We start from the raw sequence: 57671 nt of genomic DNA, 5'->3' as shown, positions 1-57671 counted from the left end.
GTTGCTGTTAACTCTGGCTCAAAAACCTGCTGTTGCTAATTTGGCAGCAACGGGTAAATTAAGCTTGACTTTTGCTCAAAAATGGCGCTTAAATAAATGTCAGGATCGAGCTATAGTTAAAAGCCAAATTAGCGAAGTTTACGCTCGTTTGTTGGCTCACCTACGCTGGACTTTTTTGGAGATTGAAGCTTGCGGATTGGAAATGCAGGTATTTGAGGAACCGGGGGATATTTTTTATCTGGAATTTGGGGAGATTCAGCAGTGGATTCGTAGCGCTGCAAATGTTTGTTTTCAATATAAAATTAGCCAAAGGCGCGATCGCCTGTTAGCCGATCGCGATCGCCCGATTCCTGCTGTAGTCTACGGCAATTTACTGCCAAATTCTTCCAAAAGGGCGATCGACCTCGCAACATCAACAACCGCTATCGTGCAGGGAATCCCCGCAAGTATCGGCTGCGTCGAAGGTTTTGTCAAGATTTGCCGGAGTGTCACCACAGAATTAGGCGAAAGTGCGATCGTTGTCGTACCCTACACCGATGCAGGTTGGGCACCCCTGCTGTTAGGAGCAACAGCAATTATATCTGAAGTTGGCGGCCAATTGTCTCACGGAGCAATTATCGCGCGCGAGTACAAAATTCCCGCCGTTATGAATATTCCAGAAGCTACAACTCGCCTGCGAGACGGTCAAAAAGTGCGGGTAGACGGATATCTCGGCACTGTGGAATTGCTCGAATAAACGAAACGAAAAATAATGTAAAAACTCATGCCTGCGGTACGGGCAGGTTTTGCCAACAATAATTACCTAACCACCATAATCTAGTAAATGCGCCCCGACAGATAAAAAAGCCGTTTATTCACAATGGTGCAAGATATCCGCCCTACAAACCGCTCTCAAATTGCCTCTTTCCTAAAGTAAGAAATTCTGCACAACATAGTTCCCCAGATTTCTACCAGAACTCAAACCATCTACGTTAGCAGTCATGAAATGGATGCCTCCGTAAAGGCGGCTCATCCCCGATTCGTCAGCAGCTTCGGCAAAGTTTTCAAAAGTTCGCAAACTGTTGACAGATTTATCTCCCTTGTCCGCAAAGCCGTAATCCGAACCGAATGCAGCATTCAGAACAGGCTCTGCCGCACCGCTAAAGGTACTGTGGCCCGACGTGTACTCGGGGAACGGCGGAGTTGTTAGCAGCGGAGTCCACAGGGGGTCGGCTGTCGTGTTGGGGTTGTTGTCTCTGTCAGCTTCGCGGATAGCTGTCACCGGTCGCCACAAATTGTACTTGTACTTGGTATCCCAAGAGACAACAGCAGCATCGGCGAGGGCAAAATTTAGCAGGGCGAACAACCGGGCGTTATCTTCCAGAGAGTTACCCGCCAGGGCGGCTGCATCTTCGGCGATTTGGTTCCAGTGGCCCGGAGGCGTAAACGTGCCTGCACCGTTGGCCCAGAAGTTGGCGATGGCAGTTTGATCTGGGGTGCGCGTGAGACTGTCACTTTTGCCGATTTCTTTGACGAAGTTAACTTCCTCTGCGTACTTGGCGCTGTCAAGGGCGGGGGGGCCCTCTGTGCGAAACTGAGAACCGCTAGTCATAACAAAGGGAGTAACGCCGGGCCACTGCGGCGCCAGGCCTACAGCAAAAGCGGGGGGAGTCGGCGTCCAGAGACCGGGCTCGGTTGAGGGGGTGTACGGCACTTCTGTCTTTGTGCCGTCTGTACTCCGCAAAGTGATAATTTGGTCGGCAACTTTTTGTCCGAGGGCGATGCCGTCTTCTTTAGATTTACCGTCAGGAATTTTGGCTAAAGACGATGCGTATGCTTCGTTGAATGTGGCTGCTTGGGCTGGGTAGAGGCTGACTAAGACGCGGAGGGCAGCGGCTGCTGTGGCTGCTTCTGGTGATGTGCCTGCTGGTGCATCGATGCTGATCCGGTAAGGGCTGTATTTTTTGCTGATGGAGTTAACAGAGTCGTAAACGGCTGCCTGAACCATTGCCATGTTTCGGGAGGCTTGGGGAGGCGCGGTGTTGCCTGTCCGCACTGCATTCAGCATGACTCCGTTCCAATCGAGGATGGGGTTTCCCGATAGTTGAGTTGTGAAGTTGTCGCGGTTGATCGTGCTGCTGTTGACTCCTGGCAATACTGCTAAATATTCGCCCGTGAGTTTGTCTTGAATTACGGTGCTGTTGCTGTTAGCGTCCGTGCCTTGCTTGATGTCTAAGTCTTCAAATGTGAGGCCGTCTAGCAATCGAATTTTGTCGCTGCCACTGCCGAAGTCTGTGATGTAGTCGGCCGTGGCTAAAGTGCGGCCGCCGTTGTCTTTAGCAATAGCAAATATATCATCGCCGGGGCCACCGGTCACGGTATCGCTACCCGCGCCGCCGTAAATGATATCGTTGCCGGAGTCGCCCAAAATTAGGTCGCTGCCTTTGCCTCCCCAGAGAATGTCATCGTCTGCACCGCCGGAAATCGTATCGTTGCCTCGATCGCCGCAGATTTTGTCTTTACCTGCACCGCCTTCAAGAAAGTCATCTCCGCCCTTGGCATAAATTATGTCGTTGCCATCCAAGCCGCTAATTGTGTCTGCTGCTGAAGTTCCTTCGAGAAAGTCGAATTTAGGACTACTCGTAATAGAAGCCATTGTTATTTATGGGATATTTTTGATTAAATAATAGCAAAGAATCATAGCATTGATAAGTGCTCATGTCTGTTTGCTTCTCATTTATATTATTAGACTTTCCGCTTACTACGTAAATACCCGGACTACAACTTTATTGAATCTTTAATATTTCACTCATTTTTATAAAGTTTCCGGATTTATTTGTAATTTCTCATACATGAATTTTGCTCACTATGTACAATCCCACGGGTTTTATTAATATTTAAAGATATATATATCGCGGTTAGAATCAAACTGTAACATTAGGTATTTACTGATCTCGGTATTTACTTAAGTATATTATATGTGTGATTATTAGTTAAGCACTTCTTAATGCTGCGATCGGGTCGAGTTTGGAGGCTTGACGCGCGGGGACAACGCCGAAGAAGAGGCCCACTGTGCCGGACACGCTGACAGCAAGGGCGATCGCCACGGGTGAAATGCCAGCTTGCAGGGGCGTGAAATTACCTACAAGCAAGATACCGCCGACACCGACGCAAGTACCTACTATCCCTCCGGCAGCGGATAAAATTATAGCTTCGACGATAAATTGAAACAGGATATCTTGTTGCGAAGCCCCGATCGCCTTTCTGAGCCCAATTTCTTGCGTCCTTTCGCTGACGGACACCAGCATAATATTCATAATCCCAATTCCCCCCACCAACAGCGAAATACTAGCAACAGCAGTTAACATCAGTGTCAGGGCCCCGGAAATCGAGTCCATTGTCGCCATTAAATCTTTCTGATTTCTGACCGTAAAGTCATCTTCTGTGCTAATCTTGTGCCGCAGTCTCAGCAAGTTTTCTACCTGAAATTGAGCCGCATCCATTTTCGACTCATCTTGAATAGAAATAAACAGCGAAGTGACAGCTAAACCGTAGGGAGATTTCCGCCCGACAATGCGGTTTGCCATTGTGGCGATCGGCACAACAGCCGAGTTATCATAATTCGTACCAAAAGATGTGCCTTTGGGCGCGAATACTCCAATTATTTTTAGACTGACATTTTGGATTCGCACTTGTTCGCCGAGGGGGTTAGCATTGCCAAACAGTTTCTCGGCCAATTCTGAACCGAGAACCACAACTTGATTGTTTTGCTTAACATCGAGTTCCGTCAAAAATCGCCCTTTAGCCATTTCAAAGCTTCTGACTTCTAGAAATTCGGGAAGCGTGCCAAAAATTAGAGACGAAACATTTTTGTTACCGTAACGAACGAGTTCAGAACTGTTGAGCTCTGCGGAGACACCTTGAACGGAGGGGACTTGAGATGCGATCGCCTTACCATCTTCTACTATCAATGTTTGAGGCGCACTTGCGATCGAACTTCGCCTAGCATTTGGCACTCCTGGCCTCACGATCAATACATTTGTACCCAGGGCTTGAACTTGTCCGCTGACAAATTTTTGTGCTCCCTGTCCAATACCAATCATCGCAATTACCGAAGCGTTTCCGACAATCATCCCAATCATCGTTAAACTGCTGCGAGTTTTGTTTGCTAGCAGTGTTTGGCCAGCCATTTTAACACTTTCAATAAAATTCATAAATTGGGAATTGGGAATTGGTAATTGGGAATTGGGAATTTCTTCCAATGAAAACTGTCAACTGAAAACTGACAACTGTCAACTGTCAACTGTCAACTGTCAACTGACTAAGCGCTTCTCAATGCCACAATCGGGTCTAATTTAGCAGCTTGTTTTGCTGGTACGATGCCGAAAAATAAGCCGATGCTGCCAGAAACGCCGACTGCAAGTGCGATCGCCACTGGAGACACACTAGCTTGCAGAGGAGTGAAAGCCGACACTAAAAAAACACCGCCGATACCGAAACCAGTGCCGATCGCACCACCAGCCGCCGACAAAATCACAGCCTCGATCATAAACTGAATGAGAATATCTTGGGGAGAAGCCCCGATCGCCTTTCGCAGTCCAATTTCCTTAGTACGTTCCGTCACAGAAACCAGCATAATATTCATAATTCCAATGCCGCCCACAAACAACGAAATCGCCGCCACAAAAGCCAGCATCAGAGTCAAAGCACCAGTTATACTGCCCAAAGTATTCATTAAATCCTTCTGATTTCGGACAGTAAAATCATCTTCTTTCGTAATATTGTGGCGCAATCTGAGCAGATTTTCTATTTGAAACTGTGCCGCCCGCATCAAACTCTCATCCTTGATTGAAACCGAAATAAATGTTACCTTTGTCCCGTAGGGAGACGAGCGGCCGACAATGCGGTTTGCCATCGTTGTCAGCGGCAAATAAACATTCATATCTTGATTGTCGCCAAAACTCGAACCCTTTGACTGCATGACACCAATCACTTGAAAAGTCGAATTTTTGATGCGAATATATTGACCTATCGGCTGTGTATTGCCAAACAATTGTTCGGCAGCTTCTGAACCTAAAGCAACTACATTTTCTTGTCTTTCTAAATCTAATTTGCTTAAAAATCTACCTTTGGCAACATCAAAGCTTCTGACTGTCAGAAATTCTGGGTTGGTTCCGACAATGGAAGATGAGACGTTTTTATTGCGGTAAGTAACGAGTTGACTATCATTTAGAGTTGGTGAAACTTCTTGGACAGAAGGAACTTGAGATGCGATCGCCTCTGCATCTTCCAACACCAAAGTCTGAGGCGGAATCACCGGACGACTTTGGGCTTCAGGACTTCCGGGAATGATAAATAGCAAGTTTGAACCCAGAGAGTTAACTTGTCCCGCAATAAACGTCTGAGCTCCTTCGCCGATACCAATCATCGAAATTACAGAGGCATTACCAATAATAATTCCTAACATCGTCAAGCTGCTGCGGAGTTTGTTTGCCGTCAAAGTTGTGACAGCCATTTTGACACTTTCAACAATATCCATAATTCGATTTTAGTAGTTTGTAGGGTGCGCACTGCGCACCGGTTAAGTTGATCGGATAAGCAATAAGCACCGGCTGACTAAATTTCAGGAAATCAGGACTGACGACCTAATCATCTTGGGTGCACAATATCAAAGAAAGTCAATGTGTTAAATCTGAAGCACATAAGAAGCATTAAACCGCTATTTCACGTTCGGATTAGTCATAATTAAAGCAAGGAAAATTGCCTGGAATGAGCTTAGGTTCAAAATGAAAACGCTTCGGTGGGCTACAAAGTCAACCGGTGCGCAGTGCACACCCTACAAACTAATGACTAATGACTAATGACTAATGACTACTTCTGATTCTTGATAATATCCTCCAACTTTTTACCAGCAGGAAGTTCAGTAAACACCCGATCCCCCGCCTTGGCACCCTCCAAAATCTGAATCTTGTTACCAATAGTCGATCCAACCGTCACAGGCATAAACTTCGGCTGCTGCTTCTCATCGGGAACTAGCACACCAGTTTGACCTTTATTAGTCACAATAGCCACCGTCGGCACAACTAAAGCATTGCTCAGCTTTTGACCGACAAATCTCAAATCTACATTCATACCCGACTGCAAGAAATCCTTGCCAGAGTCGATCGCAACTCGCACTTGAAACAGCGTCACATCCCGTTCCTTAACAGCTTCCGGCGCAATTAACTTAACGCGGCCTTTAAACACTTTATCGGGATAAGCATCAGCCACTATTTCAACTATTTGACCAGGTTTAATTTGACTAATATCTGCTTCCGGGACTTTCGCCAAAACCTCCACATCTCTAGCCAAAGCGACAATCGATGTCGAAGTAGCCGAAGTAGCTTCCGATGCCGAAGTTGCCGGAGTTACAAAAGCTCCTTGAATGGCGTATCTTTGGGTAATAATTCCCGCAAAAGGAGCGCGAACTTTCGTATCTTCTAACTGCACTTCTTGAAAACGGACTTGAGCCTGAGCTTCGGCTAAATCAGCTTTAGCGGCAGCTATTTCTTCGGGGCGAGCACCGTTTTCTTGGGCGGCCAATTGGCTTTTTGCTTCAGCAACTCCTGCTTCGGCTTTAGCGATTTCTTCTGGACGGTTGCCGTTTTCTAGTTGCGTTAATTTGCTTTTTGCTTCGGCAACTTCTGCTTCGCCTTTGGCAATTCCTTCCGATCGCGTACCGTTTTGCAACTGTTTTAATGCTTGCTGCTCGACATCGACAGCAGCTTGCAGTTGCTTAATTTGCGACTGCCGACTTTCTTGCAGTTGTTGCAGGCGTTTTTGGGATTCTGTTAATTTAGCTTGAGCAGTGCGATCTTCTTTGATTAATTCATCCAGTTTATCTTTAGCAAGAGCGCCTTCTTGCACTAACGGGCGGTTACGTTCCACCCGCTTAGCTGTTAGTTCGGCTTGGGCTTTACTCGATTCAATTTGCGTTTGTGCTTGGGCAATTTCTTGTTTAACACTGCCGGTTTGAGCATCTGCTAAGCGAGCTTGAGCTTGGGCTAAACGAGCTCGCCCTTGGCCTACTTCTTCGATGCGGCTACCTGCTCGCAGTTGCTGCAAATTAGCTTGAGCTTGGGCTAAACGAGCTCGCCCTTGGTTTACTTCTTCGACGCGGCTGCCGGCTTGGAGTTGAGCCAGAGTCGCCTCGGCTTGATCTAAGCGCGCTCGGGCGCTGGCGATGTCTTCCGATCGATTCCCGGCTTCGATTTTGGCTAGTTTGGCTTGCACGCTGGCTTCGCGGGCTTTAGCTTGAGCCAGTTGAGCTTCTACATCGCGGCTTTCCATCCGCGCCACGATTTGTCCTGCTTCGACTTTATCGCCCTGTTCGACAAATAATTCTGCGATCCGCCCGGAGCCTTTGGGGCTGAGATTCACGCGCTGTACGGGCTGCACCGTGCCGCTCGATGTGATCCGCACCGTGAGGTTTTGGGCTTCCACCGGCACTGTCATTGTGGCGATCGCATCTACTTTCGGCTGCGATCGAATTTTTGCTATATATAAGGTAGTCGGTACAGCTAGCAACCCGGCTGCAACCAAACCGATCGCCCACCCCCGCATCTTCGGGGCCTGTTTTTTCGGAGACTGCTTTTGGGCGGTTTTATTATCTGCAATTTTAGTCTCTGCGGCCTTGGTGTCTGCAATCTGAGTATCTTCCACCTTGACCTGAGCAGTTTCCTTTTTGGGGCTAACGATCATACCGACTCACCTAATTTAATCTCAGGATTACCTTTAAGGTAAAATTTTTTCTGATGCTCGGCATCGTCTTTCAGACTCATCCGATCGGGTGATTTAAAAAAAGTTCCCCAACCAGCACCTGTAAACAATTATAGCTAATTATTGCAGCTTATTAAAAAATGTTAAGCTTTTTCAGTCTCAAGATGTGGCCCCAAACTTCCCTCGCGCCAAACTCAGTCTATGGGAAGGCTTTCTTCGAGGTGCGATCGAGCGCTTGGTTGCGCCACAGCAATCCCAGGGCGATCGGGCAGTGTTAAGCTCGTGACGGCACAATATGAAGACTCTTCTCATAAACCCGGTTTCGCGATCGCAAAGCTTAAATCCTGAATATATATCTGCCCCGTACCCGCCACAAGTTAAAATATTTTGCAAATCCCTTAAAAATGGAAAACACAAAAAATGAATCGTCCTCAAAGCGTTACAATTCTGGCAATTTTGCAGCTAATTAGCGGGATATTCAGTATCCTTGACGGCTTGTTCATCTTGCTATTTGCCGGCATTTTTGGCGGTCTCGGTGCGGCCGTCGGCGGTGCAAAAGTTGGCACAGTAATCGGCGGCTTCATTGCAATCTTTGCTGCGATCGCTTTAATTATCGGCATTATTTCCCTAGTCTTAACTTGGGGTTTGTTTCAACTCAAAACTTGGGCTTGGACGGGAACATTAATTATTCATGTCATCGCCATTTTGGCGCAAATTGCCAAACTGTTTGGCAGCGCAGGTGCAGCAGTCAATTTTTTAACTTTGGGTTTTGCAGCAGCTAGCATTTACTACTTGCTGCGGCCGGATGTTAAACAAGCGTTTTCTATTGGATCTATTAATCGTTTCTGATTGATGAATAAGATTTTTTTTTGAACCGTAGAGGCGCAGAGGACGCAGAGAAAGAGAGGCAAAGAGAGAGGTTGAAAAATACTTTCAGGATTGTTATTTTCTCTAATTAACGGTACTGAATTCTCGGATCAAAAAAAGCATAGGAAATATCAACCGCCAGATTAATCAATACAAAAGTCACAGATACAAAAATTACTCCACCTTGAACAATTGGATAATCCCGCGCCAGAATTCCGCTGTAAATCCAAAAACCAATTCCCGGCCATGAGAAAATCGTTTCAGTCAGAATTGCGCCGCCTAAAAGCGTTCCAAACTGCAAACCAATAGTTGTGACGATCGGCAAAAACGCATTTTTCAAAGCGTGTCTCAAAATTACCCAAAATTCCGGCAAACCCTTCGCCCTCGCCGTGCGGATGTAATCTTGCTGCATCACTTCCAGCATAGCAGCACGGGTGATGCGAGCGATAATTGCTAGGGGGATAGTTCCTAAAGTCAAGGCTGGAAGGATGAGATGGGCGATCGCATCCCGCAAAGCCGCCAAATCCCACCTCAGCAAAGAATCAACAACATAAACACCCGTAATCGACTTAAAACCAAACCCCAAATCCACACTCATCCGCCCGCTTGGGGGCAGCCATTTCAGATAAACAGCAAACAAATAAATCAACATCAATCCCAACCAATATACTGGCAAAGATACCCCAATCAAAGAACCGCTCATCGTCAGATTATCCAGCCAGCTATTTTTCCGAACCGCAGCCAAAATCCCCGCCGGAATTCCCAGCAAAAGAGCCAGCAACATCGCCACCACAGACAGTTCAAAAGTAGCAGACCAGCGAATTTTAATTTCATCAATTATTGGAATACCGCTAATAATGCTATTTCCTAAATCAAAGCGGAGCAAACTCCCTAAAAAAGCCAGATATTGCAAAGGCAAAGGCTGATTTAAACCCAATCTCGCCTTCAATATTTCCACCTGTTCGGGAGTTCCGCGTTCTCCCAAAAGCACCGTCGCCGGGTCTCCCGGTATCAGGTGCAAAAAAGCAAATACTAGCAGAGTGATTCCTAACAGAACCGGTAATATTCCCAGCAAACGTTTAACAATATATTTAAACATTTTTATAAGTAGTAATTTGCGACTGATAATATCCTGTTTTGTGGCATTTTTATCTGGGTTCTTTTGTTCAACCCGCGTCGGCGGGTTTTGTCTGTGTAGGCGCGGTTTCAACCGCCGTCTGCTGATAATATCCTGTTTTATGGCATTTTTATCTGGGTTCTTTTCTTCAACCCGCTCCCGTCGCGTGAGTGTTTGTGTAGGCGCGGTTTCAACCGCCGTCTGATCTATGCAGGAATTCTCAAGACTTGCTCACATCCTCAAAAGACTCGGAGCCCAAAGGACTCGGAATCCAACCTTGAATATTCTTGCGTTTCCCTAAAAGCGGCTGGGAATGTACGATCGGCAAACGCACAGCTTCCCCATGCAAAATCTCGCTAACTTCCGCATAAATTTTCGCCCTAACTGCTTTATCCCCACTCGCCCTTCCCCGATCCAAAAGTTCCAGAACTTGCGGATTTTTCCAATTCCCCAAATCCGCCGTGGAACCAGGCCCGAAGTGAGGATAATAAAAATTGTCTGGATCGCCATAATCTCCAGTCCAACCCATCATAAAAGCTTGAAATCCTGGAGGTTTTAGCCGATCGGCCAAATAAGCAGACCAATCTTTTGTTAGCAACTTTACCCGAATCCCGATCGCGCTCAAATCCGCCGCCAAAGCTTCAGCAATCGGCTTCGGCGTGGGAAAATAGGGACGGCTGACCGGCATATACCACAAATCCAAATCAAAACCGTTCGGATAACCGGCTTTCGCCAGCATTGCTTTAGCTTGCTGCGGGTTAAATTCGTAATCTTTAACTTTGTCAGACTGCGCCAAATTCACCGCAGGTGGAACAAATTGCGAGTCATATTTGCCAAGTTCTCCCCAGAAAGCTTTGACTATGGCTTCCTTGTTGATTGTTTGCGCGATCGCCCGCCGCACCTCCGGTTTCGACAAAGGCGCGTAACTCGGATTTAACGCTAAATAACCCACATTAAAAGAAGGACGCAAAACAGTTTCTAAATTAGCATCCGCTTGCACCTCTTTCAATTGATCCGGCGTTAAATCCACAGTAAAATCAAGTTGACCGGCCCTCAATTGAGCCAATCTCGCCGCCGGATCGTCAACAAACCGAATTACCAACTGATTGACTTTCGGCGTTCCTGGTTTCCAATAATTAGGATTTTTCTCTAAGATGATGCGATCGCCCGAGATCCATTCTTTAAACACAAAAGGCCCCGTACCCACCGCCAGCGACCCCGGAGTGCCGTATTTAGCCCCCGCTTTTTTCACCGCCGCCGGACTCGCCATCCCAAAATAACCCGACCCAATCGCCGAGGGAAAAGCCGCAAAAGGTCGATTTAAAACAAACTTAATCGTAGATTTATTAACAACGGTAACATCTTTTACCAGGGAATCTTTATCACCCTTAAATCCTGCAAAAAAGTCTTTCCAAATTTGATAAGTTTTCCCCGCCTCTCGATAACCGTCAGGATTTTTGGCATCCCACCAGCGATCGACATTAAACTTAACAGCGTCCGCATCAAAATCCGTCCCGTCGTGAAACTTTACCCCCGATCGCAATTTAAAAGTCCAAGTTTTACCATCCGTGGAACTCGACCATTCCGTAGCGAGACTCGGTTCGAGTTCCACAGTTCCCGGTTTAAAATCAGTCAAGCGATTGTAAATTTGGTCGATCGCAATCACCGAATTACCATCCGTAATATTTCCCGGTTCCAGATTGACCGGCGGCCCGCCCGCACCGTAAACTAAAGCACCCGGTGGAACGGCGGCGGGAGTTGGCCCAGTGGGAGAATTATTGCTAACCGTGTCTGAAGTAGTGCTGCAATTTGATAGAATTACAGCCATCCCAAAAAATAAACCTAATAAAACTAAACGCCAGGATTTTAACAATCTCATCTCAATAACTTCCGTTTAATAGCAAATTATACTCCTATAAATAAAATTCTAAACTGCTCTTTCTCTCCCCTCTGCGATCTCTGCGGTTTATTTAGTCAATTTTCTATTAATAAAATCCAATCTAATTAACAAACCAAATCGAACACGCTTATGATATCATGTTCGAGGTCAAAATCTCAACTCGCACCTTTACTTTAGGCAACGCAACAACCATCGCAGCAAAGGTTTGCTGCCATGCTATCTCAAAACCGATGCAATGCTGCACAAAAAAGGCATTCACGGTTAATTCACTGCTGCCGAAATCAGACCCCAATTTGTCCGCTAACAGCTAAAATCAAGTTCGCGTCAATAAACATAAATCCTGTGCGGCGGGTTCGGATATTTATAAACCCGCCGCGCCGCCACTCAATAGGCAACAGTCATGCGCTTGCGAATAAACTGAGGCCGCTCAACTTCATCCAGCAGGGCGATCGCAAAATCCTCAGCCGAAATCCGGCTTTTACCCTGTTCGTCCACAACTAACATATCGCTTCCCAACCGAAATTTACCAGTCCGTTTACCGCCTTCAAATTCTGCGGCTGGACTGATAAAAGTCCAATCCAAATCAGCAGTTTTGTAAACAGCAAATGCCTCCCGATGAGCAAGGGATGCTGCACGATACTGTTCTGGAAAATCAGGAGTATCGACAAGTTGAATCCCCGGAGTTATTTCGAGACTACCTGCACCGCCAACTACAATTAAGCGATTAACGTCGGCACGAGATAAGCCGTCAATCAAGGAATAAGCTACTGTTACAATGTCTTTAGCTAAAATCGGGTTATTAGCAGTAGCAGCACCGGGCCCGGCGGCGCTGATAACGGCATCGTGTCCTCTGACAATTTCAGCAACATTAGCAGCATCTAGAACATTACCCACAACCACGGTTAGGCGATCGCCCGAGATAGAAAAACGCGACGCATCCCGGACGATCGCGGTTACATCATGTCCCCGCATCAATGCTTCAGAAACAATGCGACTCCCAGCCATGCCATTTGCACCAAATAATGCCAGTTTCATTAAAAATCTCCTGTTTTGCTAGCTTAAACTGCTGAATTTCTCTCATATATGGCGATTAAACCATTCAGAAACATTGCTAACTGCTAAATCGATCGTTTCAGGCTCTTCATAAAATTGAAACTGCACTCGATCACCCAACCAAACCAGATGCTTATCTGTAGCTGCAATCAGCTCAAATAACTTTTTAGGCAAAACTGAACCGCTCGCGGCTCTGTCAGCGTGTACCATTAACAGTGGCAAATTCAATTTTTTAACAGTTTCATCAACCCGATAAGTCCACAATTCGGCTTCGCTCATCGCAGCCACTCGGTTTTCCCATTTGCCCAAAAAATCCCAAGCAGGGCCGCGCTCAGCCCAGCGAATGTACCACTGATAAATCGGTTTTGGCAGCAGCAAAGCATGAGGGTCGCTCAAGCTCACAATCGGAATATAATCAACTTCGCCTGTTGTTTCATATTTAGTTTTTGCTTGACAACCCCGTTCAATTCGTTCCCGAGTTTTATCCTCGCCGCCGCTGTATTCATCAATCGTTTCTCTGGTGAGATAATGACCCGCCACCACGGCTAATGCCTTAATTCTAGTGTCCTCTACTGCTGCCTGAATAGTCCAATTTACACCTTGGCATATACCCAGCAAATACACTCTATTTTTATCTACTTCTGGGCGGCTGAGCAAATAACTAACTGCGGATTTCACATCAGAAACTTTGGCTTGCGGACTTTCATAGCGGCGGGGTTCACCGCCGCTTTCCCCGTGAAAAGACGGGTCAAATGCCAGCGTTACAAAACCCGATGAAGCCATGCGGGTAGCATATTGGACAGGCGATTGTTCTTTGACAAACGCTACTGGGCCTAGAATCGGCAGGGCTGGGGCTGGTTTGGAAAGATTGGTGGGAATATATAGATTTCCCACCAATTCAGCACCGTTGCTGTTAAAGGTAACGCGCTCCTTTTTGTAGGAACCGCGAGCTGATTCTATGTCTGTATTTTGCATATTTTCCTATTGGGCGCGGCTCGCTCTAGGTATCAGGCTCAGCAAGAAGCCACTGACTCCGGCTGCACCCGCTTTTATTAACTTTCTGCGTGAAGCATTCGATCGGTTTACTTGAACTGCAAACATCGCTTTAACCTGTAGGTTTCTGCCTAAAAAGCAGCATAAGTCAATTGCACCAGGCAAATCTTGTAAATTCTCCCGATAAATTGCAAAATCTGGCGATACTGGCTTCGCCTCACAACTGATGGCGATACTGTCGCGGAGTCAGACTGGTATAGCGGCGAAAAACATTAGTAAAGTGGCTTTGATCGGAAAAACCGACAGATTGACTAATATCAACAAGGGTGAATTTTGGATTAGAGAGCATTTTTTTTGCTCGCTCAATGCGGCACTGCAATACATATTGATGGGGAGAGAGTCCTGTACTTTGTTTAAAGAGTTTTCCAAAGTGATGAGAACTCATCTGCACAACGATCGCCAGTTCTGCCAAACCTATATCGCGATCGAGATTATCTTGAATGTAATCCAGAATCTGCTGCAATTTGGATGGAGATAGTTTTCCTAATTTAGGAGAATTGGTAATTTTTACTGTACAGTGATGTCGCAGCAGATGCACTGCTAGCAAAGTTTGCACAGATTCCACATAAAGGCGATCGCAATAATCTCCGCTGCGCTCCACTTCCGCGCTGAGGGTAAGAGCAAGCTGTTCTAGAAGCGGGTCGCTAATGGCGAAGCGATCGATTAATTCGATTGTTTGAGGGGCGCGATTTCTTCCGCAAGATCCGCTAACGCAACTTTCAATCGCAATCCGTTCTAACACCGCAGCCGGCAAATAGATATCTAATATTTCAACAGCAGAATCCCAAAACCACTCAGGTTCTCGAAAAGCAGGTACAAAAGTGAATAAACCAGGCAATGTTAGCCGCTCAATCAACTTCCCGCCGTCTAGCCGCCGTTCTAAACGCCGTTCTAAATTACCTGGATTCGCAATGTGGAGGCTGAGGCAGTGGTCTGCTATTCCAGGGTCGGCAATTCGCTCTCCCGGTGGAGCATAAACTGTGCGTTCGGCACGCAAACCATCTTTAAATATCGGCATATAACAATCCGATTCGGGATTTGCAAACATCAATATTTCTCTCTTTTCTCTTTCTCTGCGCCAAGAGGGCCCTCTGCGGTTCGTTGAAAAAAAATTTAGTTTACTTCAAGAAATAGGATTGCTATAGGCGATCGCACCACAAGCCTACAACTCATAACTCTCTTCACCCAGACTCCCCAATTCTCCCCTACCCAGAAACTCTTCATCCTCTGCTTCATCAACCGCCAAATCAAAACTTTCAACCACAAACGGCAAACCGGCTGCCATCAAACCGCGTTGAATGCGATCGGGCGTTTCCTCAAACAACACAAATAGCGGATGAACCGCCTCAGCTTCATCACTGAAAATATGTCTGTAGCGGTGCGGCATCACCCATTCGTAACCTTTATCCAGCCAAACCTGAGACTGCCGCCAGCGACCCAACAAAGCAGAAAAATCCTCGCTTGGACGATGAATGAAAATCAAAATTTCCACTCCAATTTTCACTTTCCACTCGGGATCGCACATCAAAATCGCCAAATCGCAGGGCAAACAAACCGCCTGCCCCGGCGATATGCTAGTCCCCCCGCTTCCCGCATAGGAAACCCCGTCCCGCAAGCGCGCAATGGGCAAAGGAATGCTTATTAAACTTTCGTTGGCCCGGCGGATACTCGGAATCATTTCCATGTAAACCCGATATTTTTTCAGCAGGGCGATCGCGGCAGAAGATTCGCTGTACTCTGCTAGTAAGACCTCGTAATGTGATTGTTTAACAGACATTTTAAATTAAGTAATAAGTAATTAGTCAACAGTTAACAGTTAACAGTTAACAGTTAACAGTCAACTGACAACCGCCAACTAACTGCTGACTATTTTTTACAGCTTCTGAAACACTGCGAACATCGGCAGATACATCGACAGCAAAATCGAACCTACGATACCACCGACGACAACAATCATCAGAGGTTCTAGCATACTGGTAAGTCCTTTTACTGCTTCTTCAACTTCCGTTTCGTAGAAAGCGCCAACTTTCATCAGCATCTTGTCAAGTTCCCCAGTTTCCTCACCAATTGCCATCATTTGAATAGCCAAAGACGGGAAAACTTGCTGTTCTTGCAAAGCAATACTGATCATGCCGCCGCTTTGAATTTCCTGTCTCGCATATTCGATCGCATTAGATATCGCCTGGTTTCCCGCCACATCTCGCACAATTTCCAGCGAATTGAGAATCGGCACGCCCGATCGCGTCAGCGACCCAAATATCACGCAAAACCGAGCCACAGCAGATTTTTCGATCAAATCTCCAAAAATAGGTAACTTCATCGCAATCCGATCGATTTGCAGGTGGCCCATTGGAGTTTTGTAGTACATATCGAAGGCAAATTTTAGCGCTATAATCACCCCAATAACTGTTATCTGTTGGATCGGAGGCCAAGCCGTACAAAATGCACTAATTGCCAACATAAATAGCGTAAAACCCGGCAAATCTGCACCAATATCCTTAAAGATTTTAGCGAAAGTTGGTAGCAAGAATATAGTCATTGCGAAAAAAATCACGATCGCGATGGAGAACACAGTCTTCGGATAAGACATCGCCGAATTAATTTCAGCCTCCGTTTTGTGATTTTTTTCCATCATCAGCGCCAGACGGTCTAGGGTTTCATCCAGCACACCGCCGACCTCTCCGGCCGCCACCATACTGATAAACAGTTGGTCAAAAACATCAGGAAACTTCGCCATCGCCTCTGCCAAGTTTATCCCCTCCTGCACGTCAGCATTCATGCTCCTGAGCGCCCGCTTCAACTTCGCATTAGAACACTGCTCGTGCAGCACGGAAAGGCATCTCACGATCGCCACTCCGGCATTAAACATAGCCGCAAACTGACGAGCAAAAATAGCCATATCCTTAACAGTAAGACTGGTAAGGTTATACTCGATTTGCTCCTGAATCGCACTGAAATCAAAACTACCTTTCGGTTTTTCTCGGACAACGTTGGTAGCCACAGCTCACCTCTGAAAATTTATTAAAAATTAGTTGTCAGTTGTCAGGTGTTAGTTGTTAGTTGTTAGTTGTTAGTTGTTACCCATAATTAATAACAACCGCCAACAGCAAACTGACTAATGACTAATGACAACTGACTGCTGACGGAATTAATGAGCTCCTACCTTGGTGCCACCAACAGGTGCCGGGCCAATCAAGCGTTGGAGTTCGTCAGCCTTAGAAGCCTTGCCCATTGCCGATTCCCAAGTGATTTTCCCGGTTTTGTAAAGTTCAGCCAGGGCCATTTCCATCGTCCTCATACCCAACTTCGCTCCCATTTGGATTTGGGAGTAAATCATGGGAGTTTTACCCTCCCGGATCAAGTTAGACATAGCTGGAGTATTCACCATGATTTCCATAGCGCAGCAACGGCCGCCCCCAATTTTCACTACCAAATTTTGGCTAGCAATTCCGACTAAAGAGTTAGACACCTGGGCGCGAACCTGGGGCTGTTGAATCGGTGGAAACACGTCCAAAATCCGATCGACCGTTGCACCGGCAGAGTTAGTGTGCAGCGTTCCCATCACCATGTGACCAGTTTCTGCCGCCGAAATTGCCAGACCGATCGTTTCCAAGTCCCGCATTTCCCCCACCAGAATTACATCAGGATCTTCCCGCAGGGCTGCTCTCAGCGCATTAGAAAAGCTCTTAGTATCTTCGCCCTTTTGACGCTGGTGAAACAAACTCTTGATATTCGGAAACACGTATTCGATCGGATCTTCAACTGTGAGAATATGCTCTGCCCGCGTCCGGTTGATCAGATCCAACAAAGCAGCCATCGTAGTAGTTTTCCCGGAACCGGTTTGTCCCGTCACCAACAACATACCCCTCGGTCTTTCCGTCATGTCCCGCAAAATCTGGGGCACGCCTAAAGCATCTGCGTTAGGAATCTTGGAAGCCAGAGCCCGCATACAAGCAGCCCAAGCACCCCGCTCCCGGTAGACATTGACCCGGAACCGAGCCAATCCTCTCACGCCGTAAGCACAGTCGAGCTCCCACTCCATTTCCAACTGCTTGCGCTGCATATTGTTGAGCATTTGGAAAATCAGGATTTGCACTTCCTCAGCAGACAGAATGTCGCCGTATTGCGTTTGAGGAGTTAGTTTACCGCTGACTCGGAAGAAGATCGGCGCACCCGCTTGGATGTGTATGTCCGAACCCCCTTGTTCTACCAGGGACTCCAGTACGTCTTCAATCATCAGACCCATAGATACCTCTCCTAGATCGAGTTGATAGTTATTGACTAATTTAACTCAGTTAACAGTTGACAGTGAGCAGTTGGCAGTGGGCAGTTGGCAGTGGGCAGTGGGCAGTTGACAGTTGACAGTTGGCCGTTACTACCAATAACTAATGACTACTAACTAATGACTACTGACTACTGACTAATGACTAATGACTACTGACTATTGACTACTGACTATTGAATCAATCCAAAAAGCGCGGTGTCAAGCAGTACGGACAATCCAGCATCTCCGGCTTCAATTCTGCCCGACAAGTTTTGCAGGTAAGTCCCTGCTTGCGCTTAGCTTTCATTTCCGCCTCCAAACCCGAGTCAGTAAACGTCACCCGCTCGACTTCTTCAAAGGTAGTCGCGCCTTCTCGCACCAACTGCAAGCTGTAAGCCAACAACGTTTTCATCCCTTCTTCTACTGCTGCTTCCTTAATTTGCTCTGTGGGAGCTCCTTGAGTGATCAGAGTTTGAAGCCGCTCAGTATTTTTCAGGTACTCGTAAACCCCTACCCGTCCTTTGTAACCTAGGCCGCCACACTTGCGACAAAGTTGCTCGCGTTCTGCCAGTTCCTTCCTTTCTTCGACGGGTACAGTGTTGGCTTTGTAAACAGTCAGATCAATTTCTTGAGAAGCCGACAGACCGTACTTACCGAGTTCTGCGGCAGTAGGCTGGTAAGGAATGCAGCATTTGTCGCAAACGCGCCGCATCAGACGCTGAGCCAACACGCCCAACAGAGCGGCCGAAACCATGAACGGTTCTACGCCCATTTCGGCCAAGCGCGCGACTGCCCCGGCTGCGTCGTTGGTGTGCAGCGTCGTCAGCACCAAGTGTCCCGTCAAAGCAGCTTCCAGAGCAGTTTTTGCTGTTTCCCTGTCCCGCGTTTCCCCGACCAGCATCACGTCAGGGTCTTGCCGCAAAAATGCCCGCAGAATGTTGGAAAAAGTCAAGTCTTTTTCCCGAATTACTTGACATTGGGTAATTCCGGGCAAAGCATATTCGATCGGGTCTTCCGCCGTACTGATATTAACCCCCGGATCGTTCCGTTCCGCCAGAATCGAGTACAGAGTAGTTGACTTGCCCGAACCCGTCGGCCCCGTCACCAAAATTAGCCCGAACGGACGGCTAGCAGACTCTCGGACTAAAGCCAAAGTTTCCTCGTCGGAGATTAACAAACCCAAACCCAACTGAGTGCTGGAACTGTCCAAAATCCGCAGCACAATTTTTTCGCCGTACCGCGAAGGCAAGCTGTTCACCCGGAAATCCACCGTCCGTCCCTCGAACACCCGGCGGATGCGGCCGTCTTGAGCTTGTCGGCGTTCGGCAATGTCTAGGTTGGCAATAATCTTGAAACGAGCCGTAATCGCTTGGACTACCTGCTTGGGAAACCGGAAATACTCTTGCAGCACCCCGTCTTTCCGCATCCGTATCCGCATGAACTCTTCTTGAGGTTCTACGTGGATGTCAGACACCTTTTCCGACAAAGCTTTAGCCAAAATGATATTCACGGCTTTAATTACCGGAGCTGCTTCAGCATCGTCTAAGGTGTTAGCTAGGTCTTCTTGATCCGCACTCTCCTCTTCGAGCGAGAGTTCGCCAAAATCTCCCTCCCCTAATTCGAGCTTTCTCTGCTTTTCGGCTTCTGCTATTTTGGCTGCTACTTTAACTTGGTCGTCTTGATAGGCGGAAGTTATATCCTGATAGTCGTCTGGGGTAATCACCAAGCGCTGAAAACTCAAGCCGTGAGGCTTCAAAATCCGCCGCAAATCTTCTTGAGCGTTGAGGTTGTCGGGATCGACCATTGCCACTACAACCGCCGGAGGCTCAGTTTCCGTTTTGGCTACGGGTAAAAATCGGCCTTGGTGACAAATATCGATCGAAATCTTCAAGCCCTCAAGCATAACTCCGAGTTGCTCGTTAGACAGGGCGCTCATCTCCGGGTCAAATGCCTCAACACCGTAGACTATCTTCCTTTCAAACATCTGCTGCTTTTTATAAAGCCGCAGCAATTCTGGTGGCAATGGCTGCCCGGTAAGTGCTTCTAATACCTCCGTCAACCGTTTGCCCGAGTTCCGGCTATCAATTTGAGCTTGCTTCAGTTGGTCGATGTTGACGTAACCCGACTGAATCATCTTGTTGAGAGCCGGAGTAAAAGGGCTCAGAGCAACTATCGATGTGGAGCGAAGCCCCTGGGATGCGTTAGTCATAGAAAAACACTCAATAGGTGGGAAACTCAGTCACAAAGAGTGCTGAGAGGAAAACCAACGCGGGCTTTTAACCCTCGTATGCTTTGCTTGTGGATGAGCTATTGTGATTTGATGGCTCAATCCGTATATGTCAAGTGTAAGCTCGTAGTCCGCTCTAACTTTGGTCTACAAATTGACGAGAGTTTGGAGGGGGGTTGCCGATGCTTGCCATCAGATATTGTTCGTGGAGTGCCGACTTGGTTTAGTTACCGGATGAACCCGCGAGATACTCTGGTTATAGCCTCGTGACACATCACTTGGGGATTTGCCCTGGGGTGTGTCGCTTTTGTGCGATCGTTTTATATTCGCAAATTGTTTGGTCAAATGACCGGGCCCTCGCAGGCGCGGTGCGTCTGTACTAGGTTCAAGCTCGGCTATGTGCTTGTTAATGATGATAGCTTTGACTAAGGGGTCGATCGATCTTTTGAGATATATTTTGATTAATTATCTGCGATCGCCCGATCGGAGTCCGATCGCGCCTACTTTGAGCAGCTCTAGTTTTGGGTCGCCAAATATTACTTTAATTATATAGCAGTTCTCACTTTCGATGAGGTTTCGCTCCCTCAATCTCAAATCTCAAATCTCAAACTTGTACGCTCGCGATGTGTGAGCCAGCGATTTGTGAGCCAGCGAAGCCGAAGCAAGTCGAAGTATCTCAAATCTAAAACTGGTACGCTCGTGATTTGTGAGCCAGCCTAGTCGAAGCAAACCGAAGTATCCAAAATCTTAACCTGTACGTCACTTTTTAGAGAAACGCTATACCTTGATATCCCACCTTTGTCACTCAAACTTGATGATTCATAAATCCTGGCAATCACCTAATTAGATATTCTTCGTATTTACAGATTGCTAATCTAGATATCAAGATATAATTTTTATGATTTTCATTTCCAAATATTTCAAATTTTAAAAGCTTAAATATCAGCAACACAAAACAGTTTAAACCAGCAGTTACAGCATTTTTATGATAGGTAACGGATTCCCAGAAATCGCTCAATAGCAAAACATAACTTTTGAAAAAAAACTGTTATATTAATTCATCCTAACCTGTTGAATTTTTATCATCTTATCAAGACTAACAATGTATTTGATTCGTTAAAGAGAATTAACTACTATTTTATATAAAAATAGTGGTTAATTATATTGTCAAAACTCTCTAGACAACCTTAAATTGCAAGTATTGATGGCGTAGCATTAATATTTTACAACTCTTATTTTATAATTAGACTCGAATTATAACCAGCAAACCAGATATTATAATCCAATCGCGGGAATAGCACTTTTTTAAGAAGGCTTTTTACCAATGGAGAAATATTTTTTGTTTTTCAACCCAATAACTTACTTCAAATTTTGCCTAGAATAATTAGATTAAGTGACTTAATTTAACTGTATTTTTAAGCAAATTTTGAATCTATATTTTCCCCAAAAAAGCGATAAACTGTAATAGCAAAAGCTATTATTAAGAAATTTTTTAATCTTATTAAAACATACAAGTTCGCGCTGTGCCAACTTTCATCGCAGCAGAGAGACACATCGCAAAATCAATAGTTTTAAGGGCGCTGAGACAGGCTAAACTCGGTCTGCTAGCGAGGTGAAATTGCCAGGAATAGTATAAATTTAGACTGACACTGATACTCTAAAAAAAGATTTAAATGCGATCGCATTAATCCCAAACAAGGCTCTAACAAAAGGTTTGTTACTAGCTCCTGCGATCGGTAGAGATATAAACAACACTTTCAAGATTTTATTGAAAGCTTGGACGGATGTTTCGACAAAGGCGCGAAATATCCTATAAATTAGAGGGCACATACAGAGTAAATTCTAGTTCTCTCGATTTACCGGGTTAAGTGTATCTGCTAGAATTGATAGGGTTCTGTCGCGCAGCTATTATGATTGAAGAGGAAAAACAGCAAGATCTAGATCCTGGCTCAACTGGGGAAACCCCAGAGGGTTCGCCAATGGCAAGCGAAACTCCGCCAGCACCAGCAAACTCGAACGAATCTGCCGATTGGGAACTCGAACTTGCTCGAGCTTATCAAAGTGCTCAGGCTGACTCGAAGCCAAACGCCTCCGGGGATGCTCTCACGGGCGGTTCCACCAACAGTCCGACTGTAAATGATGGGGCTGAGTCTTGGAAGAGGGAACTGGCCGAGGCGAGAGATGAAAAAGAGGCTTTGAAAACTCAAGTGCAAGCCGCATCCGCTCAAGTAGAAGAGCTAAAAAATCAAAGTCTCCGCCTAGCAGCAGATTTTGAAAACTTCCGCAGGCGCACCCAAAAGGAAAAAGAAGAGTTAGATTTACAGGCAAGATGTGGCACGATTAAAACCATGTTACCGGTAATCGACAATTTCGAGCGCGCTCGATCGCACATCAAGCCCCAAACTGACGGTGAAATGAACATTCACAAAAGCTACCAAAGCGTTTACAAGCATATGGTAGATAGCCTCAAGCAAATCGGGGTTTCTCCGATGCGCCCCGAAGGCGAACAGTTTGACCCCAACTTCCACGAAGCTCTACTGAGCGAGCCAAGTGACGAACACGAAGAAGGAACAATTATCCAAGAACTAGAACGCGGTTACATTCTGGGCGATCGCGTCTTGCGACACGCCAAAGTAAAGGTTGCAGCGCCTGGGATATCTGTGGTAGCCTCAGATGAAAATCCCGATAGTTCGGAAAGTTAATCGGGATACAACCTACTGCATTCCTCGAAGTCACTAACCCCCGAAGAGAATTCGGGGGCGTGAAGGTGGCAGCCTCACTAACTTCTTAACTCTGGACTAAAAGCGGATTGGCGCTTTTTCAACAAATTCGGAAAAATGTTTGAACCCGTCCAAAAACGGGTACCTTCCCCCCGACTCATACCATTTTCGATTGGTGATTTGTGATAGGGAATGACTGACCTCATAAAAATTTGGAACCAAGGCCGATATTTGAATTTTTTCTGGGAACAGGTATGTGTAGCATCGATTCCCAAATTTTAGACTTTTGTGCGAGATCCCACATGAATCTGTGGAGTCAATTCTTCAATCTAAAATATAAAATCGATCGGTCTTTATATCTGGCCCTAGGACATCAAGTTTATTTCCTACAAATCCGGTCGGGTGGTGCTTGTTAAAACAAGCTGAGTCGTTTTTCATCCCCCAACTTGTAGTTGGACGTTTGCAAACATCCTACAAAGTTTTATGAGGCGCTATGGTAAAAATTATTGGAATTGACTTAGGCACGACTAACAGTTGCGTAGCTGTGTTAGAGGGCGGTAAACCCGTCGTGATCGCCAATTCGGAGGGCGGCCGCACAACTCCGAGCATCGTAGGATTTGGTAAAGGGGGCGATCGCCTGGTCGGTCAACTAGCCAAACGGCAAGCTGTAACAAATGCTGTAAATACTGTGTACAGCATCAAACGATTTATCGGACGCAGGTGGGACGACACGGAAGAAGAAAGAGCCCGCACTCCCTATACCTGCATCAAAGGTAAAGACGACACCGTTAACGTCCAAATTCGGAACAAGGTTCACACCCCCCAAGAAATCTCGGCAATGGTACTTCAAAAGCTGAAGCAAGATGCTGAAGCTTATTTGGGACAACCTGTTACCAAAGCCGTGATTACAGTGCCAGCTTACTTCACAGACGCTCAGCGGCAAGCTACTAAAGACGCCGGTACGATCGCGGGTTTAGAAGTCCTGCGGATCGTCAACGAACCGACGGCGGCCGCCCTTTCCTACGGACTCGACAAGCAAAATATCGAACAAAAAATCTTGGTATTTGACCTCGGTGGCGGTACTTTCGACGTTTCGATCCTGCAACTGGGAGACGGAATTTTTGAAGTCAACGCCACCGCAGGTAACAACCATCTCGGCGGAGATGACTTTGATGACTGCATAGTTCAGTGGCTGGTAGAAACTTTCCGCACTCAAGAAGGCAGCGACCTCTCAAAAGACAAAATGGCCTTACAGCGCCTCAGAGAAGCTGCAGAAAAAGCGAAAATTGAACTCTCTCTCTCGCAATCCACCTCCATTAATTTACCCTTCATCTCCTCTGATGAAAAAGGGCCGAAACATTTAGAAATGGATCTTTCTAAATCTCAGTTTGAAAAACTGGTGGGTCATTTGGTACAAGCGACGATCGAGCCGGTGACTCAAGCCCTCAAAGACGCAAGTCTGACCCCCAAAGATATAGACAGGATTATTTTAGTCGGAGGCTCAACCCGAATTCCGGCAGTTCAAGAAGCAATTAGCAAGTATTTTGGTGGCGCTTCTCCTGATAGATCCGTGAATCCCGACGAAGCTGTAGCTGTAGGCGCGGCAATTCAAGCCGGAGTGTTGGGCGGCGAAGTCAAAGATTTGCTGCTGCTAGACGTGACACCCCTCTCCCTGGGACTCGAAACCCTCGGCGGGGTGTTCACCAAAGTAATCGAGCGCAATACAACTATCCCCACCAGTCGATCGCAAATGTACAGCACGGCGGCGGACGGGCAAACTTCGGTAGAAATTCACGTACTCCAAGGCGAACGCGCATTGGTTAAAGACAATAAAAGTCTAGGCAAATTCCTGCTCAAAGGCATTCCCGCAGCCCCCCGTGGCGTACCTCAAATCGAAGTTACCTTTGAAATCGATGCCAACGGCATTCTCAAAGTGGCCGCAGAAGACAAGGGAACCGGAAAAGAACAAAGCATCCAAATCTCCAATACAGGAGGATTGAGCGAAACCGAAGTCGAGCGGATGCGCCAAGAAGCCGAACTCTACGCTGAGGAGGACATCAAGCGCGTTCAACTCGCCGAACTCAAAAATCAAGCTGACACGCTGGTCTATAATTGTGGTGTCACTTTAAAAACCAACGCGCAATTGCTCGGCGACGACCTCAAAGTCGCAGCCGAAACAGCAGCAACAACTTTGAAGGCCGGGATGGCTAACCCCGACATCACAACCGAGCAACTAGCCGAGCAAATCGAAGCTTTCAAGCAACTGCTATACTCGCTCGGGACAGCAGTCTACGAGCAAGCTCGCAGCGCAGCCCCGTCAGGAGTAAAGGTTGAAAGCGAGACGATTTCACAACCAATAGAGGTTGCAGCTACCGACGACAGCATTTCGCTGACCCCGGATCTGCTGGTGGCGCTCCAAGCTCCGCCGGAAGCTCCACCGCCACCGGAACCCAAACCGGAACGACAACCGGAACGACAGCCGGAACCAAAGTCAAAGCGACAACCGGAACGACAGCCGGAACCAAAGTCAAAGCGACAACCGGAACGACAGCCGGAACCAAAGTCAGAACCAACAACACAGGTTCCAGAACCTGAAGTTGATGAGATGAATCCTTTCCTTTAGAGATGAAAAGCTAAAAATTAAAAGTTAAAAATTCTCATTGTTAATTCTTGATTTTTAACTTTTAATTGGTAATTTCAGGAAAGGTTGCCCGTTTTTTTTTCGTACACTTTTTGTTATTTACCTCCAGGCAAGCAGCTTTATGGCCGGTGATTACTATGAAATATTAGGCGTTTCTCGCAGCGCAGACAAAGAAGAAATTAAGCGTGCTTACCGCCGCCTAGCTCGCAAGTTCCATCCAGATGTCAACAAAGAATCTGGCGCCGAAGAGCGGTTCAAAGAAATTAACCGCGCTTACGAGGTACTCTCGGAACCGGAAACCCGCGCCCGTTTCGACCGTTTCGGCGAAGCAGGCGTGACCGGTGCAGGCGCACCTGGGTTCCAAGACTTCGGCGACAGCTTTGCTGACATCTTTGAAAGCTTCTTCCAGGGGTTTTCCACGGGTGCGGGCGGCCAACAACAAGGTCGCAGACGCAGCGGCCCGGTGCGCGGCGACGATTTGCGACTGGATTTGCGGCTGGATTTCCGCGAAGCAGTGTTTGGTGGGGACAAAGAACTCCGCATCAAACACCTAGAAACCTGCGAAACTTGCACCGGGACTGGTGCAAAACCGGGAACCAGACCTCAAACCTGTTCGACTTGTAGCGGTAGCGGGCAAGTCCGCCGCGCTACTCGCACTCCTTTCGGTAGCTTTACTCAAGTTTCAGTTTGCCCCAGTTGCAACGGCACCGGGCAAGTGATTGAAGACAAGTGCGAAACTTGTGGCGGTCGGGGGCAGAAAGAAGTGATGAAAAAGCTGAAAATCACTATTCCCCCTGGGGTTGACAACGGTACTCGCTTGCGTGTCTCCAATGAAGGGGATGCGGGAAAACTGGGCGGGCCGCCGGGGGATCTTTACGTGTTCTTGGCGGTGAATGAAGACCCGCTATTTAAGCGGGAAGGCATTAATGTTAATTCGGAAGTGAAAATTAGTTACTTGCAAGCAATTTTAGGCTGTCGCTTGGAAGTGGAAACTGTAGATGGGCCGACGGAATTGTTGATTCCTACGGGAACTCAGCCTGGTACTGTTCTGACTCTGGAGAAAAAAGGGGTGCCGAAGTTGGGAAATCCTGTCAGTCGCGGCGACCATTTGATTGCGGTGTCTATTGATATTCCGACTAAGGTGACGGCTGAGGAGCGCGAGTTGTTGATGCAGCTTGCTAAGCTGAAGGGCGATCGTACTGGTAAAGGTGGCTTGGAAGGATTTCTAGGCAATTTGTTTCAGAAATAAGCAAATATTTGACACCCAATGGGTGTCAAATTTTCTTTTTTGATGATTCCGTGGCAATTTTTAAAATTCTCTCTCAAAAAATTGTGTCCAATTGGACACAATTTGCCCAAGAAGAATAATTCGCCGACAATTGGTTTAATTCTCTCTCAAAAATTTGTGTCCAATTAATCTCATTTTCTCTGAGAAGAATAATGGCAGACAATTGCTTCACGAAAAACTAAGGGTTTCAGGATTTGAGATGGGAAATTTGAAAATAGAAAACACATGATGAATTCAACCTCGAAAATTGAAAATCCCAAATCCCCAGATGCCAAAATCGATCTGCGGGGGACTCCGTGTCCTTTGAACTTTGTCCGCACTAAACTGCGCTTGGAGCAAATGGCTCCGGGTGCTGTTTTGGAGGTGTGGCTGGATGCTGGGGAGCCGATCGAACAAGTGCCCGACAGTCTGAAAATGGAAGGCTACCAAATTCTAGAAACGCAGTTTGTCGCGGATGAGCCAGATGCGGGCTTTTTTGCGATGAAGGTGCAACGCCCAGAAAACCAGGAAGCAGGATGATTCTGAATTCCTCCTCGATCGTCGGTACTGTAGTGGCTGTTCAGGCTAACTTTTACCGAGTCAGGTTAGATCCAGCCGCTGGGATTCACGAAAATATAGCCCTGGCGGATGCTCCAATTCTGCTGTGTACTCGCCGCACTCGACTGAAAAAAATTAATCAACAGGTGATGGTGGGCGATCGCGTGGTGGTAGACGAACCCGACTGGACTGACCGCCGGGGTGCAATTTCTGAAGTCTTCCCGCGCCAAACAGAACTCAACCGCCCGCCTGTAGCTAATGCCGATCGCATTCTCCTAGTTTTTGCCCTCGCCGAACCGAATTTAGACCCCGCATCATTAACTCGGTTTTTAGTCAAGGCAGAATCTACAGGTTTAGAGGTGAATTTGTGTTTGAACAAATGCGATTTAATTTCGCCCCAAGAGTTGGAACAGTGGCGCGATCGGCTTTCCAGCTGGGGCTACGAACCCATGTTTATTAGTGTTCGCAGCGGATTAGGAGTCCAGGAAGCTGTGGCTAATTTACAAAATACAATTTATGTCAAACAAATAGTTTTTCAGCCTTTATCGGACAATATAGATAGTTGTAGGTTGCCTTTTGAGGATAACTCCCTACAGGTAAATTCTATTGATCCGTTAAATGCGTTAAGTTCCGTACAAAATCCGTTGCCGAATTTGCTTGAGAGCCGCACCTCAGACAAAATAACGATAATTTGCGGCCCTTCTGGAGTGGGCAAGTCCAGCTTGATCAACCAACTAATTCCGGCGCTTAACCTGCGAGTGAACGCTGTTTCTGGCAAACTCGGCCGCGGACGCCACACGACTCGCCACGTCGAACTATTTGAACTCCCTGGTGGCGGACTGTTGGCGGATACTCCGGGCTTTAATCAGCCGGCTCTAGAATGCGATCCGTCGGAGTTAGCTGAATATTTCCCAGAAGCGCGTCAGAGGCTGGCTGTGGGTAGCTGTCAGTTTAGCGACTGTTCGCACCGAGACGAGCCTAACTGTGTGGTGCGGGGATCTTGGGAACGCTACCAGTATTACTTGAGTTTTCTGGAAGAGGCGATCGTCCGCCAACAAGCTTTGCAAAACTCCAGCAGCGCCGAATCGAGTTTGAAGCAGCAAACCAAGTCGGATGGTACGCAGCAGTACGAACCGAAACTGCTAACTAAAAGATATCGCCGCTCTTCGCGCCGCCTGCAACACCAGTCGCTGCAAGAGATGTGTCAAGAAGATTTAGAGGAATTCTGAGGAGGTAGCGGCTCTCTCATCGCCTGCTAAAAAAGCCCCAAATAGTACCAAGACTTACCCAGCAACCCGATTTGATAGAGCAAGATCGCGGGCGATCGACTACCATAACCAACATCAACCAACATCGTCCGTAGTGCGGACTTTAATCCGCAACTTGGAGCTGACTAAAGTCCGCACTACGAACCAATTGCGAGATGGGTCAATCGACCGGACACGAGATAAGATAATTCTTTGTGGCCCAACACCTCGCTAGCAAGACTCGGTTTCTTTAATCGCGAGAGGGTAAGTCCCTGAGTACATTAATAGCTAAAATTAAATGGCCGAGAATTTGTTAAAAAAATTAGAACAGAAGCAAAAATTAGCGGGTACTGCAGGAGCAACAAGATTGTGACTATTCAAGAACTTTTTCAAAAAGGCGGCCCCGCCATGTGGCCCCTGTTGGTGTTATCGATTTTATCTTTGAGTACAATTATCGAACGTTTGTGGTTCTGGGCGAGCCTCCTGAGCAAAGAAAAGCAGATAGTTAACCGCATTCTTGAAGCGGCCCGCAGCGATTGGGGGGCGGCTAACGAGATGGCCAGACAAGCTAACCGACAGCCGATCGGGCGCTTTCTATCTGCACCCCTGCGCCTGTACAATCCTGAACCCGACTTATTTCGACTCGCACTCGAAGCCGCGGCGGATGAAGAGTTGGCTTCGATGCGCCGCGGCGACAAAATTTTAGAAGCTACGATCGCTATAGCTCCTTTGCTGGGCTTGCTCGGAACAGTTTTGGGCTTGATTAACTCGCTCAGTTCCATCCGTCTGGGCGACATCGGTACGGCGGCCACGAGTGGTGTCACTTTGGGGATTGGCGAGGCGCTGATCACTACTGCTTCTGGGATGGTAGTAGCAATTTTTACCTTGGTGTTTTATCGGATATTTCAAGCTTTTTTGTTCAACCAGGCAAAAATATTTCGCCGAGCCGGAAATGAACTGGAATTGCTTTACAGGCAATACTGGCCGGTGGCTAATGCTAAAGGTCGATCGCCCGGTGGGGAATACAGTAATTCTTCTTTTGGTTCGGATGGTTTGAACAGGCGTTCTCTCAATTCTCAAGAATCGGGAGAACGGAACCGGGAGCCTAAATTAAAAGGTTCCGATCCGGATGTTGATTCTACTTCTAATAATTAGAACGATGGAGAACTAATGAAGATTAACTTAGATACTCCTGCTGAAGAGGCTCGGATTGAACTGGTGCCTTTAATTGATGTGATATTTTGCATTCTGACGTTTTTTCTGCTGGCGGCTTTGCAACTGACTCGCCAGCAAGCGATTAATGTCGATTTGCCGAAGGCGAAGACGGGACAAACGCAGATGCGAGAGATGCTGATTGTCAGCATTGACGATTTGGGGCAAACTTATATAGACCAATTGCCTGTTAATTACCAACAGCTCGATCGAGTTTTAAAGAGTTTCCACACCACAAATCCTACGGGATTGACGGTTTTGTACGCCCCTCAAAATGCTAGATATGCCAAAGTCGTAGAGGTTTTAGACAAATTGCGAGAGGTAGGGGGCGATCGAGTTGCCCTGGCAACTCTTCCTAGTTCGGCTGCTTCCCCGCAGCCAAATCCGTCGTTTCCCAATTCTGGCATTCCTGCGGCACCTTCGGGCAATATCGGTCAACCGCTGCCGTCTCCTGTGGCTCCGGGGCAGCAGCAGTTCAATCCCAATCAGTTTCAATCCCCTCTGCCAGCTCCGGGGCAACAGCAGTTCAATCCCAATCAGTTTCAATCGCCTCTGCCAGCTCCACAGCAGCCTAACGACTCTGGCGCAAATCTGGGCATTCCTCCTGTTTCGCCTGCACCCACTGCTCCCAATTCCAGGCCTGGAGTCGCCACTCCACCGCAGAATGTCGGGCCCTCGAATTAGTCATTTAGTCTTATTGGTCATTGGTCATTAGTCATTAGTCATTAGTCATTGGTCATTAGTCATTGGTCATTAGTCATTAGTCATTTTAGCTGCTCGCGAAGTCGAATGCTAGTCATTAGTCATTGGTCATCAGGAAGAGGAAGAAAGAAGAAGGAAGAGGGCTATAACGGCTTCGCGATCGGGCAAAAAGAACGAAGAAGAAAAAAGAGATATAGCAGTTCTCACTCTCGATGAGGTATTGATCCCTCAATCCCTCAATCCCTCAATTCCTCAATCTCCCAATTCCCCAATCTCAAGTCTAAAACTTGTATGCTCGCGACTTGTCCGCTGGCGTAGCCGAAGCAAGCCGAAGTATCTAAAATCTAAAATCTCAACTCCTCGCCTTTTTGAGAAAGGCTATAAATAGAAATTCTCCCAATCTCCCCCTCTCCCAATCTCCCCCTCTCCCAATCTCCCCCTCTCCCCCTCTCCCAAACTCTCCCGGACAGAAGCTTCGCCCGATTTGGTATAAAGCGCTTCAATTATTTTGGTTCGTACTGAGCCTTTTTTCTCTTCGTAAGTAGATAGAGTTATATAGCGGTTCTCACAAAAGTGAGGATAGCCCTATGCCCTATGCCCTATGCCCTATGCCCTATGCCCTATGCCCTATGCCCTATCCCGGATAGTACCTCATACCAGAGCACAGAAAGGCTATATATGCCTGCAGAAGGAACTTTTGCAGGCATTTCGCGTTCTCTATTGCTAAGTTATTTCTTGGGATAGAGGGTAATTTTGTCAAACAATTGTTACCTTTTGTAATATATACTAAAATGAGATGAGCCCGGAGGGCATCCTGAAACCAACGGTCGATCGCTGAAAAAGTTACAAATTGGGTCGATCCAGGTTTTTACTTTCAAGTCACCTTTACTTACAGAGGAGTCTTTCACCATGAGCCAGCCAGCAGAATTGTCTTTGGAACAACAATTTAGCCTGTGTTCCTTCAAAACACAGGTAAGTGACATGAGTCGCGAACAAGCTCAGGAGTTTTTGGTCAAGCTTTACGAGCAAATGATGTTGCGGGAAACTATGTACCGTCATTTTCTCAAACACCATTGGGGTTTAGAACCTAACCCTGGTGTTGAGTAGCACAGTCGCAGTAGGCGACCTCCGTCTCTTACTCTGTTCCCTCAGATGGAAAGGAGTTGGGGGTGATGGGGCGTCACTCTTTGAGCAGAATGTAGAAACCGGGCCTATGCAGAAAGTATCTGCACAGACTCAAGGTCGATCGGGAAAATTTCACTGTTTATTTTTTGATTCCCATCAATTTGGGGAGTCGATCCGAGCAATCTATCGATCGACATTACACGATCGCGCAAAAATAATTGATTGCGTTTGGACTAGAAAAGTTGATGGTTAATAATCCAGCGTTAATGTTTTAACCCCTTCAAAAATTTAACCAATTAAATATATTTGTCTGTAGTTGCAGCGGATGAGGTTTGAGAACAATGGTGCTAGTCGGACATTTGAGCGCGACTTCCGACTAGCAAGACTTTGAATTTTCAAATCAAACACTAGAACTCGTAAATGCTGACTCTTTGATATACTAACCGCCTTTGCTTGTGCGGTGATGTTTGAAACGACCTTGGGTGATGCTACCGAACCGCAGTTTGACTCTCCCTCGATCTCCACAGGCGACTCGTGGCAATGCCGTATCCCGAATTTTTAGACAGTCTAGCAAAAAGCCGTCCTCAAAGGACGGGGTTTTAGCCCCAATTTTTCGATCGAGAGTTATTCCGGCTGACGTTCCAGAGTCGCCTCCATCGTACTGGTCAAATAATGACCAGACATGAGGCCGCTAGATTGATAGTAGCGATTGTCATCAACGCGGTGAAGGGTATCAAAGCCCGTCCGCCGCTGGCGTTCGTCTCCCAGTACCCAGTAACGCTGGACGATCGACTGGGGAGCAATCCAACCTTCGCCCTCGACGCGGCCGAGTTCGCTGTGTTGGAGTACAAAAGTGTACTGCCGTTCATCGCTGTTGAGGTGTCCTCGGTAATTCAAAATAATCTCTTCACGATCGCCTCCAGGAAAAATGAGCTTCGTCACCATATTGAACCAATCTGTTCGGTTCCAGCTCACTAAAGTTTTGCCTTTAACCGTAATTGGCACGCCATTGCGCTCAATCCAACTTCCTTCGAGCGTCCATTGGCCAGATTCCATTAAAAACGTGTGAGCCACAGTGCTGTTCCTATGCTTTTCCTGCTGGCTACAATACGGGTGCAACAACGCACAGCCGTTGTCGCTCAGACTATATGCTATCACGCCCAACCGTGCCAACAAGAGTTAATTTCCCCTAAAAGTACCGGTGCCCGGGCACCAGTCACTTGAGGCAGATTGCCGGGAATGCCCCGAACCCGCCATGCGGCTAAAACCGCGAAAGCGATCGCCTCTTTAAAATCTACACTCAAGCCTGCCTCAGAAGTAGTCAACACTTGGACTGGATGCAATTGAGATTGCAATCGGCGTTTTAAGTAGAGATTGTGGCTACCGCCCCCGCACAGTAAAACTCGATCGGGCATTGCCGGCAAAAAAGTTTGGTAACTGCGAACGATCGAAGCCACAGTAAGTTCTGTCAAAGTAGCTAGCACATCAGCAGGACTGAGATTGTAAGCGGATGCCTCTAGCAAACAACAGTTAAAATAGTCTACACCAAATAACTCTCGCCCTGTAGATTTAGGCGGTGCTTGGGTGAAAAAATCTTGCTGCAGCCAATCCTCGACTAAAGCTTGACAGGGAGTGCCGGTTGCCGCCCACTCTCCACCTGAGTCGATCTTCAAAGAGCCCCCAGAAAAGTGTACCGCTGCCAAGTCTAACAGCGAATTTGCAGGCCCTGTATCCCAACCCAAGATACCATCTCCCAGATCGGAAACTTCCGACTCGTGGTTGTTTTCCCTCTTTTCCCTGGCTGGGAGATAGGCAACATTGCCAATTCCCCCCAAATTTTGGATGCAGAGACTGCGGTTGGGTTCTGCCAGCAGGCACGCATCAACAATGGGGACTAAGGGTGCTCCTTGACCCCCTGCTGCAATGTCTGCCGATCGAAAATTGCTCACAGTAGTAATGCCTGTCAATTCGGCAATTAGCGCGCCCCGCCCGAGTTGCAAGCTGTAGCCCATGAACCCATCTGCAAGATTGTTCTCTCCCGTCTCTGGCGGTCGGTGGTAGACGGTTTGACCGTGAGAGCCAATTAATTCTGCATTATCATGTCCCGCTTGAATTGTCAAGGCTGCGCTGGCAAATTGTCGAGCAATGGCATCATCTAATTGGGCGAGTTCAGCCATTGACAAAGCCGATCCACTGCAAACCGAGAGAATTTGCGATCGCAAATTAGCAGGATAAGGGAAAGTTTGACCTGCCACCAACTTTACTTTTAAGTCTGTTTGGGAACCGACCACATCCACCAAAGCAGCATCAATACCATCAACTGACGTGCCGCTGATCAAACCTATAACGCGAACCATTCGATTTTAGATTTTAGATTTTAGATTTTTACATAGTCTGGGACGCACTCCCGACAAAGAAACGGGGTTTTTTACGCGGATTGCGGATTATGGTTAAGGATTTTCGTCCATCAAAACGAGTTTCTGTCCCCCGGTGCGTGCAGGAGGTTGAGATTTTTATATAGTGGCGTGCGCGAGGGCGCGAGGGTGCGAGGATATTATTTGAGGTCGATCGTCACGATCACCACAGTAATATTATCGCGTCCCCCTTTATCCTTAGCTGCTTCAATCAAAGCAGTTGCAGCAACCTCGCCGGCGCGAATCGACTTCAGAGGCGAAGCAATCAAAGGATCGGAAAGCTCTTCAGTCAAGCCGTCACTGCAAAGCAGCAAACGATCCCCTGGCTTTACATCCACCGGCAGAATATCTATCTCCTGCAAATCATCGCGGCCCAAACACTGGGACAAAACGTGACGCCAAGGATGGTGTCGAGCCTGATCCGGAGTCAAGGCCTTTCTTTTGACAGCCTGAGCCACCCAAGTCTGGTCTTCAGTAATCTGCTCCAAGCGAGGCCCGTGCAGCCGGTACAAGCGAGAGTCCCCGATATTAGCGCACCAAGGCCTGCCCTCATCCCTAAAGATCAAAACCACAGCCGTAGTCCCCATATCACCACGTTCGGGATGTTCTAGCTGATCCGTCAAAATTGCTTGATTGGCGATTAAAAAAGCCTTTTCCAACAAATGCACAGAATCCTCGGGCCCTTCCCAATGTTCGAGCAAATAAGATTGAATGGCCCCAGTCGCTATCCGGCTGGCTTCTTGGCCTCCGGCGTGTCCTCCCATTCCGTCTGCCACTATGAAAAATCGCCCGTCAGGATCTATGTAGTACGAATCCTGATTTACGGAACGAACTAGCCCTGTGTCTGTCTTACCTGCGAAAGAGCGTTTCATCAGAAAAATGGGTTGGAAACCCCGTCCTTCTAGGACGGCTTTACAATTTAATTTGCACGGAGCGCCACGAGTTGTAGGACAAAAACTTACAATCTGCGGGCGATGCGTTTTGAGTGAGACGCTTGCCAGTTTTTAAATCGTGCAAGCTAATTGTTTTCCGGTACTGGCCTTTTTTTGTTGGCGACTCTTGCCAGCCTCCAACGTAACAAAAACCGTATTTAGGGTGTTTAACAATTGAACCGCGCTTAAACCCGACACTAATTGTACCACCGTATCTAGATCGGACATGGCCGGTAGAATATTGCAAGCGATGGAGTTGTCTGCGATGAAATTCAAGGGGGATAATCTCAATTAGCGATGAGTTGTCGGGTTGAATGTGTCCTCCCACGTACCAATTAGCCAACACCCAAGAATCAACACAATGTGCTTCAAACTTTTTTGATAGCTTCTGTTTAGATTTTTTGAGTCCTAATTTTTGACGCAGTTCATAAGTGTCGTTTCCCGATCTAATCTCAAGATGGGCAATCTTTATAAGTAGGTCGTAAAACCAGTGTTTACCCACTTCCAAAGGACTAAACGATACGTTCCACTTACGTCCGTTTTTCCACGTTCGCGCTTTGATGTCCTCCACAACAAATGTTGATATCGGAAACATCAACGTTAGCCAGTTAACTATTCTCAACTTCCACTGCCACCGCGCTTTAGTTGATGGAGGAATACGGTTTTTATTGACTAGCCGATTAGCTCGATTTTGACGGCATGGAGTATTACGAAAGCGTCTTGCCCGTCGCATATTGCGCCTTACTTCAACGCGGTCTTTCACCCAGTCAACAGCATGAGTTTGAATGTTTAAGTAAGTATGCGATTTGGATTTAACGGTAAATTTTTCGCGCTTGCTACCCGGATCGAGGCCTACCGCAATGGGTTGATAATTGTGGCTTGAAGGTTCTATATTCAATCGAACACAAAATACACCCGAATTCCAGAATGGTGTTGCCTTACCCGACTTAATCCAGCGCTTTGCGCGACTTGGGGTAGTCGGCATTAACGGTCTATTTTCACTGTTTACAACGGGTACAAACATTTACGGTAAGTCCTATTTCTAGGTATATATTTCCCTTCGCCACTGACTGCCAAAGTGGTTAAGAACTAGGGAGGCATTCTTAACGTTTGGTGAAATACCACTCTCAGGCAGTTCAGTTGGTCTTTTAAAGACGCAGGCTAGACACTGTTTTGGTCTTGAATTTGGAGGGTGGTGAGCCTTCCTCTTTCAAGCCCCATGCCTTCAGGCTGGGGTTTATGACCGAACTTAAAAGCTTGATTTAACTGGTGCAATTTTTGATGACAAAACTTAAATCGCGAACAAAACTTAAAATTGCTGCTGCCCGCGATCGCCCGTTTTTAAAAAAATGCACTTCCTTGACCCCATATTGTAGATCGTCTGGTGCTAATCGCGTCTTAAATTTTCCGGTAAATTTGAGAAATATTTCAGCCAAAACATAACATCCGAACATCCGAGGCTAAGTTTTGGCTGGTGAGAAATCTCAAACCAGAAATTTCCGATTTCAAATTGCGCGCTATTGTGACATTCTATCGGCGCGATCGATCCGCTTGAACAAACGCAGCAGAGCCAACCCCGTACCAGCAGCAAGCACAGCCACAGCGACAGCAGCCCAAACTTGATTGCTGACAAACAAAATTGTCGCCGACAAAGTAAAAGCACTCATCATCAAAGTATAATTCGTGCTCATTTGAACGCTGGTCATGCGGCGGAGCAATCGCTCTGTTTCGGCAGAACGGACGCGAATCCGTAAATCTCCCTGTTCTAGTTTATCAATAGTCTCCTCAATCCGGCGGGGCAAGCCCAAGGCAGTCGAGCTCACCTGAGCCGCCTGACGGCCGATTTCGTTAAAAATGCTGCTACTTGCATCAGAACCATTTCCATTAGTCATAAGCTGCATGGCAAAAGGTTGTGCCACCTCCATAAAGTTGAACTCTGGATCTAAACCCCTGCCTACCCCTTCGATGGTAGAAAAAGCTCGCATTACAAAAGTAAAGGTAGCTGGGAACCGAAAAGGTTGGTTGTAGGCAATATCGTAAAGGTCGTCAGTAATCGCGCTCACGGACTGATTTTCAAAAGGCTTGTCCATGAAGTTATCCAGCATATACTGAATGCTGCGGCGCACCGGACTCATATCACCCGTAGGAACCAAAGCGCCCAAATTGATCAGAGAATCCATAATCCGCTGTCCATCCTTGGAAGCAATGCCGTAGAGAGTCTCCATGAGTCCTTCGCGGACATTCGACTGAATTTGCCCCATCATCCCAAAATCGTAGAAAATCAGAACTCCGTCAGCACTAACAGCGATATTGCCGGGGTGTGGGTCAGCGTGGAAAAAGCCATCATTGAGCAACTGCCGCAAATAAGCTTTCGCGCCCAACTGAGCGATTAATTTGCGATCGATACCTGCAGCTTCTAGAGCTTCGTAGTGGCTGATTTTAATCCCCGGCAGGTATTCCAAAGTCAGCACTCGGGGGGCGGCGTACCGCCAATAAACCCGTGGCACCAGCACCCAGTCACAGGTGCTAAAATTGCGGCGAAAAGTATCAGCATTGCGGCCTTCATGGAGATAGTCAATTTCCAGCCAGAGAATGCGACAGCACTCCTCATAAATCCCTATCCAATCTCGGCCTTGGCCCCACTTAGGATGATTTTGAAAGTAACGAGCAATTCCCTTAAGAATTTGCAAATCTATTTCAAAGAGCTTTCGCAGTCCTGGCCGCTGCACCTTGACTACAACTTCCTGGCCAGAGTGAAGTTGAGCTTTGTGTACCTGACCCAAACTCGCAGCGGCCAGGGGCACGGGGTCAAAGCTGCGGTAGAGTTCTTGAACTGTTTTGCCCAAATCTTGCTCGACAATTGCCTCTAACTTTTCGTAGCTAAAAGCAGGCACTTTATCTTGCAGTTTAGAGAGTTCTTCGACAAACTCTGCGGGGAACAAGTCGGCGCGGGTGGAAAATAATTGGCCTACTTTAATGAAAGTGGGGCCCAAATCCAATAGTGTTTCTCGAACCCAGATTGCTTGAAAGCGCCGTCTGGCAACTTTTTTTTCTTCTGTGACGCCTCCCCAGTAGCTCCAGTTTTTGCTGTCGAACCACAGCGAAGCCAGCCAGAGCAGGACAAAGGCCCAAATGTCGAAGAAGCGTCGCTGCCGGGAGTATTTTTCGCGATTCCAGCGATAAGCTTTACTTTTGTAGGATTTAGCAGCAGTTTTTGGCTCATCGGCCTCGCCAGTGCGCTTGGGGGGGCGCTGGCGATCAACAGAGTCATTAAGGAGAGCAGACACTTGGGTTCCCAAATTGCTTATTTTATGTTGTTGCTTTGATGGCAGGTTGGAGCGCAGGAGCGCGTTGTCTTGCGCTCGCGCGGTTGTAAATAGTAGTTCGATCGCCCTTTTTTAAGGCAAACTGCTGCGGTAGCGCTGCAATTGCGATCGCACCAAAGCAACTTCGGCGCGCAGCTCGTCAATAGTCACTTGCAGCTCAGCAGGATGGATGTCTTGAATGGTAGTGCTGGTGGTTGCATTACCGGTTCTGGTTTGCATCGCTTCCTCGGCCGATCGATTAGCGCGTTCCACAACTCGATCTGTAAATTGGCGCAGACGTTCTCTTTGTTCCGCGTCAAATTTACCTAGTTGAGAAAAAGCGTTCGTTGCCACGCTTTCTAATTGCTCGTATAGTGCTTCAGCAACTGCTCTGCCTACAAAAAAAGCATGAACTGGGGGTTTACTCATAAAAAAATCTCTGTACGCTTCCGCAACAAATTATAACTTGCTTATCCTCGATGGTGCTTCCAAACAAAGGAAGATTGTGGAAATTGATGCAGGACAATATCTCTGCCTGGAAACAAACAAATTTTTTCGAGCGGGCGATCGACTGACACTCCAGTCATCCGGGATGCGACCTCTACCATCGATTTGATTTTCAGAACCGTTGTTGCTAACTACTTTTTCAACCGAGTAGATGTGGCAGCCGCAACAGGAAACATCACATAACTTGTGCGCCCGTGCCTATATCTTAACATAATTCCTAAAAAATATCAAAGGTTTATACATTTTTTTTCTAGAGGCATTTCGATCGCAGGTGGCATAGGAAATATGCAGTCGAGTCAAGTCGAGGTTGTGGGGATTAGCAAATTCCGAAAGCAGGTTTTGCGGTTTGGTGCTTTGCCTCCAAAGGCGTTATTTTCAAGAAACAATCCATCGATATTTACTGATTCATCAAAGCAAGTAGTCGCCCGCAACTTTAACCAACAAAAATAATACACCTGTGGCACTCACAAACAATCTAAAATTATCTGCGTTTATCCGCATTGCATCTGCCTTGAATCTGCGGTTTATGTATTAAAAGCGAGGACTTATGCAGCTCAAGTCTCAGACTAATTTGTCGTAGGTTCTGGTAAAGGCAAAGGGGTTTCTGTCACAGGGGGAGGCGAGTAAGGAGCGATCGAACTATCGGAATTCGTATCATTTTGGCTGGGTATTGGCGGTGTTGGCGACGCTACTGATGGCGGCGACACAATTTCAGGACTCGGCACCGCAGGCGGGGTGGGTGCGGGAGGTGAGTAGCTGGGAGGTTCCGGCGGTAGGGGCGCAACTTCCGGTATCGGTGCGGCCGCTGGTTGCGGTGTTGGCTCGATTTGGGTTTGAGCCTCGGGAATTGGGGGTTCCGAAGGCGGCGCTTCGGGTTCGGGCGTGGGGGATATTGAAGGCTCTGGTTCGGGTTCTGGGGCGGGAGTTTCGGGGCTTGGCAACTCTGAAGGTGGGGTGCTAACTGCTTCGGGTTCGATCGGTTCGGGAAGGTTGCTGCTGTCTGAGGTGGGTTTGGGGCGCTTGTTAAGTTCGATGGGGTAGAGAGGGCTGCTTTCGACAGATGGCTGTGCGAACATCGGCCCTGATGAATTGCGGGATTTGAGCAAATCTTCGAGAGATGGGAAGGATTGAGCTGTGGATCGGGCGCTGCTGAGACTGGTGCTGTTGTAGCGCCATGCTAGGTCAAAACCCATCCAGCCTGCAATGACAGCCGTTATGACAAACGCCAGTAAAGTCAATGAAGGCGGGGGAGGTGCGGGCAATTTCAGGCTTTGCTTGTCTTTTTTTTCTGCTGGTACTCTTTCTGTGTCTTGCAGCATGGTAAGCCAATTTTCCACTGTCTGGGGGCGCTTTTGGGGGTCGGTTTCGAGTCCCTGAAGGATTGCTCGCTCGATGGCGGGGCTGAGGTTGGGCACAAATTGCCGCAAAGAAGCTAGGGGAATTCGATCGCGCAGGGGGGCTGCTACGGGCGGCACGCCGGAGAGCAAGTAGTAAAAGGTGGCGGCGATCGCGTAAATGTCTGTGGCCGGTGTACATTTACCGTCATAGAGGTATTGTTCGATCGGCGCGTACCCAGGGGATAGCAAGTTAATCTGAGCGTATTTAGTGCCGGCGATAAAATCGCGAGCAATACCGAAATCTATCAACATTACGACGTGAGAATCGGCTCGCCGGATCAAATTTTCGGGTTTGATGTCTCGGTGCAGCAATCCGCTGTGGTGAACTGTACTTACGGCTGAGGCTATTTGACGAATATAATGCAGCGCCTGGTCTTCTGGCAGCGGTTGACCGGCTTCGACGATGTGGGCGAGAGTTTTGCCGGGAATGTAGTCCATTGCGATAAAAGACTGTCCGGCTTCTTCAAAAAAGTCGATTGCTCTGACGATGTTGGAATGCTGACATCTGGACAGGCGTCGGGCTTCGGCAATAAACTGCTGTTGAAATTGGGCTGATGCTGGGTGTTGGCGCAGACTTTCGTTGAGGGTTTTGAGTACAACGGTTTGGTTTAAATGGGTATGGATAGCTCGGTAAGTGATGCCGAACCCTCCTATGCCTAAAGTCGCGTTGACTCTGTATTTGCCTTGTTGCAGGACTGTTGCTGGCGCTAAGTTCATCTTTTGTTGATGCCGTTTCCCAAACTATGCTACCGCTTTTGGGGGATTTCGCAGAGTTTAGGTCGCAGGGGGGCGATCGATCTGCGCCGTTGTTGTAGCTTGAACTCTGCAACCTCTTGAAATCTTTGCATCCCCACGTCATTCTATAGCGGTTCTCACAAAAGTGAGGTATGCCCGGTTTGGCCTATGCCCGGTTTGGCCTATGCCCGGTTTGGCCTATCCCCACGAGAGTACCTTATATGAGAGCACAGAAAGGCTATATCTGTAGTAGGTATTGCGAAACTTAAGGCCCCAGCTTGCCAATAAAAATCCCGCTCTTGTGGAACGGGAAAGCCATCAGGGTGCATCTATTATTTATTAATATAGTTGATGAGGGGTCTCACCCCCTTTTATTTTAACAAATCTTTATAATCAGGAAATTTCTGTAAAGATTTAGGTTGTTATTTTAATTGTGATCAATATTATGGTAATAAAAATTGCTGAATCTCGATTTTAAACTTAAAAAAATAAAAAAGGATCAACTCACTAAAGTTGGAAACAAAGACATTAGAGATGATATGATGTGACCCATGATTCCAGCCTAATCGGGGAAACACCTAAATTCATCTTGGTTAATGGAATAAAGCAGGGATTGTGAGAGCGATGGTTTGTCAGAAACTCGTTAAGTTAGCAGTTAGTCCACCTTAAGAGCGGTGTAGGTTGATGGTGTCTGTGGTGAACCCACGCAGTAGAGGCGTGTGGCATCTGATAGGCATTTTTCAGAAAGTAATTCAACACAATCCAATATTTGCTAGTAGGTAACGTTCACAGGCCGTGAGCGTGGATCTATTTTTTCGGTCGATCGCTAATCAAGGAGAAACTTTTGAATATTCAAGTCCTAAAACGGGAATGGTTCTCAAATGTGAGAGCTGATATTTTGGCAGGAACAGTGGTCGCTTTGGCACTAATTCCAGAGGCGATCGCCTTTTCAATTATTGCTGGTGTCGATCCCAAAATAGGACTGTATGCCTCATTTATCATTGCCATGACGACGGCAATCTTCGGTGGACGACCGGGCTTAATTTCAGCAGCCACAGGTGCAATGGCATTGTTAATGATCCAGTTGGTGAAGGATCACGGCTTGGAGTATTTGTTCGCAGCTACTCTTTTGACTGGAGTGTTGCAAATTCTGTTTGGGGTACTGAAATTGGGGCGACAGATGAAGTACGTGCCCCGTGCAGTAATGGTTGGATTTGTCAATGCCCTAGCGATTTTGATTTTCATGGCGCAGTTGCCGCAATTAACTAACGTACCTGTGACGGTATATGTGATTACAGCACTCTCCCTGGCAATTATCTATATCCTGCCTCGCTTTACGAAAGCGGTGCCTTCGTCATTGGTGGCAATTGTGGTGATGACTGTTGCTGCGATCGCCCTTAAACTCAAGGTTCCCACTGTGGGCGATATGGGGGAATTGCCCAGTGCTTTGCCCTTTTTTGCTCTACCAAAAGTGCCATTAAATCTGGAAACCTTGGAGATTATCTTTCCCTACGCCTTGACACTGGCGATCGTCGGTTTGTTGGAATCACTGCTGACGGCTTCACTGCTGGATGAACTCACCGACACACCAAGCGATAAAAACCAGGAAGCTAAGGGTCAAGGCATTGCCAATATCATCACTGGGTTCTTTGGCGGGATGGCAGGGTGCGCCATGATTGGGCAATCGGTGATTAATATTCAGTCTGGTGGACGGGGAAGACTCTCAACCTTTGTTGCGGGTGTTTTTCTGCTATTTTTCATTCTTGTCTTGGGAACTTGGGTCAAGCAAATGCCGATGGCCGTCTTGGTTGCTGTGATGATTATGGTGTCGATCGGGACATTTAGCTGGGCATCAATTAAGAATATTTCCCGCACGCCTCGGAGTGAAACCGCCGTGATGATTACAACTGTTTTGATCACGGTGTTAACTCATAACTTAGCCCTTGGCGTGATCGCGGGAATTGTGATGAGCACGGTGTTCTTTTCTCGCAAGATTGCTAAGTTGGTGTTTGTGGATAAAACGCTCAGTGCTGATGGCAGCCATCGCACTTATAACGTCGCTGGGCAGATTTTCTTTGTGTCGGTACATGATTTTTTAGAGGCGTTTGATTTCCAAGAAGTGGTCGATCGCGTCACGCTCGATCTTAGGCACGCTCACCTATGGGATCAAGGGGCAGTTGTGGCGATCGATCGAGTAGTGATTAAATTCCGCCGTAATGGTGCAGAGGTTGATCTGATTGGGTTGAATGAAGCAAGTGCCACATTGATCGATCGATTGGCAATACACAACAGCCCCGATGCGGTGAAAGAAATGTCAGGACATTAAAATCAATCGCTTAAATAGGTCGGCGCTGTCAAATGCAACTATGTAAACAAACGATCGTCAAGTATCAAAATACCAAGAAAGCATGACTAGGAGACGCTGTTTACATACAATTACATAGTTCAGTTTAATCCCGCCGACCTACTTATGTCACAGAGCCAGACATCAGCCTACTATTGCAGATGCTGGAATCGATCGCATCCAGTGAGTGTCTTCTCAATCGAGTCCACTTTAATAGACTTGAGTTGCATAAATATTCGATCGAACTGTTAACCGCAGATTTTAAGTGGATCAACACTTATGGACGCAGATCATTCAATCATTAAAATTGAGTGCAACTCAAGTTTAATCTTTTTTGCCATGCTGCGGCAAATGGTGCAGCAGATACCACAGCACGGCTAAATTTCCAAGAAATACCGATAACTTAAGTACGGTGAAGCCCTGAGATAACTCATATATTTCTGGCGGAATACTGATTCCTACCAGCACTAATACTAAGATTGTTCCCCAATCTTTTTCGTACCACAATCCCACCACTTCAAACACCGTTAAAATTGCATAAACTCCGGCAGCCAGTCCACTAAAAAGTAAAGTTTTAGATTTGACAAGAAGAATTTTATCTAGAAAAATTTCAACTATCTTCAAATTTGTTTCTAAAAAATAAGATTCCGAGAAATCCTCCAAAAATTGATGGTTTTTTAGGGCAAAAAGCAAAGCTATTGAAGTTAATATCAAGAAAGAGGCGACAAAAGTTTTGTAAACGATAATTGCCATTAAAGCAGGAGGACGCTGTTTTTTTAGGTACATTTTTGAAATATCAATAATTTGTGTTCTGCTTGTGCAGGAAGAAGTTCATCCACAAACATTCTACGATATTTAACTGATTTAACCTATCAAAATTCCGCAGGGTGCGCCATAAATCACTTAGTCAATTACACTTATAAACCCTAGCGAGGGCAAAAAATCTGCTTTTTCATCAACTATCTCTCGCAGGAGCAATAATTATCCCAGCCACCGTTTTTTTCCGTAAGTTCTAAATTAGGCTTGAGTTGGATAAATATTTGATTGATGGGTTAGCTGCATATTTTAAGCAGATTAACACTGACGAACGCAGATAATATCATTTCCGGTCTACTATCGTAACAAAAAAGGTTCGTAGTGTGGACTTTAGTCCGCACTACGAACTCATCCAAGGGGAACGCATCTTATCGGCAATTCTATAATTTTCTTTAATCATTCGTGTTGGGTTCGCCCGTAACTTTTGATATCCACCCATGTATTAGCACGGCAAATCACTGCACAAATTGAGTTCTTGATAATATAGCCTTTCAAGCTCTCATATGAGTTACTATCCGGGATAGGGCATAGGGGATAGGGCATACCTCACTTTTGTGAGAACCGCTATATTAATTGATGATGTTTCGTCCGCTAAATTCTTGGATATTATAAATCATAAAATGGTCGGCAATGGAGATTTTAGGTTTGAGTTTCATACAGGGCGAACTCTGATTAAATGTTTTGTAGGTGTTCAATAATTATTCTCCAATATACCAGATTTTGTTAATATTAAATTTAGATGAGTTCGCCCTGATGTCGGGAAGGCGACCGTTAAAGGTTGGATAAAACCAGAATAGATTGTGGTGTGCGAAGATCGATCGCCCTTACCGGAAAAAAGTGCGATCGCCCGCAACTACCAATCGTTTCAAGGTCAGGAATATCATACCGCCGCGCGATCGCTACTAAAATGCGATCGCGCGATCTTTGTGTATCTCCCCTAGAAGTTGCAATTACTACGTTGACCTGCTAGCGTTAACATAGACGCATCGTAGGAAAACAACCGATGACACTAACAGAATTCCTCCCTACCATCAGACAACTGTCTGCGATCGAGAAACGAGAGTTAATCCGCATTCTAATGGCGGAAGAAGATATCAGTGAGGATACTTTTCCTTTGGAACCTTACAAAATTTACTACCTGCCAACCCCATACGATAATTTTGGTGCGGGTGCAGCTTTAATGCAGGCAATGAACCGGGCTAACCACAAGGAAAACTGAGTATTATGCGATTCCAATACTCTACCAATGACCCCTCTCAAGATGAGTTTGATAGCCTACCCCGCATTCCCTTGATTCTGCACCACAATAACCAGGGAGTCGAAGTTGTTGGGTTAGTAGATAGCGGTGCAACCGTGAATGTATTGCCTTACCAAATAGGAACTCAGCTTGGCTTAGTTTGGGATGACAGTAAAGCCATTATTCGACTTGCTGGTAACATTGGTAATCAACCAGCGATGCCAGTATTTTTCATGGCTGAAATAGGGGAGTTTGCTCCGGTAAGATTAGTATTTGCTTGGGCAAAAGTGACAGCGTATCATTGATTCTGGGACAGACAAATTTTTTCTTAGAATTTGACGTTCACTTTTATCGTTCTCGGCTTGAGTTCGATATTGAGCTGAAGCGTTAATGTCCACTATAATTTATTTGCGATGTGGTGTGCAGCTACAGATCGATCGCCCTTACCATAAAAAAGTGCGATCGCCCGCAACTACCAAATCGTTTCAACGTCAGGAAGATTGTACCGCCGCGCGATCGCCTGGATGATGCAACTATCGGTCAAACAACCGGACTCAGTATTGAGGATGTGCGGAATTTGCGATCGCGACTATATTTATTGACCAACAATAATCACAACTGCAAAGCCCCAGACACCTTGGCATTTTTAACACTTGAAATCCGAATCAAAGAGCCTGATTTTACAGCAATCTTAGGTTTCCATTCATAAACCCCATCGCTAGTCGCGCGGTTGGCTATACTTTGAACAAACTTATTCTCTTGATACAGATCAATCTTGACCTCTTCCTGAATATTGTCTCTCCACAAAATCAAATAAGGTTTATTTGCTTCCACCTCCACTTTTCCTGCTGGTTTAGCAACCAATATTTTTGGTGAAGCTGTCTTAGATTTTCTATTCCTAAATCCTAAATAGTGCGGCAGTTCGCGAGTAGCAATATCATTCGATTTAGGCAACATAATCTCGCCGATTTTAGGATTAAATAGATAAGTTGAGAGTCCGCCGTCGATCGTCACTATATCTCCTTTCACTCCGAATTCTCGCATTAACTTAGCTGCTGCGTCTAATGTCGCTTCATTAACTGTGATAATTGCCAGCAATTCATTACCCTTGCGACCATCTTTGTCCAGCGTACCGATGACGTGATACCTATTTGCAGGATTTTTAGATAATAGTTTAGCTGGATGGTGCTTATATTCGTAAGTAACCACTGCATTTTGTACTTCTTTTTGATTCAATGGCGTTCCGGTTTGCGGTTCGTAATTTGTGATATATGCTTCTCGATCATTCCATACCAAAGCTTTCAATCGAACATTTTTATATAGTCCATCTTTGGGTTTCTTGACTGGGCCGTAGATGCTGTTACCGCCAGTAATAACTTGACCGTTGAATTTGACCGGAAAAGATAGCTGCGTGCTGCGTTGGTATTGTTCAAAAAAAGAACAGTTAATCACGGAAAAAACACCATTACCATAAAGATTTTTGTATTCTCCTGTAACTTCAGAGAATAACTTGCTCTTAAAGAAAGGACTGTAATATTTTTTTTCTCCCTGATAATACAATCCTTTATTGAAACCCATCCGATCGACCTCTCCAATTAGCTGGTCTATTTGCATTTTTTGCACGTTAATAACTTGCAAATAAGCCTGATTTCCGTTGGGTAGTTCTTTTTTGTACAACTCTGCACCATCTCTGGTATCCACAGGTTGAAAATAACTGACTGGGCTGGAAATTTGTTCGATCGCAAAATGTGTAACTGCTGCCACAATAGCAACAGCAAAAATCATCAAAAAAAACGGCAGTATTTTTTTCAACACGTTCATAAATATTAATTTGTTTCCACACCACAAACCAAACTATCCCAAAAACAGCTTGTACGCCGGATTCTGACTCTCATCCCCATACTGATAGCCCAGCGTATCCAAAAAATCCTGCCATTCCTGCATCTCATCTGGCGGTACCTGTATCCCCACCACAATTCGCCCGTAATCAGCCCCATTATTCCGATAGTGAAAAACGCTGATATTCCAATTAGGACTCATCGAACCCACAAACTGCATCAACGCACCGGGACGTTCGGGAAATTCAAAGCGGTAAAACAGTTCATGTTTTGCCAGGAAAGAACGGCCGCCCACCATGTGCCGCAAGTGCAATTTTGTTAATTCATCATCAGTTAAATCCAAAGTTTTGAAACCGCAATTTTCAAAAGTTGCAGCTATTTTAATCGCATCAGCACGGTCTATAATTTGCAACCCAATAAAAATGTGGGCTGCTTTTTCATCCGCAATTCGATAACTAAATTCAGTCAAATTGCGCTTTCCCAAACATTCGCAAAACCTGCGGAGACTTCCCGGCTGTTCGGGAATTGTCACTGCAAAAATCGCTTCCCGCTGTTCGCCAAATTCTGCCCTTTCTGCTACAAAACGCAGGCGATCGAAATTCATGTTCGCGCCGCAAGCAACAGCAATTAATGTTTCTCCTGCAATTTGTTCCCGTTCCACATAAGCTTTTGCACCTGCGATCGCCAATGCGCCTGCAGGTTCTAAGATCGATCGCGTATCTTCAAAAACATCCTTAATCGCCGCGCAAATATCATCCGTACCCACCAAAATAATCTCATCCACATACTGCTGACAAAGCCGAAAAGTTTCCTCCCCAACTTCCCGCACAGCAACACCGTCAGCAAATAAACCCACCTGCGACAAACGCACCCGTTTACCAGCTTTTAGCGATTGATTCATCGCGTCGGAATCCACAGGTTCAACCCCAATAATCTTAATTTCCGGCCGCAACCGCTTGATATATGCCCCAATTCCAGAAATCAATCCACCGCCGCCAATGGCCACAAAAATTGCGTGGATGGGTTTTTGATGTTGCCGCAGAATTTCCATGCCGATCGTACCCTGTCCCGCAATTACGTGCGGATCGTCAAAAGGGTGAATAAAAGTTAAGTTTTTTTCCGCCTCTAATTGGCGCGCAAAAGCGTAAGCATCATCGTAGGTATCCCCCTGCAGAACCACCTCTCCACCCCGCGCTATCACCGCATTTATCTTCACCTGCGGCGTTGTTACAGGCATCACGATAATCGCGCGAGTTCCCAAGTGGCGGGCGGCGAGAGCGACTCCTTGGGCGTGGTTGCCGGCGGAAGCTGCAATGACACCTTGTGCTAGCAAATCCGGCGACAGTTGCGCCATTTTGTTGTACGCACCCCGCAGCTTAAAGGAAAACACAGACTGCATATCCTCTCGTTTCAGCAGCAGTTTATTGTTGAGCCGCTCTGATAAATTGGGGGCTATTTCTAGGGGTGTTTCTTGAGCAACATCGTAGACGCGGGCGGTGAGGATTTGGACTAGGTAATCGCAAAGCATGGGGTTAACAAGTTGGTTGATGCCGGATGGTGGGATAATTGTAGGGCATTTATGTTAGCATTGTGCGGGGAATTGGCGATCTTTTTCGTTGGCGTAGCCCCCGTAGGGGCGGGCTTCGCTAACGGGCGATCGGGAGAACCGATTTACTTGACTAATAATTTGATTGCCAATTAAAAGCTTGATGTACCGGAAGTGCGATCGCCCCTAAAAGCAGAACAAAGAGAGCGATCGCGAGGCGACGATCCAGATGATACCTAGTGCTGACACTTGCCATTTGCCAAAACCTAATCAGGCCGTGCGAAACCCGTTCGAGGGTCACTAATAAACAAGCCCAAAACTAACGAATCCATCACCGTATCCCAGACAGGAGTCAAACGTTCCGCATCATCAACCCAATAATCAAAAGTAATCAAACACTGAACATTAGAACCCAATCCAATACAGATTCGCGAATAAGCTTCCCGCTGTTCGGGAGGGTCAATAAACTTAAATTCAGTCCACACAATGCGGGCAGTTTGCCGCTTCAATTGAATAATTTCCCCAAAAGCGATCGGATTTCTGGTATCATCTTCAACAATCTTCTGTAATAGCGGCACAAGAGGAAATTCTCCCCAATTGCCAGGAGGTAACAAATTAAATGAAACCTCCAAACGACAATCATCATCCGGCGGTTTCTTATCCGTAAATCGGAAGGAATTAGTATCAGGTTCAAAATGCCAATCTTCGGGGACATCAAACCGAACAGCACCTCTTCCTGCTACAAAAATGCGAGTTCCCGGCTGTGACGTCCAATTGTGGTTTTCTTTAAGCTCTAGAGTTTCCTTGAGCCATTCTTGCTTTTTGCGCTTAGACATAAACAGAACACCAAATTACTGCTAATCTGTAGTTTGAGACTTGGCAAACATATTTTAACCCTATTTTGCTCGCCCTTTGCTCAATTTTAACAATCCTTACAAAAATTATGAATTGCTCTCCTCTCTATTCCTCTGTGTTCTCTGCGCCTCTGCGGTAAAAAATCCATTTCACAATTGGCTAACTTTTATTTTTCACTCTTGGGAATCACATACCTAATCCCGCCTTTCTTCCCCGCATCGCCCCTGTAGCGCGGAATCACATGAATAGCAGCGTGACTGCGACTTTGCCCCGCATCTTTATTAATATTGATACCCACATTAAAACCGTCAGGCTGAAACTCTTTTATTAACATCTCTTGCACCTTATTCGCCATAAACCAGCAAGCAGATTGTTCTCGAAAAGGCAACTCAAAATAATTAGCAATATGGCGCTTGGGGATAATTAAAACATGACCTTGGCTGGCAGGATAACCGTCAAATATTGCATAAGCTGTTGCCGATTCAGTTAGTAAAGTTAGATTTTTGTAGGGATTGCAGAATACGCAGTGATTAGTTGAGTTTCTTTGATAGTTGTAATGTACGTATTCGTAAATTTCGCAAGACTCATCTAGGTGAATTGACTTAAACGGAAGTTTGACAATACACTGATAGGTAGGTTTTTTGTGCACGTAATGTTCTCGAAAGCCTTCTTTTTTGAGATCTCTTCTCACTGCAAAATAAGCTTTGCCTCCCGGTTTCAACAAATGCGACACTTCCATCAACACATTAGCTTGATCTTCAGGAAATAAAACATTCAAAACATAAAAGCAAAAGATAATATCGAATTTGTGTTTTGGAAAATTTGGGAAATAATAAGGGTCATAACCCGCAATATCAAAGCCTTTTTGCTGCAACAATTTAACATCGCTGCCGAAGCCGCAACCAAAGTCTAAGACTTTCCCTTGCAGCAAGTTTTTATCCAATAAAAATCTGGCTGGAAATGACAAGTAAATTCTTTCGATTGCCGTCAGGTGGCTGAATTTATTTTGTTGTTTTTTCATCACGAAATAAATTTGATTTAAATCGATATTATTCAGTCTGCGCCGGGGACGAAAGTTTGACAAGAAGCGATTTGAATCGCCAAATCCTATCTAAAAATTGTATCATTATTGCAGTTTGGCGATCGCCCCTTTAGCCACCAACACCTCACCAGTCACCAAATCCCGCACCGTCGCCAACAAAACCCGCCTTTCATCCACCTCAAAACTCACCGAAACCCTATCAATTCCCAACACCCCAGGCGGATCCAAATGCGCCACACAAACCTCCTGATGGTGGCTTTCCAAAGAGCGAAAATCCGTGTGTTTGTTGAGCAAACTGCTCGTCATTTGCCCTTTTTCGTTAAACACAACCTCCGCTTGCGACACCTCCGCAACTTCGCCAATATCCAAGCGAATTTCCCTTTGTCCTTCAATGGCTACTTGTAAGGTTAACTCATCGGAATTTTCACAAGGATACTTCATTTCTTTACTAAAAATCGGCGAATAAGCATAAGCTTTAGCGTAAGGTTCCCAAAGGCGAATTGCATAGCTGTGCCGCAAATAATCGTCAACAGTCGCCAATTGTGTCAAAGCTAAAGCACCATGCGCCACAGCTTCAAAAGGCTTATCTATTTTAACTTTTTGCCGCCCAAAATATGAAATAACTAAATTAGACACAGCCGGAATTAGCGAAGTTCCTCCTACCAGTAAAACTTGCTCTATATCTGCTTTAGCGATACCTTTTTCGAGCGCAATGCTCAACACTTCATCTAAACATTCCCGCAATTGTTCCAATAACTGCCGATATTCCAAAATTTCCTCAAGTTGGTCTCGGTTTAGCTGCAAATCATAAGACATAAAATTTTCATCGTCAAACCAACTTTCCTTCGCGTCATTAACTTGAGAAAGTTGAATTTTTAACTTTTCCGCTATTTCTAATAAATTTTGCCAACCCACCCCGCCAACTTCGGCCCGTGACGAACCAATTTGCCGCAAATAATCTTCGACAATCCAGATATCAATATCTTCGCCACCAACATAAGCATCGGATTTTGCTAAGACTTCGGCCCGCATTAAATTTGAACTTTGAGATTGGCTATTTTTTGATGAAAAATGAGGGGCCATGCGAACCAAACTTAAGTCTAAAGTTCCGCCGCCAAAATCGACTACTAAAACTAGAGAACCGGGACGTTTAACTGCATATCCCAGGGCGGCGGCTGTAGATTCATCGATTAGCTGAACTTCCGAGACTCCGAGCAATTCTGCCAAGTCGCGAAACCAATCCAGATATCGCTCAAATGCTCCGACTGGGACTGTAAAAATTACTTTATCTGGCTGTATATTTTGCTCGGATAATTGTTTCCAGATACTTATTATAAATTGTTCTGCTACTGATTCAGGCGTGTAGGTTTCGCCGTCGATATTGCGGGCTGGCGGCTGAAAGTCGGCGGCCAAATCGCGTTTAAAAGCTTTGAAAAAACGTTCTGGCTGCGATTGTCCCAAACGCTGAGACAGCACTTTTTCTCCCAATACCAACTCTCCTCCATTTTTCACAAACACCAAAGTCGGGACTACAGGTATTTCTCGGACATCTCCGCTCGAATTCTTTGTTTTGAAAATGCGTGAAATTTCGCCTAATCTCAAAGTTTCCGGTGTTTGCGTGTCCGGGTTGAGAATGCAAACAACCGTGTTGCTAGTCCCGAAGTCAATTGCGATTGCAACCATGTAAATTTTAGATTTTAAATTTAAGTGTGTATAGCCGCTGGCAGGGTACGGCTAACTTTAGCAGGAGTAAGAATTTGCTCTCCATTCCGATAGCCGACAAACCGAATATAAACTAATTCTCCTTCTGTTATATCTTTAACATCCGGCTGGTGCAACTGCGGATTGTAAGTCACTTGTTCCCAAGCTGAACCAATGGTTTCAAAATCCCAACTCGACAAGAGATTTTCTAAGGGCGTAAACAAAGCGGAGAGATTTTTTGCGCGCATATTCGGCTTGGCTTCTGCCATTTTGCGGGCGGCGGGATAGGTAATTAACAAAGTTTGCAACTGTTCAAAGGTGGCGCGGCGAAAATCGGCAGTTAGTTGAGTTTTTTGCTGCTGCAATTCTTCTCGCAGCCGGAAACACTGCTGTCTCAATTCTTCAATTTCGTTGGGATTAGTGGTGATTGTCGCCGATACGGGCAGCGCGCTAAGAGTGCGATCGAATTCTGGGAAATTCAAATTCAGCACTGTTGCCAGCCGCCTCAGTTGGTCTAGCGTGAGTTTTCCCACGTCTCCCTGTCGCACTAAGCGCACCCCGAAGCGACTTAAGCCGGCTTTCTCGCCCAAGTCTTGCCAATCGAGAATCTCTAGCTGATTCATGCGTTCCCGCAGAATGGTATCGTACTTAAACTCGATCGCATCTCCGGCCTCCGATGCAGCATAAAGGTAAACTAAAATTAGAAAAATGCCCCCCACAGCTAGCGCCATACTAAAGGCAGGCACTGTTGTTGTCTCAATTGTTACGCCCAGGAAATAAAACATAGTTAATTTTTCTAAACTTGTTTTAACGTCTGCGTTTGTTCGGCGATAGAATTTTCTTCGCCTTGATAGTATTCTGGTAGCAACTCTTGAGATTCTATTTTTCCCAGAGCTTTTTCAATTCCGGCGGTGGTTTCAGTACAGCTTGCACCAGTGGCGTTGAGGACGGTTTCGGTAATTTTACCGTCTTTGCCGATGCGGTATTCTATTTGGCGGTACTCTGCCATAGTTCTCTTGCTTTAATACTTAAATTTTGACTGTTGATTTATATTATAGATGCTGTTTACCAATTATTCAAATGAATTTTTGTAGCGACAATGCCACCGGGGTTTCGCAGGAAATTATGACCGCGATTGCAGCGGCGAATTGCGGTGCAGTGATGTCTTACGGAGACGATGAATATACAGAACGTTTGCAAGTTAAATTTTCCGATTTGTTCGAGACATCGGTGACAGTTTTTCCCGTAGCAACCGGTTCCGCTGCTAATGCTCTAGCCCTGGCGATGATGACTCCGACCTACGGCGCTGTTTACTGTCACGCCCAATCTCATATTAATCTGGATGAATGCGGCGCGCCGGAGTTTTTTACAGGCGGTGCAAAGTTAGTAACACTAACAGGAAATCATGCTAAAATAGAGGCAGAGACTTTAGGTGAAATAGTCGATCGCGCTGGTGCAGGTATCGTCCACCACGTACAGCCCGCCGCCGTCAGTATCACACAAGCCACAGAAGCCGGCACAGTCTACCATCCAGGGGAAATTGCCCGCATTTCCGAGATTGTTCGCAGCCACAATTTGCACCTGCACATGGATGGTGCTCGCTTTGCTAACGCTGTTGCCAGTTTGGGCTGTTCTCCTGCAGATATTACTTGGCGCGCCGGGGTGGATATCCTATCATTTGGAGCGACCAAAAACGGAGCAATGGCTGCCGAAGCAGTAGTATTTTTCAATCAAAAATTGGCAGAAACTTTTCCTTTTTACCGCAAGCGCAGCGGGCATTTGTTTTCCAAAATGCGATTTTTGTCGGCGCAGTTAGAAGCATACATAACCGATAATCTGTGGCTAAAAAATGCGGCTCATGCTAATAAAATGGCTGCTAAATTAGCCGCAGATTTGGCAGGAGTTGAAAAAGTGAAGTTTTGCCACCCTGTCGAAGCCAACGAAATTTTTATGCAGATTCCCGAATCAGTAATTACAGCAGTTTTAGCTGAGGGTTTTCTGTTTTATCGGTGGGATAAATCTACTGTCCGACTGGTAACGGCTTTTAATACTAAAGAAGAAGATATTATTGCTTTAGTGAAAGCTATTAAACGCTATTCTGCATAAATTATAGTTGGGTAATGCCGGGTTAATTGAGGTTTTTTATAATAATAAATATTTCGGTAAATCCGCTTTGACAGATTTTGACAATTCGGTAGGAGGCGGGCTAACCAATAATCTCAAACAGTACAAACAGATTAGTAGTTAGTAGGTTCTGTCAGCTAGAGTTAGTTTTTAAGAGATAATTGAGAGTTCAAGAACTGACACCAATTCCGGTTGCATTCTTTATGATATTAAGAGTGAATAGAGAGGATTTGATATAGCGGTTATCACAAAAGTGAGGATAGCCCTATGCCCTATCCCGGATAGTACCTCATCTTTCGCTTGAAAGGCTATATCATATCAATTCCGTTAGCATCGGAATTATTCATTTCTCTCTGACCTCTCTGTGTTCTCTGTGTTCTCTGTGGTTAAATCATTCCGATGCAACCGGAAACGATATCACGCATCTGAAAGCTAGGGAGTGCGTCAGTTCCTGCAATTTAAAACAAGCCTCTCGACTTCTACTGACGCACCCTACAACTAATATCTTGAACTACGGTTTTATGGGAACATTTTAGGTTTAAATTTATCGTTTGGTGGGAGGCGGATTTTTGAAATTGTTGGTGAGAGTTAGAGATGATTCGTGAACTCGCCCCTACAATTTAATCGATTTAGGAAGAGGTTCTGCAACCGCAACTAATTCCGGTTCCTCTACTTCGATATGTGCTTCTAAAAGCGCCAAATTTCTCATGTTGGATTTATAAAAAGCATCGAATATATCTCCGATTAAAGGTACTGAACCCACGACGGCCTCTAAACTGATATTGTAAATCATTTTTCCGAGGGTTTTGGGCGGGATTTTGAATTGAGTGGCTAAATAAATTAGGTATGCGGAAAACGCGGTATCTACGAGATCCCCAGCACCCGGAACTAAACCGATAAGGGGGTCTAAACCAATGCGAAATTTAGTGCCGGGGATGCCAATGGCGGTATCCATCAGGCGGCTGAGTTTGCGAATGCGGTTGAGGGTGGCGAGACGCTCTATTTTGTTCATATTATTATTTTTAGGCTAACTACAAAAAGCGACATCAGTCGGAAGACGGAAAAAACCATTACCCTGACAGAACAGACTAAACCAGCGGGATTCATCCCTGCACAGCCAGGACTACAATAAAACAGGTTAGCAGTGAGGACTTTAGTTCTTTTCAAACTTAGATGACTAATTTCCTTACTACAAACTTGATAACGGTTATTTTATCAGACACGATATAATTGGGGTATGGAATTAGGAAGTAAGCAGATACGATCGCACTTAACTATAGTTAATATGCTTAATTCCCCATTCGTGCATCGTATCAATAATCGGTTTGAGGCTTGTGCCCAAAGGTGTAAGCGAATATTCAACTTTCGGCGGAACTTGCAGGTAAATTTCCCGGTGCACAATCCCGTCTGACTCCATCTCCCGCAATTGCTGCGTCAGCATTTTCTGCGTAATGCCGTTGACAGCCCGTTGCAGCTCGTTAAAACGCTTCACTCCTTCAAACAGTTCCCGCAGAATTAAGACTTTCCACCGCCCGCCAATCACCTCTAAAGTTCTTTCTACCGGGCAATTTGCTCTCTCAATACTTCCTTCTTTGACTTGCATAGTATCTTTTTGGTAAGTATGGCACTTTTAAGTGCGTACTTTCCATAATAGCTTGACTAGGTTTAAAGTAGAAATATCTCAGAAACACCGATACAGTTCACTGATACGAGTTCCGTCAAAGAAGGGAAGTCCAAGCCCGTACTCGTAACTACGAGCGACCTCAGTCATTCCCAATTACTCAATCTCAAATCTATAATCTCAAATTACAGGAGGATGCAGAAAATGATTACTGTCAAAAAAAGTGAAGCAAGAGGACACGCTAATCGCGGTTGGTTGGACAGTTACCACACATTTTCGTTTGCCGATTATTACGATCGCAATTCTATGAATTTTCGCTCGTTGCGGGTAATTAATGAGGATGTGATTAGCCCGGGTAAAGGTTTCGGAACTCACGGACATAAGGACATGGAAATTATCACCTATGTACTGGAAGGAGCACTAGAACACAAAGACAGTTTGGGAACCGGTGCAGCAATCAAACCTGGCGAAGTGCAGCGGATGAGTGCAGGTACTGGCATCCAGCACAGCGAGTTCAATCACTCGCAAACAGAGCCTGTTCATTTGCTACAAATTTGGCTGTTACCAGATACAAATGACTTGCAACCGAGTTACGAACAACGGGAATTTCCCCTAGCCGAAAGGCGCGGACAACTGCGGCTTGTGGCGGCGCGCGATGCGAGAGATGGTGCGGTGAAAGTGCATCAAGATGTCGATTTGTATGCGGCGGTTTTGGATAAAAATTCGCAGGTTTCTCATACTTTGCAGCCAAATCGCCATGCTTGGGTGCAAGTTGCTCGCGGCGCTGTTTTGCTCAACGGTTTGAGTTTAGGAAAAGGTGACGGTGCGGCGGTTAGCGATGAGGCTGAGTTGGTGATTGAAGCGGCGGAAGATGCGGAATTTTTGCTGTTTGATTTGGCATGATATTTAAGGCGAAATCCCCGATTTATTGGAGTCGGGGATTTGAAATTACTCGGCGGTTGAAACCGCTACTACAAAAACGAAGTCCGCCTTCGCGGACTAAGAAATTAATCAGCCATCCAAGATTTTGTCCCAAAAATACCTGCTACCAGTTCGGGAATGCCAAAATCAATATCTAAGCTTTCCCAGTGTACGCTGCTGCCAGAAGGCGGCAGCCAAACATCAGCAAGCTGTTCTGGTGAAGCACCTTCTAAGCCTTGTGCCAGCTTGGGAGGAAAACAAAAAATTGCACCGTTTTTCAGTTTGATAACTATTAAATCTTCGGACTGGTTATACTGCACGGATTCGGCGCGTGGTTCTGTATCCTCAGCGTTTTTCCATGCTTCTTTGGCTTTTGCTATTTGAACTCGGATATTTTCCTCAGTTAACTCTTTTTCACAGTTTCTAAATGTCATTATAAGTCAAGTTGTAGGGTGCGTCAGTACGAAGTTGAGAGGCTTGTTTGCCATTGTACGAACTGACGCACTAGCTTTCAGGTGCGTCAGTTCTTAAACTTTCAATTATCCACTAAAAGCTCTAGTCAGTACGAAGTCAGTACGAAGTTGAGAGGCTTGTTTGCCATTGTACGAACTGACGCACTAGCTTTCAGGTGCGTCAGTTCTTAAAC

General features: G+C 46.2%; 50 protein-coding genes (1 of these 50 only partly in view). 19 read left to right on the top strand and 31 right to left on the bottom strand.

Features of this window, described 5'->3' with window-relative positions:
• Nucleotides 1-736 carry the end of a glycerol-3-phosphate acyltransferase gene (locus QT998_RS22425; RefSeq protein WP_333117906.1) on the top strand. 2312 nt of this gene lie to the left of the window's left edge, so only the last 736 of its 3048 coding nucleotides appear in the window; its start codon lies beyond the left edge, outside the window; its stop codon occupies nt 734-736.
• A 171-nt stretch (nt 737-907) separates the two neighbouring features.
• Here QT998_RS22425 and QT998_RS22420 read toward each other — a convergent pair whose 3' ends face one another.
• The 4 genes from QT998_RS22420 to QT998_RS22405 form a co-directional block, all read right to left on the bottom strand.
• Complete coding sequence (locus tag QT998_RS22420) at nt 908-2635, bottom strand: chemotaxis protein CheB (RefSeq protein ID WP_333117904.1); 1728 nt, start codon at nt 2633-2635, stop codon at nt 908-910.
• A 337-nt stretch (nt 2636-2972) separates the two neighbouring features.
• Nucleotides 2973-4193 carry an ABC transporter permease gene (locus tag QT998_RS22415; protein ID WP_333117902.1) on the bottom strand — a complete coding sequence of 407 codons (1221 nt, stop codon included), beginning with the start codon at nt 4191-4193 and terminating at the stop codon, nt 2973-2975.
• Between the two features lie 107 nt (nt 4194-4300).
• Nucleotides 4301-5518, bottom strand: a complete 1218-nt coding sequence (locus tag QT998_RS22410; protein ID WP_333117900.1) for an ABC transporter permease — start codon at nt 5516-5518, stop codon at nt 4301-4303.
• Between the two features lie 332 nt (nt 5519-5850).
• Nucleotides 5851-7719, bottom strand: a complete 1869-nt coding sequence (locus QT998_RS22405; RefSeq protein ID WP_333117899.1) for an efflux RND transporter periplasmic adaptor subunit — start codon at nt 7717-7719, stop codon at nt 5851-5853.
• Between the two features lie 158 nt (nt 7720-7877).
• On the opposite strand from QT998_RS22405, the gene QT998_RS22400 reads away from it, so the two are divergent.
• Together QT998_RS22400 and QT998_RS22395 are read left to right on the top strand one after the other, a co-directional pair.
• Nucleotides 7878-8015, top strand: coding sequence for a hypothetical protein (locus QT998_RS22400; protein WP_333092698.1), 138 nt, complete (start codon nt 7878-7880; stop codon nt 8013-8015).
• Nucleotides 8016-8157: 142 nt separating this feature from the next.
• Entirely contained in the window at nt 8158-8586 is a 429-nt protein-coding gene (locus QT998_RS22395) for a hypothetical protein (protein ID WP_333117897.1), read from the top strand.
• A 106-nt stretch (nt 8587-8692) separates the two neighbouring features.
• Here the strand turns inward: QT998_RS22395 and QT998_RS22390 are convergent, their stop codons facing one another.
• From QT998_RS22390 to QT998_RS22350, 9 genes are all read right to left on the bottom strand, one after another.
• On the bottom strand, nt 8693-9703 hold the full coding sequence (locus tag QT998_RS22390; protein WP_333117895.1) for an ABC transporter permease: 1011 nt from the start codon (nt 9701-9703) through the stop codon (nt 8693-8695).
• A 238-nt stretch (nt 9704-9941) separates the two neighbouring features.
• Nucleotides 9942-11600 carry an ABC transporter substrate-binding protein gene (locus tag QT998_RS22385; protein WP_333117894.1) on the bottom strand — a complete coding sequence of 553 codons (1659 nt, stop codon included), beginning with the start codon at nt 11598-11600 and terminating at the stop codon, nt 9942-9944.
• Nucleotides 11601-12005: 405 nt separating this feature from the next.
• A complete protein-coding gene (locus tag QT998_RS22380) occupies nt 12006-12656 on the bottom strand; it encodes an NAD(P)-dependent oxidoreductase (RefSeq protein ID WP_333092702.1) in 651 nt (216 codons plus the stop codon).
• Nucleotides 12657-12698: 42 nt separating this feature from the next.
• The gene (locus QT998_RS22375) at nt 12699-13649 is read right to left on the bottom strand and encodes an alpha/beta hydrolase (RefSeq protein ID WP_333117893.1); all 951 of its coding nucleotides are present in this window, start codon (nt 13647-13649) and stop codon (nt 12699-12701) included.
• Between the two features lie 235 nt (nt 13650-13884).
• Nucleotides 13885-14775, bottom strand: coding sequence for an AraC family transcriptional regulator (locus QT998_RS22370; protein ID WP_333117890.1), 891 nt, complete (start codon nt 14773-14775; stop codon nt 13885-13887).
• Between the two features lie 114 nt (nt 14776-14889).
• Complete coding sequence (locus QT998_RS22365) at nt 14890-15504, bottom strand: hypothetical protein (RefSeq protein ID WP_333117888.1); 615 nt, start codon at nt 15502-15504, stop codon at nt 14890-14892.
• A 96-nt stretch (nt 15505-15600) separates the two neighbouring features.
• On the bottom strand, nt 15601-16728 hold the full coding sequence (locus tag QT998_RS22360) for a type II secretion system F family protein (RefSeq protein WP_333092706.1): 1128 nt from the start codon (nt 16726-16728) through the stop codon (nt 15601-15603).
• A gap of 147 nt (nt 16729-16875) precedes the next feature.
• The gene (locus tag QT998_RS22355; protein WP_333092707.1) at nt 16876-17973 is read right to left on the bottom strand and encodes a type IV pilus twitching motility protein PilT; all 1098 of its coding nucleotides are present in this window, start codon (nt 17971-17973) and stop codon (nt 16876-16878) included.
• Nucleotides 17974-18190: 217 nt separating this feature from the next.
• Nucleotides 18191-20200: a GspE/PulE family protein gene (locus tag QT998_RS22350; RefSeq protein WP_333092708.1), complete on the bottom strand. Its 2010-nt coding sequence runs from the start codon at nt 20198-20200 to the stop codon at nt 18191-18193.
• 1928 nt (nt 20201-22128) lie between these two features.
• Here QT998_RS22350 and grpE point away from each other — a divergent pair.
• From grpE to QT998_RS22310, 8 genes are all read left to right on the top strand, one after another.
• Complete coding sequence (gene grpE / locus QT998_RS22345; RefSeq protein WP_333092709.1) at nt 22129-22920, top strand: nucleotide exchange factor GrpE; 792 nt, start codon at nt 22129-22131, stop codon at nt 22918-22920.
• 511 nt (nt 22921-23431) lie between these two features.
• Complete coding sequence (gene dnaK / locus QT998_RS22340; protein WP_333092710.1) at nt 23432-25561, top strand: molecular chaperone DnaK; 2130 nt, start codon at nt 23432-23434, stop codon at nt 25559-25561.
• 139 nt (nt 25562-25700) lie between these two features.
• Nucleotides 25701-26828 (top strand): molecular chaperone DnaJ, encoded by a 1128-nt coding sequence (gene dnaJ / locus QT998_RS22335; protein WP_333092711.1) that lies wholly within the window; start codon nt 25701-25703, stop codon nt 26826-26828.
• Between the two features lie 267 nt (nt 26829-27095).
• On the top strand, nt 27096-27386 hold the full coding sequence (locus QT998_RS22330; RefSeq protein ID WP_194009429.1) for a sulfurtransferase TusA family protein: 291 nt from the start codon (nt 27096-27098) through the stop codon (nt 27384-27386).
• The gene (rsgA, locus tag QT998_RS22325) at nt 27383-28633 is read left to right on the top strand and encodes a ribosome small subunit-dependent GTPase A (protein WP_333092712.1); all 1251 of its coding nucleotides are present in this window, start codon (nt 27383-27385) and stop codon (nt 28631-28633) included. Before QT998_RS22330 ends, rsgA begins: the two co-directional genes overlap by 4 nt.
• Before the next feature lie 387 nt (nt 28634-29020).
• Nucleotides 29021-29806 (top strand): MotA/TolQ/ExbB proton channel family protein, encoded by a 786-nt coding sequence (locus tag QT998_RS22320; RefSeq protein WP_333092713.1) that lies wholly within the window; start codon nt 29021-29023, stop codon nt 29804-29806.
• 15 nt (nt 29807-29821) lie between these two features.
• On the top strand, nt 29822-30547 hold the full coding sequence (locus QT998_RS22315) for an ExbD/TolR family protein (protein ID WP_333117885.1): 726 nt from the start codon (nt 29822-29824) through the stop codon (nt 30545-30547).
• A 927-nt stretch (nt 30548-31474) separates the two neighbouring features.
• Nucleotides 31475-31672 carry an NblA/ycf18 family protein gene (locus QT998_RS22310; protein WP_006635253.1) on the top strand — a complete coding sequence of 66 codons (198 nt, stop codon included), beginning with the start codon at nt 31475-31477 and terminating at the stop codon, nt 31670-31672.
• Nucleotides 31673-32314: 642 nt separating this feature from the next.
• Here the strand turns inward: QT998_RS22310 and QT998_RS22305 are convergent.
• The 7 genes from QT998_RS22305 to QT998_RS22275 all read right to left on the bottom strand — a co-directional run bounded on the left by QT998_RS22305 (nt 32315) and on the right by QT998_RS22275 (nt 40962).
• The gene (locus QT998_RS22305; RefSeq protein WP_228042303.1) at nt 32315-32746 is read right to left on the bottom strand and encodes a hypothetical protein; all 432 of its coding nucleotides are present in this window, start codon (nt 32744-32746) and stop codon (nt 32315-32317) included.
• Between the two features lie 98 nt (nt 32747-32844).
• A complete protein-coding gene (locus QT998_RS22300; RefSeq protein ID WP_333117883.1) occupies nt 32845-34047 on the bottom strand; it encodes an anhydro-N-acetylmuramic acid kinase in 1203 nt (400 codons plus the stop codon).
• A 197-nt stretch (nt 34048-34244) separates the two neighbouring features.
• Nucleotides 34245-34976, bottom strand: a complete 732-nt coding sequence (locus QT998_RS22295; protein WP_194069322.1) for a PP2C family protein-serine/threonine phosphatase — start codon at nt 34974-34976, stop codon at nt 34245-34247.
• A 40-nt stretch (nt 34977-35016) separates the two neighbouring features.
• A complete protein-coding gene (locus QT998_RS22290) occupies nt 35017-36060 on the bottom strand; it encodes an RRXRR domain-containing protein (RefSeq protein WP_333117881.1) in 1044 nt (347 codons plus the stop codon).
• 493 nt (nt 36061-36553) lie between these two features.
• Nucleotides 36554-38323 (bottom strand): ABC1 kinase family protein, encoded by a 1770-nt coding sequence (locus QT998_RS22285; protein WP_194069323.1) that lies wholly within the window; start codon nt 38321-38323, stop codon nt 36554-36556.
• Nucleotides 38324-38434: 111 nt separating this feature from the next.
• A complete protein-coding gene (locus QT998_RS22280) occupies nt 38435-38770 on the bottom strand; it encodes a DUF6825 family protein (protein ID WP_333093314.1) in 336 nt (111 codons plus the stop codon).
• A 644-nt stretch (nt 38771-39414) separates the two neighbouring features.
• The gene (locus tag QT998_RS22275) at nt 39415-40962 is read right to left on the bottom strand and encodes a serine/threonine protein kinase (RefSeq protein ID WP_333117880.1); all 1548 of its coding nucleotides are present in this window, start codon (nt 40960-40962) and stop codon (nt 39415-39417) included.
• 862 nt (nt 40963-41824) lie between these two features.
• Between QT998_RS22275 and QT998_RS22270 the strand changes: the two genes are divergently transcribed.
• A complete protein-coding gene (locus tag QT998_RS22270; RefSeq protein WP_333117878.1) occupies nt 41825-43306 on the top strand; it encodes a SulP family inorganic anion transporter in 1482 nt (493 codons plus the stop codon).
• Between the two features lie 342 nt (nt 43307-43648).
• Here QT998_RS22270 and QT998_RS22265 read toward each other — a convergent pair whose 3' ends face one another.
• Nucleotides 43649-44110, bottom strand: a complete 462-nt coding sequence (locus QT998_RS22265) for a DUF2127 domain-containing protein (RefSeq protein ID WP_333117876.1) — start codon at nt 44108-44110, stop codon at nt 43649-43651.
• Nucleotides 44111-44940: 830 nt separating this feature from the next.
• Between QT998_RS22265 and QT998_RS22260 the strand changes: the two genes are divergently transcribed.
• From QT998_RS22260 to QT998_RS22245, 4 genes are all read left to right on the top strand, one after another.
• Nucleotides 44941-45081, top strand: a complete 141-nt coding sequence (locus tag QT998_RS22260; protein WP_333117874.1) for a hypothetical protein — start codon at nt 44941-44943, stop codon at nt 45079-45081.
• A gap of 62 nt (nt 45082-45143) precedes the next feature.
• Nucleotides 45144-45359, top strand: coding sequence for a hypothetical protein (locus QT998_RS22255; RefSeq protein WP_333117873.1), 216 nt, complete (start codon nt 45144-45146; stop codon nt 45357-45359).
• Nucleotides 45360-45364: 5 nt separating this feature from the next.
• Nucleotides 45365-45682 carry a hypothetical protein gene (locus QT998_RS22250; protein WP_333117872.1) on the top strand — a complete coding sequence of 106 codons (318 nt, stop codon included), beginning with the start codon at nt 45365-45367 and terminating at the stop codon, nt 45680-45682.
• Nucleotides 45683-45767: 85 nt separating this feature from the next.
• Nucleotides 45768-45905 (top strand): hypothetical protein, encoded by a 138-nt coding sequence (locus QT998_RS22245; RefSeq protein WP_333093307.1) that lies wholly within the window; start codon nt 45768-45770, stop codon nt 45903-45905.
• Between the two features lie 84 nt (nt 45906-45989).
• Here QT998_RS22245 and QT998_RS22240 read toward each other — a convergent pair whose 3' ends face one another.
• Entirely contained in the window at nt 45990-47198 is a 1209-nt protein-coding gene (locus QT998_RS22240; protein WP_333117870.1) for a hypothetical protein, read from the bottom strand.
• Nucleotides 47199-47231: 33 nt separating this feature from the next.
• A complete protein-coding gene (ilvA, locus tag QT998_RS22235; RefSeq protein WP_333117868.1) occupies nt 47232-48743 on the bottom strand; it encodes a threonine ammonia-lyase, biosynthetic in 1512 nt (503 codons plus the stop codon).
• Between the two features lie 51 nt (nt 48744-48794).
• Here ilvA and QT998_RS22230 point away from each other — a divergent pair, with 51 nt between their 5' ends.
• Nucleotides 48795-48917: a hypothetical protein gene (locus tag QT998_RS22230; RefSeq protein ID WP_333117866.1), complete on the top strand. Its 123-nt coding sequence runs from the start codon at nt 48795-48797 to the stop codon at nt 48915-48917.
• A 110-nt stretch (nt 48918-49027) separates the two neighbouring features.
• Here the strand turns inward: QT998_RS22230 and QT998_RS22225 are convergent, their stop codons facing one another.
• The 5 genes from QT998_RS22225 to QT998_RS22205 all read right to left on the bottom strand — a co-directional run bounded on the left by QT998_RS22225 (nt 49028) and on the right by QT998_RS22205 (nt 53368).
• Nucleotides 49028-49597 (bottom strand): hypothetical protein, encoded by a 570-nt coding sequence (locus tag QT998_RS22225; RefSeq protein WP_333117864.1) that lies wholly within the window; start codon nt 49595-49597, stop codon nt 49028-49030.
• 185 nt (nt 49598-49782) lie between these two features.
• Entirely contained in the window at nt 49783-50637 is an 855-nt protein-coding gene (locus tag QT998_RS22220; RefSeq protein ID WP_333117863.1) for an HIT family protein, read from the bottom strand.
• A 105-nt stretch (nt 50638-50742) separates the two neighbouring features.
• Nucleotides 50743-52341, bottom strand: a complete 1599-nt coding sequence (locus tag QT998_RS22215) for an Hsp70 family protein (protein ID WP_333093301.1) — start codon at nt 52339-52341, stop codon at nt 50743-50745.
• A 20-nt stretch (nt 52342-52361) separates the two neighbouring features.
• Nucleotides 52362-53144 carry an XRE family transcriptional regulator gene (locus QT998_RS22210; RefSeq protein WP_333218152.1) on the bottom strand — a complete coding sequence of 261 codons (783 nt, stop codon included), beginning with the start codon at nt 53142-53144 and terminating at the stop codon, nt 52362-52364.
• An 11-nt stretch (nt 53145-53155) separates the two neighbouring features.
• Nucleotides 53156-53368, bottom strand: a complete 213-nt coding sequence (locus tag QT998_RS22205) for a DUF2997 domain-containing protein (RefSeq protein WP_333117860.1) — start codon at nt 53366-53368, stop codon at nt 53156-53158.
• Nucleotides 53369-53439: 71 nt separating this feature from the next.
• On the opposite strand from QT998_RS22205, the gene QT998_RS22200 reads away from it, so the two are divergent.
• Complete coding sequence (locus tag QT998_RS22200) at nt 53440-54465, top strand: threonine aldolase family protein (RefSeq protein ID WP_333117859.1); 1026 nt, start codon at nt 53440-53442, stop codon at nt 54463-54465.
• 631 nt (nt 54466-55096) lie between these two features.
• Here the strand turns inward: QT998_RS22200 and QT998_RS22195 are convergent.
• Both QT998_RS22195 and QT998_RS22190 read right to left on the bottom strand, forming a co-directional pair.
• Nucleotides 55097-55495: a DUF4112 domain-containing protein gene (locus tag QT998_RS22195; RefSeq protein WP_194009387.1), complete on the bottom strand. Its 399-nt coding sequence runs from the start codon at nt 55493-55495 to the stop codon at nt 55097-55099.
• Nucleotides 55496-55753: 258 nt separating this feature from the next.
• Nucleotides 55754-56086 carry a winged helix-turn-helix transcriptional regulator gene (locus QT998_RS22190; protein WP_333117857.1) on the bottom strand — a complete coding sequence of 111 codons (333 nt, stop codon included), beginning with the start codon at nt 56084-56086 and terminating at the stop codon, nt 55754-55756.
• A gap of 222 nt (nt 56087-56308) precedes the next feature.
• Here QT998_RS22190 and QT998_RS22185 point away from each other — a divergent pair, with 222 nt between their 5' ends.
• Complete coding sequence (locus QT998_RS22185) at nt 56309-57007, top strand: pirin family protein (RefSeq protein ID WP_333117856.1); 699 nt, start codon at nt 56309-56311, stop codon at nt 57005-57007.
• A 104-nt stretch (nt 57008-57111) separates the two neighbouring features.
• Here the strand turns inward: QT998_RS22185 and QT998_RS22180 are convergent, their stop codons facing one another.
• Nucleotides 57112-57459, bottom strand: a complete 348-nt coding sequence (locus QT998_RS22180) for a DUF2442 domain-containing protein (RefSeq protein ID WP_333117854.1) — start codon at nt 57457-57459, stop codon at nt 57112-57114.
• Nucleotides 57460-57671 lie beyond the last annotated feature (212 nt).

The organism is Microcoleus sp. S1D4 (genome assembly GCF_036700765.1).
GTDB lineage: Bacteria > Cyanobacteriota > Cyanobacteriia > Cyanobacteriales > Microcoleaceae > Microcoleus.
Note: the sequence above shows the minus strand (reverse complement) of the source record. Positions and strands in the feature narration are given on the sequence as shown.

What these genes read in the sequence shown, in the direction of transcription:
- QT998_RS22395 (WP_333117897.1), top strand. Translation starts at nt 8,158, where the DNA reads ATGAATCGTCCTCAAAGCGTTACAATTCTGGCAATTTTGCAGCTAATT.
- QT998_RS22210 (WP_333218152.1), bottom strand. Translation starts at nt 53,144, where the DNA reads ATGTTTTATTTCCTGGGCGTAACAATTGAGACAACAACAGTGCCTGCC.
- QT998_RS22310 (WP_006635253.1), top strand. Translation starts at nt 31,475, where the DNA reads ATGAGCCAGCCAGCAGAATTGTCTTTGGAACAACAATTTAGCCTGTGT.
- QT998_RS22190 (WP_333117857.1), bottom strand. Translation starts at nt 56,086, where the DNA reads ATGCAAGTCAAAGAAGGAAGTATTGAGAGAGCAAATTGCCCGGTAGAA.
- dnaK (WP_333092710.1), top strand. Translation starts at nt 23,432, where the DNA reads ATGGTAAAAATTATTGGAATTGACTTAGGCACGACTAACAGTTGCGTA.
- rsgA (WP_333092712.1), top strand. Translation starts at nt 27,383, where the DNA reads ATGATTCTGAATTCCTCCTCGATCGTCGGTACTGTAGTGGCTGTTCAG.
- QT998_RS22250 (WP_333117872.1), top strand. Translation starts at nt 45,365, where the DNA reads ATGCGATTCCAATACTCTACCAATGACCCCTCTCAAGATGAGTTTGAT.
- QT998_RS22215 (WP_333093301.1), bottom strand. Translation starts at nt 52,341, where the DNA reads ATGGTTGCAATCGCAATTGACTTCGGGACTAGCAACACGGTTGTTTGC.
- QT998_RS22415 (WP_333117902.1), bottom strand. Translation starts at nt 4,193, where the DNA reads ATGAATTTTATTGAAAGTGTTAAAATGGCTGGCCAAACACTGCTAGCA.
- QT998_RS22400 (WP_333092698.1), top strand. Translation starts at nt 7,878, where the DNA reads ATGTTAAGCTTTTTCAGTCTCAAGATGTGGCCCCAAACTTCCCTCGCG.
- QT998_RS22205 (WP_333117860.1), bottom strand. Translation starts at nt 53,368, where the DNA reads ATGGCAGAGTACCGCCAAATAGAATACCGCATCGGCAAAGACGGTAAA.
- QT998_RS22370 (WP_333117890.1), bottom strand. Translation starts at nt 14,775, where the DNA reads ATGTTTGCAAATCCCGAATCGGATTGTTATATGCCGATATTTAAAGAT.
- QT998_RS22225 (WP_333117864.1), bottom strand. Translation starts at nt 49,597, where the DNA reads ATGTCTAAGCGCAAAAAGCAAGAATGGCTCAAGGAAACTCTAGAGCTT.
- QT998_RS22385 (WP_333117894.1), bottom strand. Translation starts at nt 11,600, where the DNA reads ATGAGATTGTTAAAATCCTGGCGTTTAGTTTTATTAGGTTTATTTTTT.
- QT998_RS22240 (WP_333117870.1), bottom strand. Translation starts at nt 47,198, where the DNA reads ATGAACGTGTTGAAAAAAATACTGCCGTTTTTTTTGATGATTTTTGCT.
- QT998_RS22245 (WP_333093307.1), top strand. Translation starts at nt 45,768, where the DNA reads ATGTCCACTATAATTTATTTGCGATGTGGTGTGCAGCTACAGATCGAT.
- QT998_RS22265 (WP_333117876.1), bottom strand. Translation starts at nt 44,110, where the DNA reads ATGTACCTAAAAAAACAGCGTCCTCCTGCTTTAATGGCAATTATCGTT.
- QT998_RS22365 (WP_333117888.1), bottom strand. Translation starts at nt 15,504, where the DNA reads ATGTCTGTTAAACAATCACATTACGAGGTCTTACTAGCAGAGTACAGC.
- dnaJ (WP_333092711.1), top strand. Translation starts at nt 25,701, where the DNA reads ATGGCCGGTGATTACTATGAAATATTAGGCGTTTCTCGCAGCGCAGAC.
- QT998_RS22355 (WP_333092707.1), bottom strand. Translation starts at nt 17,973, where the DNA reads ATGGGTCTGATGATTGAAGACGTACTGGAGTCCCTGGTAGAACAAGGG.
- QT998_RS22390 (WP_333117895.1), bottom strand. Translation starts at nt 9,703, where the DNA reads ATGTTTAAATATATTGTTAAACGTTTGCTGGGAATATTACCGGTTCTG.
- QT998_RS22230 (WP_333117866.1), top strand. Translation starts at nt 48,795, where the DNA reads ATGTTAGCATTGTGCGGGGAATTGGCGATCTTTTTCGTTGGCGTAGCC.
- QT998_RS22220 (WP_333117863.1), bottom strand. Translation starts at nt 50,637, where the DNA reads ATGAAAAAACAACAAAATAAATTCAGCCACCTGACGGCAATCGAAAGA.
- ilvA (WP_333117868.1), bottom strand. Translation starts at nt 48,743, where the DNA reads ATGCTTTGCGATTACCTAGTCCAAATCCTCACCGCCCGCGTCTACGAT.
- QT998_RS22420 (WP_333117904.1), bottom strand. Translation starts at nt 2,635, where the DNA reads ATGGCTTCTATTACGAGTAGTCCTAAATTCGACTTTCTCGAAGGAACT.
- QT998_RS22180 (WP_333117854.1), bottom strand. Translation starts at nt 57,459, where the DNA reads ATGACATTTAGAAACTGTGAAAAAGAGTTAACTGAGGAAAATATCCGA.
- QT998_RS22280 (WP_333093314.1), bottom strand. Translation starts at nt 38,770, where the DNA reads ATGAGTAAACCCCCAGTTCATGCTTTTTTTGTAGGCAGAGCAGTTGCT.
- QT998_RS22255 (WP_333117873.1), top strand. Translation starts at nt 45,144, where the DNA reads ATGACACTAACAGAATTCCTCCCTACCATCAGACAACTGTCTGCGATC.
- QT998_RS22195 (WP_194009387.1), bottom strand. Translation starts at nt 55,495, where the DNA reads ATGAACAAAATAGAGCGTCTCGCCACCCTCAACCGCATTCGCAAACTC.
- QT998_RS22405 (WP_333117899.1), bottom strand. Translation starts at nt 7,719, where the DNA reads ATGATCGTTAGCCCCAAAAAGGAAACTGCTCAGGTCAAGGTGGAAGAT.
- QT998_RS22290 (WP_333117881.1), bottom strand. Translation starts at nt 36,060, where the DNA reads ATGTTTGTACCCGTTGTAAACAGTGAAAATAGACCGTTAATGCCGACT.
- QT998_RS22300 (WP_333117883.1), bottom strand. Translation starts at nt 34,047, where the DNA reads ATGGTTCGCGTTATAGGTTTGATCAGCGGCACGTCAGTTGATGGTATT.
- QT998_RS22380 (WP_333092702.1), bottom strand. Translation starts at nt 12,656, where the DNA reads ATGAAACTGGCATTATTTGGTGCAAATGGCATGGCTGGGAGTCGCATT.
- QT998_RS22185 (WP_333117856.1), top strand. Translation starts at nt 56,309, where the DNA reads ATGATTACTGTCAAAAAAAGTGAAGCAAGAGGACACGCTAATCGCGGT.
- QT998_RS22295 (WP_194069322.1), bottom strand. Translation starts at nt 34,976, where the DNA reads ATGAAACGCTCTTTCGCAGGTAAGACAGACACAGGGCTAGTTCGTTCC.
- QT998_RS22305 (WP_228042303.1), bottom strand. Translation starts at nt 32,746, where the DNA reads ATGGAATCTGGCCAATGGACGCTCGAAGGAAGTTGGATTGAGCGCAAT.
- QT998_RS22315 (WP_333117885.1), top strand. Translation starts at nt 29,822, where the DNA reads ATGAAGATTAACTTAGATACTCCTGCTGAAGAGGCTCGGATTGAACTG.
- QT998_RS22410 (WP_333117900.1), bottom strand. Translation starts at nt 5,518, where the DNA reads ATGGATATTGTTGAAAGTGTCAAAATGGCTGTCACAACTTTGACGGCA.
- QT998_RS22275 (WP_333117880.1), bottom strand. Translation starts at nt 40,962, where the DNA reads ATGAACTTAGCGCCAGCAACAGTCCTGCAACAAGGCAAATACAGAGTC.
- QT998_RS22330 (WP_194009429.1), top strand. Translation starts at nt 27,096, where the DNA reads ATGAATTCAACCTCGAAAATTGAAAATCCCAAATCCCCAGATGCCAAA.
- grpE (WP_333092709.1), top strand. Translation starts at nt 22,129, where the DNA reads ATGATTGAAGAGGAAAAACAGCAAGATCTAGATCCTGGCTCAACTGGG.
- QT998_RS22375 (WP_333117893.1), bottom strand. Translation starts at nt 13,649, where the DNA reads ATGCAAAATACAGACATAGAATCAGCTCGCGGTTCCTACAAAAAGGAG.
- QT998_RS22200 (WP_333117859.1), top strand. Translation starts at nt 53,440, where the DNA reads ATGAATTTTTGTAGCGACAATGCCACCGGGGTTTCGCAGGAAATTATG.
- QT998_RS22350 (WP_333092708.1), bottom strand. Translation starts at nt 20,200, where the DNA reads ATGACTAACGCATCCCAGGGGCTTCGCTCCACATCGATAGTTGCTCTG.